Origin of the sequence: Suttonella indologenes (assembly GCF_900460215.1) — a bacterium.
GTDB classification, from domain to species: Bacteria; Pseudomonadota; Gammaproteobacteria; order Cardiobacteriales; family Cardiobacteriaceae; genus Suttonella; species Suttonella indologenes.
In genome coordinates this window covers 495,344-553,014 of sequence record NZ_UHIA01000004.1, presented here as the reverse complement: position 1 = coordinate 553,014, position 57,671 = coordinate 495,344, and the positions used below count along the sequence as shown (strand labels likewise).

Below are 57,671 nucleotides of genomic sequence, written 5' to 3'. Positions count from 1 at the left end.
ATAATTTTTTTTACAATCTTTTATGGAAAATTATCATGAAATACGAACTTCCAAAAATGGAAAAACCTCCTTCCCACACTTCTATCTCTTCTATTGAAACCGCCTTTATGGAATACCATGATGGCTCTTCACGCGAGGTCTTCTTTACGGACTCGCAATACATCGTCCCACACAACATGATGATTGTTTCGCGCACCGATTTAGACGGTTTCATTACGCATGCCAATGCAGACTTTGTCGATGCCAGCAGCTACACCAAAGAAGAAATTATCGGACAACCACATTTTTTTATGCGTCATCCACATATGCCTAAAGCTGCTTTTGCAGATCTTTGGACAACCATCCAAACAGGCGGGACTTGGATTGGCATGGTAAAAAACCTACGCAAAGACGGCGGTTACTATTGGGTCAAAGCCACCGTAACCACTATTCGCGATAAAGATGATAATATTGTCGGCTATCATTCAGTACGTCGCCGTATTGATCGCGACACTATCAAAGAATATGAAGAACGCTACGCGCAAATGCGCGCTGAAGAAAACGCCTAAACAGCCCCATCAAACAAGTAAAAAGCGGTGATGTCCAAACTCACCGCTTTTATTTTATAACGCCACACAATCTCTAATCTAATCTAATCTAATCTAATCTAATCTAATCTAATCTAATCTAATCTAATCTAATCTAATCTAATCTAATCTAATCTAATCTAATCTAATCTAATCTAATCTAATCTAATCTAATCTAATCTAATCTAATCTAATCTAATCTAATCTAATCTAATCTAATCTAATCTAATCTAATCTAATCTAATCTAATCTAATCTAATCTAATCTAATCTAATCTAATCTAATCTAATCTAATCTAATCTAATCTAATCTAATCTAATCTAATCTAATCTAATCTAATCTAATCTAATCTAATCTAATCTAATCTAATCTAATCTAATCTAATCTAATCTAAGTAATCCGACAAAATTAAATAATTACATTATTAAACTGTTTAAAGTTCAAGTTTAACGTTGAAGAGGGCGTTCAGAAATCTATGTCAGTTCAATCAAAGGCTCATCACCTTATCTAAGCGCCCGGGGAAATGGATAGACAACTGCATCATAGTTTGTCCCCAATTGTTGATAGGTCTTGTCCATTTCTCACCGGCATTTAACATAGCCACATACAGTAATTTAAGCAAGCTGTTTTCATTGGGGAAAGCACCTTTAGTTTTAGTCAACTTACGAAACTGGCGATGCAGCGCTTCAACCGTATTGGTGGTATAAATGGGTTTCCTGACTGCCTCAGGGTACTTAAAATAAGCCGATAGTAAATGCCATTTCTCTCGCCAAGAAGCTATCACCGCAGGATATTTACTGCCCCAGAGTCTGTCGAGTTCATCAAGGGCCAATTCGGCAGATTCTTTATTAACCGCCTTATACACAGGCTTTAAATCACACATAAAGGCTTTTTGCTCCTTGCTGGCTATGTAACGAATACTGTTACGGATTTGATCAATCACGCACAACTGTACCTCGGTATTAGGAAATATCGCCTCAATGGCTTCAGGGAAGCCTTTTAAACCATCAACACAGGCAATAAGAATATCTTCTACACCACGATTGTGTAAATCCGTCAGCACAGACAGCCAATAATTGGCACCCTCACTTTCAGAGCAGTAAAGTCCAATAAGCTCTTTATGCCCCTCGGTATTGAGGGCTAACAGTGTATAGACTGCTTTATTGACATAGCGTCCCTCATCTTTGACCTTATAGTGAATAGCATCAAGCCATACGATAGGATAAACGCTATCCAGTGCTCTGGATTGCCAGGCTTTAAGTTGTGGGATAAGTTGGTCGGTGATACTGCTGATGGCGGCTTCTGAAACCTCAAGCTGATAAATCTCGCTAATGTGCTCTTTGATAGCGCTATAGCTCATCCCGTGCGAGAACAGCGATAAGATATGATTGTCTATTTCAGGGCTGAGCTTAGTTTGGTGTTTCTTGACTAAGACAGACTCAAATTCTCCATTGCGGTCACGAGGAGTTTCAAGTTCGAAGCTGCCAAGTGCCGATTTGACCGTCTTTTTACTGTAACCGTTACGGCGGTTATTACTATTGAGATTCTGCCCAAGATAACTTTCTATTTCAGCTGATAAAGCTGCTTCAGTAAGTTGTTTAATAAGCGGGGCTAGGACCCCATCACTGCCTGTGATGGGCTTACCTGCTTGGATGGCTTTTAAAGCTTCGTTAAAGTCAAAGTGTTGCATAATGTCATTCCTTGTTTTCTGGATAGTTTATGGGAGTGACACAGTTTTTTGAACACTACCTAGATTATCACAATTGCTCTTTATTTTTTAGTGAGGTGCTTATCCCGAACTCAGGTTATAATATTAAAACTCAATTGGCATCGCATGCCTGAGTTGTAGCTCCCTCTCTCATCTCGTAGTGCTATAATTACGCATGGTGGCGTGTATCAAGGCTTTTGGTTGTAGCTCCCTCTCTCATCTCGTAGTGCTATAATAATCTCAATCGGGTAATCGGTGGTATTGAGGTTGTAGCTCCCTCTCTCATCTCGTAGTGCTATAATCCTTTTGCAGCGCATCCTGCAAAGATTTAAGTTGTAGCTCCCTCTCTCATCTCGTAGTGCTATAATGCAGCGGATGGAATTGGAGCTGGGCTTGACGTTGTAGCTCCCTCTCTCATCTCGTAGTGCTATAATGGATGTTGATGTGTATGGTGGCTCGCATGAGTTGTAGCTCCCTCTCTCATCTCGTAGTGCTATAATGGTTTGGCTAGGCGTAGCGGAACCCAAGTAGTTGTAGCTCCCTCTCTCATCTCGTAGTGCTATAATAAACACAGAGCGAGAATGCGAAGCAGACGAGTTGTAGCTCCCTCTCTCATCTCGTAGTGCTATAATGGTTTGGCTAGGCGTAGCGGAACCCAAGTAGTTGTAGCTCCCTCTCTCATCTCGTAGTGCTATAATTGCGCGGCACACTTACCGCCGGACTGCTTCGTTGTAGCTCCCTCTCTCATCTCGTAGTGCTATAATTAGCTTAGAGCGCGCCAAAACACATCTGCGGTTGTAGCTCCCTCTCTCATCTCGTAGTGCTATAATGAGCGGTAATGCGCATTTCATGCCTAAACCGTTGTAGCTCCCTCTCTCATCTCGTAGTGCTATAATTGCGCTCCACATACAGCGCCCCATTGATATGTTGTAGCTCCCTCTCTCATCTCGTAGTGCTATAATATCATCTTGACCATCAAGCACTACCGCCAAGTTGTAGCTCCCTCTCTCATCTCGTAGTGCTATAATAAGACCTCTGTTCCTTCGATATAACAGTTAGTTGTAGCTCCCTCTCTCATCTCGTAGTGCTATAATAACTTCTTTGAAATTAGCCTTCACTTCTTCGTTGTAGCTCCCTCTCTCATCTCGTAGTGCTATAATTTTCGTGGTTTCTTTAACAGTGCCATCCTGGTTGTAGCTCCCTCTCTCATCTCGTAGTGCTATAATGCACAGGCTCGTAGAGCCCAATTCAGGTAGGTTGTAGCTCCCTCTCTCATCTCGTAGTGCTATAATTATGCCGCTAAGCGCAGCGGTGCTTCGCTGGTTGTAGCTCCCTCTCTCATCTCGTAGTGCTATAATCCGTCCGCTGCAAGCCGAGGCAACAAAACGGTTGTAGCTCCCTCTCTCATCTCGTAGTGCTATAATCTTTGACACATGACCTATTAAATATACGATGTTGTAGCTCCCTCTCTCATCTCGTAGTGCTATAATCACACCGAGGACGGCGAGAAATACTTTGTGGTTGTAGCTCCCTCTCTCATCTCGTAGTGCTATAATCGTGATGAACAGGCACAAGCGGTCATTTTAGTTGTAGCTCCCTCTCTCATCTCGTAGTGCTATAATTCGGGCGTATCAGACAAGCCTGCACGGACTGTTGTAGCTCCCTCTCTCATCTCGTAGTGCTATAATAACAGCAGTGATTGTTGATAAAGACTATCCGTTGTAGCTCCCTCTCTCATCTCGTAGTGCTATAATTGCTGAGCAAACACAACAGACACACTTATCGTTGTAGCTCCCTCTCTCATCTCGTAGTGCTATAATAAACGATTACACAAATAAAAACTAGATTTAGTTGTAGCTCCCTCTCTCATCTCGTAGTGCTATAATACCCAAGCGATAAAGCTCTATTTTTATAGGCTTTATCGCTAATTTCTTGTCTAGTTTTCAAGAGCTAAAATAGCAAAATCTGATTCGCATTGACTTTTTTTTCACGCGGTTTCATTTCGCCGATTAGCATCAACATGCTCGCATATTGCTTTTCCGTAACTTCTAAACAGCGGACTTGCCCTTCTTCAGGTAAATTTTTCTGCAAGCGCGTATAGTGTTTATGCAAACCATCACGACCACGCACAATGCGCGCATATACAGATAGTTGCAGCATCTGATAACCGTCTTTAATCAAAAAATGGCGAAACCGATTTGCCGCTCTGCGTTTAGCAGCAGTCGTTACAGGCAAATCAAAAAATACTATCAAACGCATAAATTTTGCCTCACTCATAATCCTGCACCTTTAATGGCAATATTTCAGGCAGCTTTAATAATCCAGAATCGCCTTGTATCAATGCCGTTTGAAAAGATTGTACTGTTCGATCAATTGCCGACAACAGACTATAAGTTTTGCCATTCAGTTTTATCTGATGATGCAATAATGCAACTAGGCGGCTTTTCCATAGAGTATTTAACTCTCCGGGCAGCGTATTTTGCATCATCTGTTCATACACAAATAAATCTACCAATATGCGGTATGGCTCAATCAAATCATCGGCAAGATTAAACGGATTAAGTTCACTGCAATGTTGCACGCCAAGCGTGGGCAAAAATCCGTATTGCACCAAAGCGCGGGCAATCGCAGAACGCAAGATACTGTAACCATAGTTTAAGCAGCCATTAATCATATTTTCCTGAGCGCGTGTGAAGTCATGTCCAAAGAGCAGAGGAAAATACAAGGCTGCCGCTTGGCTTTCATGAAAAGTTTTATCGCCCGATTTCACGCTTTCTGCCAATGTTTTCAAACGCTGCGCGGCAATATCGTGCCCACTGTAATCCAACAGCCACGCCTGATTGCGTATTTTTTGTTTAACGATACCTTGCCAAAGCTGTTTCTTCTGCGGCAGACTTAAATTCATTTGTAAGTTTAGAATTTTCAGGCAGCGATGATATTGAGCAAACGGCAACCATTGTCCGCACGGCAAAAACTGTTCATCGCAAGTGAGCAAAGTAATCCCATTTTGCGCCAAAGCCGATAATAAAGGCGCGGTCAAAACCACTTCGCGCGCTTCAATCACCATCACGGCAATGTCTTCTAAAGGAACAGGAATACCCTCTTCCTGCTCAATTAAAAGATGCTTTTGTTTTAAGGAAAGCCTTGCAGGTTTGCTGATTACAATGCTACGCCATGCCATACTCCTCTCCTAATGCTGATATGATTCCCTAATTCCTAGATTTCCAAAAGACTGTATTCTTACCTCTTTTTCTTGTAATAAAAAATGGCTGCCATTATTTAGATGCAGCCATTAGCATTTAAGATTTTTTATTTTTCAATTCGGGACGTTTTTCTGCTTTGCATAAACGGATTTCTTTGCCTAAAGGATCAACTTGGTATTTTTTAAAGGATATAGCTGTTTTGACACCAACTCCTTCTAACATACCATCTTTTCCAACTTTAGAATCCAAATCATGAATACGAATATTAATATTGCCCGTACCACGATGACAGCTGGCAAAATAACCGAAAATTCTTCCTTTTTTACTTACTACCTCTACCAAATCATTTGGATACAGCGAAAACTTAAATTCAAAGCTTTCATCCATTTCGTCCCAATCTGATTCATTTGCACGAGCCACCACCGCCCGATTCGGCAAAATCCCCTTCGCCACCTGCCAAGCATAAATCGGCACCAGATAATTTTTGCCGCCTTTCGTGAATACGTCCACGCGCACCATCGTTGCATTGTCGGCAATTCCTTTGCCATCGCGCACCATCACACCTGATTTTTGCACATCTTCCACCCGCACCGCTTTTACCAAAGCACTCTGCCTACCATCTTTGGCAGGTTTGTAAAACGGCTCGGCAAAAGCTTTGGCAGGCTCGTCTTTAAATGCCTGTAAACGTTGGCGCAAAGCATCATAGAGCGCAGGTTCGCGGTCGGGATAGCCGACAATTTTTTCAATATCTTTTAATTTCAAGGCAGTCAGCGGTTTTTTCACCACGCTCACGCCCTCGTCCAAACGCTTAGCAGAGCGCACGGTTTCCAAATGTCCCTGCCCCGTCATTTTGCGATTCGGCGCACGCGACACAAACAACGGTTTCACAAACTCATGCACCGCTTCGGGGCGGCTGCTCAATTTCTCCGCCAATTCTTCATGCGGATTATCGCTGAACACGCGAATCATCACTTCCTGCCTGAAAAATTCCCATGGCTGCGGAATACGGGTTTTGACTTCGCCTGTTGCCGTATCAACCGTTTCCAAGATTTCGCGCCCCTGTATGGCTTTGGTGATTTTTTGCTGCATGGAAACGGTCGAACACGCCACCACAATCGCATCAAGGGCATGATGGCGGTCATTTTCTTCACGCACTTTCTGCAAGCCCCATAAACCGCGCAGCAAAGCCGTTATCGAGCCGTTGGAAGCAAACACGCGCCGCTTACCTTTGCCGCTTAAATACAGGTTTTCTTCCACAAATCCGCATAAAAAGCGAGCAATATAGCGCGTATCGTTTAAATTACGTTCCAAGAAACCCTGTTCGGCTTTGGTATCGAGCTTTGCCGTCTGAATACGCTGTTTTTTTCCGTAAGGAAAATCACAACCAGCCAAGCGTGCCTGAAATTCCCGCCATACGCGGCTATTGCTTGCACCGTCTAAATATTCATACGGCGTTTGATTGCGTTTTTTCTGGTTTTCACTGCCCAACACCAGCACTTTATTGTTCAAGCTATCGTCCCAAGTACGCGAAAATGGTAAAGCATGGTCAATTTCCACATAACCTTTTTCATTCAAACGGCTCAAATCGATTTCATTGCCCGAATACAGACATTTGCCGTGCTGTTGTCGATACAGTCGCAATTTAAGAATATCCTGTCCTTTCGGCTCGCCTGCAAAATGGGGAAACAATTCTTTAAACCGTTCCACCGCACGTTCGCGTTCTTTGCGGTTTTCTTCCTGTTTTTTCTCGATTTCTTTACGGTCTTTAAATGATTTACCCAATTCCCGCGCCGTTTCAATATGCACTCGCGCAGGCGAACCGTAGCGGCGGATAATCGCATTCACCACTTTCCGTACTTGTGTCAGCGTACGCAGCACCACAGGATTGCGTATAACATCGGCAGGAATGGGCGGCAATAACCTTTTGTTTTGATTTTCTTTTATTGCACGATGATCGCCATAGGCTGCTTTACAAGCCTCATCGTAACGCAAACCTTTTTCCATCTGTGGCAGGATTTTATGCAGCGCCAATAAAGACAATTCGATAAATTTGTCAAAACTCAGACCTTTTAATAAGGCGTCCAATACATTTTCAGGCAGCCCTAAATCTGCCAATGCCGTCTGAATATCTTCATCGGTTTTGTAAACGGAAAACGCCGTGCCGATTCTGTCCAATAATTCGGGATTGCGGATACGGTTGTTCCATGCCGCTTTCAAACCTGCTTTTTCCAATACCGTACGGATTTTGTGGTAAGCCTTCATTTCCATCAATGCGCCGCTTTCGGCTTTTTTCGCACTTTCCGCATCGCTGCCGTAACGCAAACCTTTAAACACCGCGCTTTCAGGCAACGCTAAAATCTTGCGCACTTGTGCATAAGTCAGCTTGGATTTTTGATACGGCTCGTCTAGTAGCAAACGGCGTTCATCATCAGCCAAAGCCCGCTCCTCACCGCCGTCCATAATCCGCAGATTGTTTAATTTAGTCAGCCAGATAAAACGTTCCGCGCTGTAAGTGTTTTTCGCCGCTTTATATTCAGACGACTCAAACCTGCATTTGCCCAACATCTTCAACACCGCCTCGCCCTGCAAAGCACTGCGCTGCGTCATCAGCAAAGCATCAACTTTTGCTTCCAAGTCTGCTGAAGCAAAGGGATTGCCAAATTCACGTTGTTTTTCAAATAACAAATGTAATTCTTTCTGTAAATCCAAGCGGTTGAAAGTATGTGAGTAATCGCCGCCTTTATTGCGTAAATGTCCGCTTTGCACGGCAAAATATTTTACTGCCAATTCTGCCGGCGTGCGGTATTCATCGGCTTGCAACAATTCATGGTTTTGCGCCACGCCTGCCAACAAACGCCCCAATTCCGATTTGCCGTCTTCCTGCAATTCGCTTTTACGCTGTGACAAATAACCGCGATGTTTCACCAAATGCAACAACACCGCCGCCCACTCTTTTGCCGCAAGTTTTTTGTCTAAACCTGCCACACGCAAAGCCCACGCATCAATCGGCAGATTTTCAGGCAACCTATTTGCACCAAAATCTGCTGCCTTTAAAATCCCTTCACGCTTCAATAAACGGCGTAAACGCAGCAAACGGTGCGCTCTGCGACGAATTAAACGACGTACACTACGTGCTTCTCGCCGCGCTTTTGCTAAAGAATCACCTGTTTTCGGCACTTCCGCCCGTTCAAATGTCCGCACACCGCAATCAAGTAAACCAATTGTATGTTCATTTTCATCAATCCAAACACAAGCCCAACCTACAGAAGCAATACCCAAATCCAAGCCCAAAATATAATTTTGCTGCGCCATAGCCCTTTCCTTTGTCCAGACAGTGAATAATTAGAAATCATACTGTTTTAAAACTTGAATTGTCAAACCAAGTGCAATAGTTTTTTAAAGTAAACTTCATAAGGTGTTTTCCAGCCTAAACACTTTCTCGGCCGTAGATTTAATTTGTCAACGACCGATTGAATATAATCATCGCTCCAACGGTTTATATCCTTTTGCTTGGGGAAATACTCCCTGAGCAACCCGTTTGTATTTTCATTTGCCCCCCTTTGCCACATCTGATGCGGCTCGGGAAAATAAAAAGCTGTGCCTAATGTTTGCGTAACTAAACTATGTTTGGCAAATTCCTTGCCTCTGTCCGGCGTAATTGACCGTAATTTATGCGGTTTAAGCAGGGTTATCATCGCCTCTTTCACCAACAATGCTTTTTTTGCCTGCAATCTTTTTCACCAACTCAAAACGGCTTTTGCGTTCCGTCAAAGTAAGCAAACAGGCACCGCCTGCGACACCCAATACCGTATCCGCCTCCCAATGTCCGAAACGGCTGCGGTTTTGCGCTGAAATCGGGCGTTCCTCCAATGTATGCGAAATCGTGATTTTTCCACGCTTTTCAAGATGATTTTTTCTCCGTCTTGTTCTGCCTTTATGGCGTAATTTTCGGCTTGCTTTGCCTTCGCTGATATCCAGCCAACCTTGATGAATCGCGCGGTAAATCGTATTAAAACCGATTGATAAATCAGATTTTTCAAATTCTAAGCGCTTGCTGAGCTGTTCGGGCGACCACTTGCCGTCCAACACCTTGCTTTGCACCAAATGATGATATTCCGCCCGTTTTAAATTGGGTATCGCTTTGCACTTTTTCCGATGCTTGATAGCCGCTGTGCGCCGAACTCGCTCGATATACTTTGAGTACATGCCTTTTTAGCTCACGGGAAATGGTGCTGCAGCTCCGCCCTAATTGTCGGGCAATCTCGGATTGTTTTTTGCCTTGAGCGAGCAGAATCATTATGCTTTCCCGTTCTGAAAGCGTAAGATGTCGGTAATAAGCGTTCATTTTAGAGTCCTTTTTTGTTGGGGAACAAAATTATACTCTATTATGAATGCTTCTTTTTTTTGCACTTGGATTGTAAATTCAAGAACATAAAAATCTACACAACTCAGCTAAATTTCTGCTTGCTATTATTCGCATAAGTATTTTATAATCCGCAGCATTGTTGCACTACGAGATGAGAGCCGTTGCTACAATAAGACCATTTGAAAAAATGTGTCGCGACGTATTCAGAAATGAATGTGCCCCTGAAAAGTTCTACTTTTCAGGGGCATCGTCTTTTTAGGTTGAATTAATTCATATCAAAATATTTGTGATACTCCTTACGTACATCGCCTAATTCATTGATAATCGTGCGAACAGTTACTTCATCTTTATTTTCAATCGCTATTTCTAAATCCGCAATTAATTTACGTATTTGCTGTATACCTTGCAGAAATTTTTCCTGATCTTGCGCATTAGCGTCAATACTCAATGCCTCTGCTTGACTAGCCCATTGGCTCAATTGTGCCGCAGGCTCTGCCATTGCCGCTATATTATCTGCGCCGTTAATAGCTTTAAAATTCCGTCCCATCAATTTCATTGTCGCTTCTAAATCTTTAGAGTCGTCAATAATTGCTGCCGCTGGCAAAGATGTTGCCGGAGCTTCAATATTAAGCGCTTCAACAGATGGCTGCACAATAGTTTGTGTACTTTCAGTGATAACATTACCATCAAGAACAAGCGCTTGAGTAATTTGCGTTTCTGTTACTACATCTGCTTTTACGGTTGAATCCGGACGTGCTTGTGCACGATCTTCTGCATTGGAGGTCTGCGCCATAGACGTAGCGCTAAATAAGATTGCCGATACAAGAAATAATTTTTTCATCTCTACCTCTGTTTTATATTAAAGGGACTAACAATATAACAAGATCGGCAATATTTGTGTTTTACATTCAGTTAAGCTTCAAGACTTATTTTGATTAGTTTTCTTTTTTATCGGACTTAGCCAATCCGGTTTTTCTTGCAAATCTGCACGAGTAAAAGCCAAGCTATCTGCGGAAATATTTTGCGTAATCACTGAGCCTGCGCCAATCGTTACGCGATCACCAAGACGCAGCGGCGCAACTAATGCGGTATTTGAGCCGACAAAAACCTGATTACCTATTTCCGTGCGGTATTTATTCACGCCATCATAATTACAAGTAATGGTGCCGGCGCCAATATTGACGTTTTTCCCAATGATAGCATCGCCGATATAGCTTAAATGGTTTACTTTGCTTCCTTCATCCACTATGCTCGCCTTAATCTCAACGAAATTGCCGATTTTTGCCGCCCGTTTTAATTGTGTATTTGGACGAATGCGCGCATACGGTCCGATTTCTGCATCAGCCGCAATCTGCGATTTTTCAATCATGCTCATCGGCTGTACGCGTACATTATCCCCCAATTCACAATCAATCAGCACACTGCCTGCACCAATATGCACATGATTTCCTAAAACAACTTTTCCTTTGAAAAAAACATTCGGCTCAATCAAGACATCATGCCCGACACTAATTTGACCATGCACATCAATTCGAGCAGGATCAATCAATGTAACGCCTACGGCTAATAATTGCTGGGCTTGACGTTTGCGATATACCGCCTCTGCCTGTGCGAGCTGCGCACGATTATTAATGCCTAAAGTTTCTTCTTCATTTTCAGCAAGTAATGCCGATACCTGCCAACCATTATCAGATAATAAGGCGATTAAATCCGTCAAATAATATTCTTTTTGTGCATTCTTATTATCAATTTGGGGCAAATATTCACGTAATAAAGCATTATTAATCGCCATAACGCCTGTATTGATTTCTTGAATTTTACGCTGCTCATCTGTTGCGTCTTTATGCTCGACAATTGCCACCACATTATCTTGAACATCACGCACAATCCTTCCGTAACCGCTTGGATCAGCGAAATTTGCGGTCAATAAGGCGGCTCCAGTCTTTTCCGCTTGCGTCAATAAAGCATTGAGGGTATTAACCGTGAGCAAAGGGCAATCGCCTAATAAAATTAATGTAATTGCTTCACTTTGCAAAAACGGCAAAGCTTGTATCACGGCATGTGCGGTCCCCAACTGCTCTTTTTGCTCAAACCAATGCAAATGAGGATAATCAGAGCTAATTTCCGCTTGTAATTGCTCTCCCAAATAACCGTATATCACAGCACTTGAGTGAATATTTAATTGCTTAAGCGTATCTAATAATAAACTCAACATTGGACGTCCGGCTAAAGGTTGAAGCAATTTAGGGCGCATCGAATTCATACGGGTGCCTTTGCCTGCCGCCAAAATCAAAGCATTAAATACATGATGAGACATTCTTTTTTCCTCAAATAAAAAGCCGACACAAGGTCGGCTTAAAAAATACAGCGCTTACCTGCGTGTGCGACGAATAGCTGATAATTGTGCGGTTAATTGCGCCAACTCAGTATGTAGATGTTTACCGTCTTCATCATCCGCCTGCAAACCGTGCATCCTCGCTTCCGCTCGTTCTTTTGCCGCTCGCACTTTGGCTTCGTCTAATTCCGCAGCACGCTCAGCGCTATCCGCTAATATAATCGTCTGCTGCGCCTGAACTTCTAAGAATCCGCCTGAAATATAGATAACCTCTTCCGCTCCTGATTCTAAAGTCAAACGTACTTGACCGGGCTTTAAACTTGCCATCAATGGCGTATGTCCAGCCAAAATGCCCAACTCTCCAGAAGCGGCAGTAACGGCAATTTGCTGTACCGTTCCCTCATAAAGAGAACGGTCTTGACTCACTACACTTACACGAAAAGCATTCGCCATGCTGCCTCCTTAGGCTTGGGCTTTCATTTTTTCAGCTTTTGCCACTGCTTCATCAATGGAACCGACCATATAAAATGCCTGCTCAGGCAAGTGGTCATATTCACCTTCAACAATTCCTTTAAAACCGGCAATCGTATCTTTTAAGGACACATATTTGCCCGGAGAACCTGTAAAGACTTCCGCAACGAAGAAAGGTTGCGATAAGAAACGTTGGATTTTACGTGCACGGGTAACGATTTGCTTGTCTTCCTCAGACAACTCATCCATACCTAAAATCGCAATAATATCACGCAATTCTTTATAACGCTGCAACACGCCTTGCACACGACGCGCAACCGAATAATGCTCCTCGCCAATAATCAAAGGATCTAATTGACGCGAAGTAGAATCCAAAGGATCTACCGCCGGATAAATTCCTAACTCGGCGATTTGGCGGGAAAGCACTACCGTTGAATCTAAGTGAGCAAAAGTTGTCGCAGGAGAAGGGTCAGTCAAGTCATCTGCCGGCACATACACCGCTTGAATCGAAGTAATCGACCCTTTTTTGGTAGAAGTAATCCGTTCTTGCAGCTTGCCCATTTCTTCCGCCAAAGTCGGCTGATAACCTACTGCGGAAGGCATACGACCTAAGAGTGCCGATACTTCCGTACCCGCCAAGGTATAACGATAAATATTATCCACAAAGAACAGAACATCACGCCCTTCTTCACGGAAATATTCCGCCATAGTTAAGCCTGTTAAAGCAACACGGAAACGGTTACCTGCCGGCTCATTCATCTGTCCATAAACAAGAGAGACTTTGTCTAATACATTAGACTCTTTCATTTCATAGTAGAAGTCATTACCTTCACGAGTACGTTCGCCGACACCGGCAAAAACGGAATAACCGCTATGCTCAATCGCAATATTACGGATAAGCTCCATCATATTAACGGTCTTGCCAACGCCTGCGCCGCCAAACAAACCGACTTTACCGCCTTTGGCAAAAGGACAAAGCAAATCAATAACTTTAATACCGGTTTCTAATAGCTCGGTAGAGCTTGATAATTCATCATAAGCAGGCGCTGCACGGTGAATGCCCCATTTAGCTTCCGCTTCAATTTCTCCTTGATGATCAATCGGCTCACCCAACACATTCATGATACGACCTAAAGTCGCCTTACCTACCGGCACCTGAATCGTTTTACCGGTGTTTTTAACCGACATACCGCGAACCAAACCATCTGAAGCGCCCATCGCAATGGTACGCACAACACCATCGCCAAGCTGCTGCTGCACTTCAAAAGTAATCCCGTTCTCTTCACCGATTAACGCATCATTGATATTTGGGATTTCATTAATTGGAAACTCAATATCTACTACCGCGCCAATAATCTGTACAATTTTGCCCGTACTCATAAAAACTCTCCTAATTCATTAGACGGCATCAGCGCCGGCAACAATTTCTGTTAATTCTTGGGTAATCGCCGCTTGGCGAGCTTTGTTATATTTCAGCTGCAATTCATTAATCAATGAACCGGCATTATCAGAAGCATTTTTCATTGCGATCATGCGTGCCGACATTTCAGATACGATATTTTCAAGCATCGCTTGTCTGACAATGCTTTCCAAATAACGCTTCATCAAGCGCTCAAGTAATTCGTCTGGAGAAGAATCATATACATAATCCCAAGAATGGCTGGCAGTCTTACCATCTCCATGTGCGATATTTGCCGGCAAAAGCCGTTCAATAGTCGGTTTTTGCGCCATCGCATTAATGAATGTGTTGCCAACAATATAAATTTGCTGAATTTCGCCGCGTTCGAAAGCTTCAATCATTGGATGGACTGCACCAATCAAATCCTGAATTTCCGGAGCTTCCGGATAATTCTCTACAGCCGAAATAATAGGAATATTGGCCTGACTTAAAAAGCTGACACCCTTTCTGCCAAAGACAGAAGCAACGACTTTACGACCTTGTGCTTTTTGATCACGCACATGCTGTAAAAAAGTTTTAAATAAATTAATATTTAAACCGCCGCATAAACCGCGATCAGTACTAATTAAGATATACCCAACTTTCTCAATCGCTTCTTTTTCATAACCAGTTAAAAAAAGATGCTGTTTTGCAGTACTCGCCTTTACCAAATGCGCAATCACACGCAGAATACTCTCAGCATAAGGTCTTCCTACTCGCATTTGATCTTGCACACGGCGAATCTTTGAAGCAGCTACCATTTCCATGGCACGCGTAATTTTCTGCGTGTTCTTTATGTTCTTAATCTGACCGCGTATTTCTTTGGCATTAGACATTGCGATTCCTTACCAAGTACCTTTTTCTTTGAACTCATCTAATGCAGTGCGAATTGCTGTTTCAATTTCATCATTATAATCGCCTTTTTCATTAATGCAATCTAATAATGCTTTATGTTCGCTACGCATATATGCCAACATCGCTGTTTCATATTGAATGATTTTTTCAACTGGAACAGTATCTAAATAACCTTTATCTGCAGCAAATAATGAAATACCCATTTCTGCTGTATTTAACGGAGAATATTGCTTTTGCTTCATCAATTCGGTAACACGTTGACCGTGTTCAAGCTGTTTACGCGTTGCTTCATCAAGATCGGAAGCAAATTGAGCAAAAGCAGCCAATTCACGATATTGAGCCAAAGCCAAACGAATGCCGCCACCTAATTTTTTAATAATTTTAGTCTGCGCAGCACCGCCAACACGAGAAACAGATAAGCCGGCATTAATTGCAGGACGAATCCCCGCATTAAATAAGTCTGTTTCTAAGAAGATTTGACCGTCTGTAATGGAAATAACGTTAGTAGGCACGAATGCAGAAACGTCGCCCGCTTGCGTTTCAATAATCGGCAAAGCGGTTAAAGAACCTGTCTTACCTTTGACTTCTCCATTAGTTAAACGCTCAACTTCTTTGGCATTAATACGAGAAGCGCGTTCAAGTAAACGTGAATGCAAATAGAAAACATCGCCGGGATAAGCTTCACGGCCGGGAGGACGGCGTAAAAGCAGAGAAACTTGACGATATGCCCATGCCTGCTTAGTTAAATCATCATATACGATCAATGCATCTTCGCCGTGATCGCGGAAATATTCGCCCATTGCACAGCCTGCATAAGCCGCAATATATTGCATTGCCGCCGAATCAGAAGCCGAAGCTGCCACAATGATAGTATGCTTGAGCGCATCGTGTTCTTCTAATTTACGCACAACTGCCGCTATTGATGAGGCTTTCTGACCGATTGCCACATATACGCATTTCACGCCCGTTGTTTTTTGATTAATAATTGCATCTACTGCAATCGCCGTTTTACCTGTTTGACGATCACCGATAATTAATTCGCGCTGACCGCGACCAACCGGCACCATTGCATCAATCGATTTTAATCCCGTAGGTAAAGGTTGATCAACGGATTGGCGCTCTATAACGCCGGGAGCGATTTTTTCGATAGGAGAACTTTGTGCGGTTTTAATCTCACCTTTGCCATCGATAGCCTCACCAAGCGCATTCACAACACGACCCAGTAATTCCCGACCGACCGGCACTTCTAAGATTTTACCCGTACATTTAACCTTATCGCCTTCACGTAAAGCAGTATATTCGCCCAATACCACTGCTCCGACACTATCACGCTCAAGGTTTAGAGCAAGTGCATATTCTCCGCCGGGCAAAGCAATCATCTCGCCCAGCATAACTTGTTGCAACCCTTGAATACGCACAATACCATCAGAAACGCTAATAATCGTCCCTTCTGCGCTGCTTTCTACTTTACTATCATAATCAGCAATTTTATTTTTAATAAAATCACTAATTTCTGCGGCATTTAACTGCATTTTAATTCCTCAAATCTTCTAGCTTTTGGGCAAATTGTTCAATCCGCCCTTTGGTCGACTGATCTAATACCAAACCATCATACTCAATTCTGACACCAGCAAGTAAATCAGCTTGCTCAATCACCTCAAGCAGCACTTTTTTACCCAATTTTTTTTCTAACATTTCTATAATGCTAGCTTTTTGTTGCGATTCTAAGACTTTAGCACTATAAACTTTAGCCTCACACACGCCATCAGCTTGGTGCATTTGCAATATAAATTGCTCGGCAATTTCGGGCAAAACAGAAAGGCGATTATTTTCTTGTAAAATATTCAAGAAATTTTCTTCTTCTTTCCGCATTATTTCGCCGCGATTTTTTTCCAAGCTTTCATTAAGCCAACTTTGCCATTCGGAAAAAAAGCCCGGTACGGTTAATCGAGAAATAATTGCTTCATTTTTGGCAAATGATGCAGAAATCTGCAAAAATTCCTGCCACTTTCCTAAAGATTCATTTGCTAAAGCCTGTTGATATGCGGCTTTAGCATAAGGTCTTGCAATAGTTTCAGATTGAGACATATTAGAATTTCTCGGCTAATTCTTGCAAAAGTCGTTCATGATCTTTTGCATTTACTTCACGCCCAATGACTTTTTCCGCACCTTCTATAACCAAAGCCGAAAGCTTTGATTGCAATTCGCGTGATACTTGATTTTTCTCTTGCTGAATTTGAGCACGCGCTTGATTTAATTCTAAATCACCCACTTTTTTTGCTTCTTCACGAGCAGCATCAACGATTTCATTTGCTTGCTTTTGTGCGCGACCAAGAATTTCATTTGCTTGCGCTTTCGTTTGCTCAAGCAAATCTGCAGATTCTTGCTGCGCACTTTGCATTTTGTGACGTGCACTGTCTGCCAAACTCAAACCTTCAGCAATTTTTTGCTGACGTTCAGCAGCTACTTTGGCAAAAATTGGCCAAATGACTTTATGCACGAACCACCAAAATACTAGGAAAGTGCCTACCTGGCCAATTAGGGTCAGAGTAATATCCATAGGATTGTACCTTTGGTTGATATGTCAAATTACGGCTGAATTCCACCAAGCAATGGATTAGCAAATACCATAATCAATGCAATTACCACACTAATCATCGCAATCGCATCTAATAAACCGGCGATAATGAAGAATTTGGTTTGCAATGGGTTCATCATTTCAGGTTGACGAGCACTGCTTTCGATATATTTGCCACCTAAAATAGCAAATCCAATACCTGTCGCCATTGCTGCCAAACCTAAGATAACGGCAATTGCAATTGCTGAAAAGCCTTGGATATGCATAAACGCTTCAATATTTCCCATGGGTATCCTCCTAGAGTAAATGAAATGAATGGAAAATTAGTGAGATTCTGCCATCGACATATAGACGATTGTCAAAATCATAAAAATATAGGCTTGCAGGATAACTACCAAAATATGGAAGATAGCCCAAGCACCGCCCGGTATAAACTGAACAAAAAATGGTAACAAAGCAATCAGAATAAAGACTAATTCGCCTGCAAACAGATTACCAAACAAACGCAATGATAAAGAGATAATCTTAGCGAAATCTTCAACAATTTTTAACGCAAAATTTATTGGGAATAACAGTGCCTTTTTCCACAGTACTTCTGCCTCGAAAGGATGAGACCCCATTGCTTTCAACAAGCCCATCGCGCCATGATTCGCCTTAAAAGCATACACATAAGTCAAAACCACAATAGTGATTGATAAGGCAAAGGTCGCGTTCACGTCTGTCGAAGGCACTACTTTCAGATAAGGAATTCCGACCAAAGAAGCGGCCGCCGGAAGCAAATCGACAGGAATGAGGTCCATCACGTTCCACAATAAAATCCAACAGAATACCGTTAAAGCTAAGGAACCGATATCTGCTCTTGATTTGCCGTAAAAATCTTTAACCGCATCATTGACAAAATCAAAAATCATCTCGGCAAAGTTTTGAGCAAAACCAGGTACGCCGCTGTCCATTTTTTTCGCAATGCTATAAAAAAACCAACAAAACAACACACCTAAAAGAATAGAGAAAAAGAGCGTATCAATATGTAAAGACCAAAATGTTCCCGGTTCGCCAATCACAAGATTGGTCATATGATGTTGGATAAATTCCGCAGCACCGGTTTTACCGCTATGTTCTGCCCCTGCCATATTTCCTCACTTCAGTATAAGCATCATAAAATAGCCGCCTACATAGGTTGTCGCAAATCCTATGACTAACCCCAAGGCATTTACTTGCATTTTCAGAAAAATGATCATCAAGATAATAATGATCAACCATTTTAATATTTCACATAACCACATCAGCGCATAAAACGTTCTTGCCTTCAATACCTTCGGCAATTTTCTTATAACTAGCATCAATGCAGCGCTTGTTATAATACTAACGAGAGTACCTAAGAATATTGGATGAGCAAGATAACGATAAGCTGACAGCCATGTCAGCACTAGCAAAACGATAGCAATTACCGTTTGTGTAACTAGTAATTTAACTACTGTTTTTTGCATTTGCGTTTATTGTCGGAATTATAAAAGCTAGCACACACGCGGTCAACGAAAAACTCACCAAAACCTCCATTTTTACCACTCAAACAAAGAGAATTATAGAATTAATCGAGACTTAGAACAATCACTCTCTGCATCATTTATATTCTCACCATGAAGAAAAGTGCCGCCCGGACTAAATCGAAGACGTAGAAAAATAATACAAGACAGCGAACCTTAAACAGGACAGAGATAGTCAAAGAGTTGAAAAAATATTACGGCCTTGGCCCGCCTTGCCGTACGCTGTTGTACTATCTGCGGCTCGCCGCCTTATACTAATTTCCACTTTCCCGCTATAGTAGCAGGATAAGCCGTAGTATTTTTCGATTCTCCGATAATAACGGTCGCTTATCTTCATGTAAATTATTAATTTCAAACGTATATCTCTAATTTCATGTTAAGATGAGGTATTCATTTAAGCTAAAAGACAACATCATGAAAAAATCATTTATTCCCTTTATGTTATCAGCCGCTTTTCTTCTCAATGGCTGCGTAACCGGCCATCTCTGGAGCGAAGCCACAAGCGACGATATTTCCATTTCTTATCAGGATATCGGCAGCGATAAAATCCATGCCTTCGGACAAGTCAAAACCACTACCGCACAACTGGAAGCCGGCAGCCTCATTATGATGGGCGAACGCTATTGGTATGTGCTAAACCCTGATTCCTCTGAAGACATTCAAACAGTGCTTAATGCCAAACTCAGCCAGCGCTATCAAATCTTTGACCACAATAACCGCAAACCGCTGCCCGCTTTGCCGGCAGTGCTCAGCGAAGAAAAAGATCCGACTTTCAGCAGCCGTTTCTGCCTGCGTTATGACATTCCTGAGCATCTTTCCGCCACCCAAGCAGCACAAGAACAAACGGAACTTTTGCGTGAGAAATTTACACCGGCAGCAGAAATGCCGCAGCAATACCATCGCTGCTTTTCCGCCGTCGGGAAAACCTTCTCCAAACCGGAAAATTTCAAAGTGGATTACCGCTTTGAGCAATATGTGCCTGTCAGTCTGGAAATGCGCCGAACAGAAAAGAAATCGAAAGATATGCTTGACGTACTCTTGACCATCGTCGCAACACCTATCGCTCTTACTACCGATGCCGCAATTGCCGTCGTCGCCGTACCGGCTCTGCTCTTATCTCTGCCGGCTGAAAAGTAAAAAATATCGCCCGATACTTATCGGGCGATATTTGCACAAATGGCAACTGCGCTTGAAGTCTTAGGAACGTTGATCAAAACCCCATTTGCCGAAAATCGATTCCAATTCATCAAGGGATTGGTATTTCAAGACAATTTTGCCATTGCCTTTTTTCTTGTGATTGATTGCCACGGCAAAGCCGAGAAAATCGCTGACGCGCGATTCAAGGGCTTCGATATCGGCGTTTTTCAAAGGTATTTTGACCGCTTGTTCTTCTTCGCCCTTAAGCAATTGCCGCACCCGCGCTTCTGTCTGGCGCACGGTCAGTTCTTTGGCAATGATTTCGCCGACCATCATTTGCTGTTGGGCAGGTGATAGGCTGAGCAAGGCGCGGGCATGTCCCATATCGATTTTTTCATCGCTCAAGGCTTGTTTTACCGGCTCGCTTAATCCCAGCAGGCGCAAACTATTGCTGACGGCGGAGCGCGAGCGCCCGATTAATTGCGCAATACGTTCATGCGATAAAGAAAATTCATTCGCCAATTGCTGCAAGCCCTGCGCTTCTTCCAAGGCATTTAAGTCGGAGCGTTGCAGGTTTTCAATCAATGCCACGGCAAGGGCTTGGCGGTCGTCATAATGTTTGACCACGCAGGGCACTTTGTTTAAGCCCGCTCTTTGCGAGGCGCGAAAACGCCGCTCGCCGGCGACTATTTCATAGCGTTCATGTCCGATCGGGCGTACGACTAAGGGTTGCAATACGCCGTGTTCGCTAATCGATTGCGCCAATTCGCTGAGCGTCTGCTCGTCAAAAAGGCGGCGCGGCTGATAGCGTCCTGCCTGAATCCGCGCCACATCGATTTCTTTCAGCGTTTCTAATTCGGGTTTTGCCAGTACATCGCGTCCGCTGTCGTTCAAAATATCGCCCAAACCCTTGCTTAAACCGCCTTTTTTCATCCTTTCTCCTTATGCCTCAATTCCCTAAACGCTGCGCCAATTCCTGTGCCACCGCCTGATATGCCAAAGCGCCTTTTGAGCGCGGATCGTATTGCACAATCGGCTGTCCGTAGCTGGGCGCTTCCGCCAAGCGCACATTGCGCGGAATAATTTCGTTAAAAACCAGTCCTTTCAGATGCTCAATCAAATTATCCGAGACTTCGCGCGTCAGCCGCGAACGCGGATCGAACATGGTGCGCAAAAAACCCGCCACACGCAAATCGGGATTAATGCTTTGCCGCACCTGTCCGACCGTATCCAATAATGCGCCCACGCCTTCCAAAGCGAAATATTCGCATTGAATCGGCACCAGCACATATTGCGCTGCCACTAAGGCATTGACGGTTAATATGTTTAATGTCGGCGGACAGTCGATAAAGACCCAATCGAAGCCCTCTATCCAGCCCGTGCAATGGCGCTGCAAGGCGCTGTGTCTTGCCGCTTGGGCGGCTAAATCTTTGTCGTCGGCGCTTAAATTTTCATTGGCGGGCAAGAGCCAAATACCGCTGTCGGGCAAATGCAGACAGACATCTTCAGGCGCTTTGCCGCCTGTTAAAACTTCCATGACGCCGAATTCGATTTCCCGATGCGCCACGCCGCAAGCCACGGTGGCATTGCATTGGGGATCCATATCGATCAGCAGCGTTTTTTTGCCTTCCGCCGCAAAAGCTGCCGCAAGACTGACTGCGCTGGTGGTTTTGCCGACACCGCCTTTTTGATTGCTGACCGCAATAATCTTAGTTGCCATCTACCGCCTCCCGCCGTACGCAAACCCATAAACGCGGCGCATCCAGCAGCGGCACATGCACCTGCTGCACGGTGCTTTTCACAAATCCCGCGATGCTGCATTGCTCATCATCATGCGCTTTCATCAAGCCCCATGTGCTGTCCGCATGCCCCAAATGCGCGCTCACGCGCACAAAGCCGTCAATATCTGCCATCGCGCGGCTGACAATCCAATCCATCGCCTGTTCTGGCTGCCATTGCTCGGCACGCTTAGCGATGACCTGCACATTCTCCAAAGCCAGACAGCGTACCGCTTCGCGTAAAAACGCCGTTTTTTTATGATTGGATTCAACCAAATACAGCGACCATTGCGGTCTTGCCATTGCCCACATCAGACCGGGGAAACCCGCGCCGCTGCCGATATCGGCAATCCGCAGCGCAGAGGCGTTCAGCAAAGGCACAAGCGCCAAGCAATCCAAGAGATGCAGGCGCACCTGCTCCTCAGGCGCACGCACCGCCGTCAAATTATGCACGCGGTTCCATTTCTCCAAAAGCTGCAAATATTCTTGCAAGCGCGCAGACAAGGAAGGCGGCACATCGATGGCTAATGCCGCCAAACCCAGCTCAAGCAAAGCACTCACTGACATGAATTATTTTTTCCCTGCCAAGCGCGTGAAATATTCCAATAATAAAGCTACGGGACGACCCGTACCGCCTTTACCGCCGCCACGCTGCCAAGCTACGCCGGCAATATCCAAATGCGCCCAATCGTATTTTTGCGCAAACTGGCTTAAAAATGCCGCTGCCGTTACCGCCCCCGCCTCGCGCACGCTAGAAGCATTCGCCAAATCCGCAAAAGGACTCTTCATCATCTCGAGATAATCCTCATCCAAAGGCATACGCCAAACGCGGTCATGCACCGCTTCTCCCGCCAAATACAAAGCCTGCTCCAGCTCCGCATTATTGCCGAACAAGCCCGCGCGCGGCGAGCCGAGAGCAATCACACAAGCGCCGGTCAAGGTCGCCAAATCAATTACCGCCTGCGGTTCGTAGCGCTCGGCATAAGTCAAAGCATCACAGAGAATCAAACGCCCTTCGGCATCCGTATTTAAAATCTCAATCGTCTTGCCAGACATGCTGCGCACAATATCGCCGGGCTTGACCGCCGCACCGCTGGGCAAATTCTCCACCGCAGGAATCAAAGCCACCACATGCACAGGCAATGCCGCCTTTGCCACCGCCGCCATCGCGCCGAATACCGCCGCCGCACCGCCCATATCGTATTTCATCAAATCCATGCCATCGGCAGGTTTAATCGAAATACCGCCGGAATCGAAAGTCACGCCCTTGCCCACCAAGACCACCGGCTTTTTATTCACCGCTTTTGCCGGCTGATAGCTCATCGTAATAAAACGCGGCTCCTGAACCGATCCTTGCGCCACACAGAGCAAAGCACCCATTTCCAAAGCCTTAATCTCTTTGGTTTTCAGCACTTTTACCGATAAATCCTCATATTGCTCCGCCAATTGCTCGGCTTGTTCCGCCAACCAGCGGGGCGTACACACATTCGGCGGCGTATTGCCCAAATCGCGCGTCAAACTGCAACCCGCATTCAAAGCATCCGCCCAAGCCAAATCCTGCTCGACCTGAGTCTCTTTTTTCTCAAGCAGCCATTCGCCCTGCCATTTCTTGCGCCATTTTGCCGCCTTTTTATCGCTGTCGCTTATCGTCTTAAACTGCTCAAAACGATAAGCGCTATGATATAAAGCGCCGACAAAAACACGCGCCGCCCGACTTACCGGCACATCTTGCAAAGCAAAAACGCATTTATCCCAGCGATGCTCGGCAATCTGCGACCAAACCGCAGGCGCTATCTGACGCAAAGCCCCCTCGCCTGCCGACAAACACAATACCAATACGCGCGCCGCTTTCACGCCCTCGACCGCATGGAACAAAGCCCATTTGCCCGCCTCCGGCAAATCACCCGCCTGCTGACGCGCGGAAAAATAGCCCTCCGACGCCTTATCCACAGCCTGCAAAGCCTCGCCAAAACGCCCTTTATCATCCAACCACAGCACCAAGACATCAGCGCCGACTTTCGCCGCCTGCGCATTTTTAGCAATCACATTCATAAAGCACCCTGTAAAAAACAAAGACAGGCTTAACCTCAGCCCTCAAAACAGTTTAGAATACCATAATCACATAACGAATTCAGACGAAGGAAACATGAGGCTTCCTACCCTTTACCGCTACATCATGCGCGAAATCGCCGCCTTATTCATCGCCATTATCATCATTTTGCTGGCAATTATTTTGAGCTTTCGCCTAGCGCGCCTGCTCTCCGCCGCGGTGGCGGGCGACATGAGCCTGTCCGCCGTGTGGCAGCTGATCGGCTTGCAGGCGGTAAATATGCTGATTATTTTAATTCCGGTCGCCCTGATTTTAGCCGCGGTCATGACCCTAAGCCGCCTCTACAGCGACCAAGAAATGAGCGCCGTATTCGCCAGCGGCATCAGCCGCGCCCACATCCACCGCATCATCTTTGTAAGCGCCGCTCCCGTCTGCACCCTGCTCTTGTATCTCACGCTGATGATTATGCCCGATGTGTACCGCCAAAGCGCCGCCATCCGCGACCAAGCCCGACAGCAAGCCAGCTTTGCCCTGCTTAGCGCCAACAGTTTCCGCCGCCTTGACAACGGCATCAGCATCCACACCGGCGATTTCAATGCCGGCGCCTATCAAGACTTCTTCATCGCCCAACACGGTGCAGGCAACAATGCCGTCATCTTTTCCGACAGCGGACGCATCGAAACCCGCGGCACGGAGCATTTCCTGCATCTCAAGCAAGGAACGCGTATTGCTTGGCAGGATAACCATGACATGCAAGAAGCCGGTTACACCGAATTCCGCGCCGCCGAGTTGCATTTGCCGAGCAGCGAAAGCCGCCGCGACGAACGTCTGCGCAACCTCCCTACTGCAGAACTGGGCACCGACAGCCGCGAACATCTCGCCGAATGGCAAACCCGCCTTAATCCCGCCGTCGCCATGCTGATTTTCTGCTTGTGCATCCCCATGCTTGCCCACACAGGCCCGCGCAAAGGACGCCAACAAAAACTCCTTCCCGCATTCTTGTTATTCGCCATCTACAGCAGCGCCCTTGATAACGCTGTGAAAGCCGTGACCAAAGGCTCTCTGCCTGCCTTACCGGGCAGCTTTATCGTACATGCCGTGGTTTTTACCGGCATTTTCTGCTGGTGGCTTAAAGCAAGGAAATCCCTCTAATGAGCAAATTCGACCGCTATTTACTGCGCACGCTACTCATCAGCACCTTTGTGACCTTAATATTCCTTTTAGGCATAGATTTTCTCGTACAAAGCAGCGATGAAGCCGACAATCTAGGCGTAGGCAAATACTCATTCCTTGTAATGATATATGTTCTTGCTCTGCAAATTCCCGATAAAATTATCGAATTTCTGCCTGCCGCTATCTTAGTCGGCAGCATCATGGGACTGGGACAACTGGGCAATCAGAACGAACTCACCGTTGTACGCGCCGCCGGCGTTTCCAAGCTACGCCTCTCACGTGCCGGTATTCTCATGGCTTTTTTCCTAGGCATCGGACTCATCGGCATCAGCGAATACATCGCCCCCGGCATGAATGACAAAGCCGAACTCACGCGTAATCAAGCACTAGGACGGGCAAGTGCCAATCATTTTGCACAAGGTATCTGGCTAGACAGCGGCGAAGACGGCTACGTGCATATCGCCCAATTCAATCCCGACGGTAGCTTAGGCGGACTCAGCTTTTATCGGCAAGACAGAGAAGGCAATATCCGCATAGACAAAGTGCGTCGAGCCGAACATCAGGGTGATTACTGGCAACTCAGCGACAGCCATAGCATCATGCTTAACAGCACACGCTATCAATTGGGCGAAGGCAGAAACACTTGGCATAATTCCGTCAATCCGCAAACCTTAAGCCGCCTTGCCGATACCTCTAGCGCTCAAACCATCGCCGAACTCTATACGCTCACGCAATTCCTCAAAGCCAACCGTATTGAGCATCGCAATGAATCATTGCGCCTATGGCAGCAACTCTTTCTGCCGCTTTCTACGCTCGCTATGCTTCTGCTCGCCCTACCCTTTGCCTACGGACAAGTACGCAGCGGCGGCGGTGGCGCACGTCTGCTCATCGGCATCTTGCTCGGCGTGAGTTACTACGTGCTGCAAGCCATCCTCTCTAGCATGGCATTATTGCTGCATTGGCCGCCGATACTCGGCGCCTTGCTGCCCATACTCATACTCGGCATACCGCCCTTTATCGCCCTCTTACGCAATTAAGCGTTACCGCCCGTGTAAAAAATTACAAATAGATAAGGTAGCCTGCTAAAAACGCTAGCAATTTGAGCTTAAAGCGGCTACCCTTACGCAAAGGCGGCTGATAAAGTCATACAAAGCAAATTCATACGAATTTCCTGAACTTATTACACAGCACTGACAATTTCCTTATGCAAAAAAATCATATCTGTATTGCATTGGCTCTAGGATATAATCCACGGCATCGCAAGATATTTTTTAACACTTGAAAAGGAAACAGAAAATGCTACAAACTCTATTCAAAGCAACAGGTATCACCGCAGAAAACAGCGACAAAGTAAAAGAAGCCGGTTCGGCCGTTGCAGACGTAAAATGGGTAAACATCAATAACGACAATGTTGTCGTAACCCATGGAGAAGCTTTCGATGCTGATGGCTTTATCAGCGCCGTCAGCGGAACAGGCGTCAGCTTAAGCAAATAAGCCTAAAGCCTATATCAAGCCGGTGTTCGCACCGGCTTTTTTTATGACGTACAATAAAGGCTTTGCTTAGGAAAGCCATGACCGCCACCCTCAAACCTCAGGATTGCACCCTATTTGAACTGCCCTTTTTTCAATTCAGCCAACTGCGCAAATACGCCCCTGATGAGATTGAACCGCTCAAAGCCGCCTATAAACAGGCATGGAATCAATGGCGGCAGATTATCTGGCAAACCGCCGACCTGCTTGGCGAGGATTTCGCCCCCGCCCATATCGAACGCTGGAGCAACGGCTGGCAGCTTCGCGCACATTTCTTCGCCTTCTTCAAATACCGGCAATACCAATCTTCTGCTAGCATCTTATCGATTATCCTCAACCGCCGCCGCTTAAGCCTGAGTTTGGATTGGCATGCCTACCGCGCCGACCGTTCCGCTTATCCTCTTGACTACTACCAACAATGGGCAGCCGCACTCAATCAGTCCGCCGATTTACGCAGACAATACGCCGATTTCGAACTCTGGCAAGACAGCGACAGCGAATACGCCGATTATAAAACCCTTGCCGAACATCCCAATCCTCTGCCTCTGCTTGTCGCGCCGCATTACTACATCATCGGCAAACAGCTCAATGCCTCCGAACTCGGTGCATACGACAGCAGCCAATGGCTTGCCGAACACATCCGTGCCCTGCTTCCTCTCTACGAAATAGCCCATCAGCCCATAGAGGCAGGCAAAATCCGAACAAATGCGCTAGACTAAGCCCTTCACAAAAGGACAGACCATGCAACACTACGAACAAGAAACTTATTTCAACAATCCGACCTACAAAAGCATCCACGACGCCTACAGCTTATGCTTTTTAGGCATATTCCTGTCTTACTTTACCATCATCGCCGCCTTTATCCTGACCCTCGTACAGCGCCCCAAATTCAAAGACAGCCATATAGCCAGCCATGCCGATTACATCCTCTTCGGCTGTCTGTACTACACCGGCTTTATCCTTGCCGCCGTCGGCATCATCTACTGGAATTATCAGCAAAGTTTCTTCAGCCAAGGCAATCTCATTGTCGGCGGATTCCTCTACGTCTTTCCCGCATTCTTTCCCTTTGTGTGGTGGATACGCCGCTTCATGCGCGGCATCAACTATCTCAAACGCGGTCTTGCCATTCCCCGCCCCGCCTCCCCTTGGAGACCCAAATGACATGGAGGCACCGCTTGATGTACAGCCTACTCTTTTTATGCCTTAGCGGCATAGCCCTGCTCGGCTTTGCCTATTATTGGATAGACTACAGCAGCCGCCCCTTCCTGTATGACGACAGCCGCCACATCCCGCACAACCGCCTTGCCGTCGTACTCGGCACCGCCAAATACGTAGGACAGAACCGCATCAATCTGTTTTATAACACTCGCATTCAAGCCGCCGCCCAATTATGGCAGGCAGGCAAAGCCGATTATTTCATCGTCAGCGGTGCCAACCCGAACAAATACTACAACGAGCCCGCCGAAATGCGCCGCGACCTTATCGCCGCCGGCATACCCGCCGACCGCATTCAGCCCGATTATGCGGGACTTCGCACCCTCGACAGCATTCTGCGCGCGGAAAAAATCTTCGGCAACACCCGCTACACCATCATCTCGCAACCCTTTCACAATGCCCGCGCCGTTTTCCTTGCCCGCCACAGCGGACATCAAGTCATTGCCTTTAATGCCCGCGACCCGGTGAGTTTTAAAAACAGCAGCAAAACCCGCATCCGCGAAATCGGTGCGCGCTTTAAAGCCCTGCTCGATCTCTTTATCTTGAACAAAGAAGCCCGCATCTACGGCGAGCCCATTCCCTTCCCAAACCAAAATTCCCATGAATCTGACAACACTCTACCAAAAAGCCATTAGCGACAAAGCCTTCAGCAGCGACGCAGCACAACTCGCCGTCATCGCCCACATGCAGCGCATCATCGACGAACTGACGACACAATCCCAAGAAGCACCGCCAAGCAAAAACGGCGGCTTTTTCGCTCGACTGTTCGGCAAAAAAAACACCGCAGCGCAAAAACCGTGGATTCAAGGACTCTACTGCTGGGGCGGCGTCGGACGCGGCAAAACCTTCCTCATGGACCTCTTCATGCAAGCCCTGCCCACCGCACGCAAACGCCGCCGCCATTTCCACCGCTTCATGCTAGAAATCAACGAAGCATTGAACCGATGCTCGCAAATGCAAAACCCGATTCAACACATCGTAGCGGAGATGGCAAAAGAAATCGACGTACTCTGCCTAGACGAATTTTTCGTCTCCGATATCACCCACGCCATGATTCTCGACCGCCTGCTAAGCGCCATGCACGCGCAAGGCATCACCATCATCACCACCTCCAACATCGCCCCCGCCGATTTATACAAAAACGGACTCCAGCGCGAGCGCTTCCTACCCGCCATCGCATGGATAGAAGAGCATCTGATCGTGCATCATGTACCGGACGGCGAAGACTTCCGCCGCCGCCATTTCTCCATGCAAAACATCTTCCGCCAAGCAGACAGCCCGAGCCAACGCCAAGCCCTGATAGACGATCTCAGCGAACTCACGGGACATGCCCCCGCCAAAAACGAAGCGCATTTCCAAGTCGGCAGCCGCGAAATTCCGCTTTATTGGTGCAATAAAGACAGCATCGTCTTTGACTTTGCCCAACTCTGCCAAGGTAACTACTCGCAAAAAGACTACATCGAAATCGCCAAACATTTCGCCTATGTGGGCATCGTCGGCGTACCGATAATGGACGAATACCTAGAAGATGCCGCACGCCGCTTCCTGCTGCTGATTGACGAATTCTACGATCGCCGCGTCAAATTACTGCTGACCACCGCCGACGACATCAGCCGACTCTATCAAGGCAAAAAAATGCGCTTTGAATACGAACGCCTGCAAAGCCGCCTCTTTGAAATGCAAAGCGAAGCCTATTGGCGGGAAGCGCATCTGCCTTAAACGAAAAAAGCCGCAAAAGCGGCTTTTTTCGTCTCTTAGCATCAAAATGAGATTATAGTCAGTTCATAACAAAGACGAACATTATATTTTTAACCTTAGCTTAGGCATTTATACCGGACTGACACACGCCATAACAAATTGTATTGGGTATAAATATCTAAGCTAATAATTTATAAAGAAGTAGGTCGAATTCTTGAATCCGACAAATTTATATTTTAAGTAATATCGGATACAAGTATCCAACCTACCGATTGAAAAATAATCAAGTTTGCCATGAATTAACTATATTTCAGGCGTTCCTCCTGATGAAATGCGCATCTCTCAATCTCATTTTGACCTTAAGGTACTATAGTTTCTTCAGATTAAAATGAGACAATAAAAATTTTCAACATATTGAAAAATATTTCAATATGTTGTCTTAAGGCGTATCATTTTAATTTGAAGAGACTATATATGTGCATGTAATCGACAAACATCAATCAAAATACTGCGCGGCAGTGTTTTGACAGGTTTGCATCTTAATATAGGGCTCGCCGGCATCTAAACACAATCCATTCATCGAACTGCGAATACGTCTGCCGTCTCGATACCATTTTTGATTAGCCCGCCCTGTGCACTCATATAAAATAATATCCGTTCCCGCGCGGCTATCATTGCCTTTAATATCCAAACAGCGTCCATTGTGGCGCAATGTTTGATCCGAATGCCATTGAAACAATTGATTTGATTTGCCATGACAGCTATGGCGAATTAAATACCGATCATTATCGCCGTGAATATCCAAACATTGACCATTCACGCGAAACATTTTGACGCGCCCCTCCTCACGAGAAAGCGAATCGGATTTCACAATAATCACCGGCGAATAAGCAGGTCTGTCATTTTCTACCATAATCGCCGGTATTCCCTCAGTCACCACACATGCCGTTACAGACAAAGCCGTCGCACATGTCAACACAAGTTTTTTCATCATCATGCTTAATGTCGCGCTTTATTACCCAGCATACGCGGCAACACATCGTCACCCTTAATGCGATGCACGATCACCATCACAATATGACCGGTGGCTAAGGCAAATAGAGTCCAAGCTAATAAATTATGCCATTGGCTGCCTAATTTAACCAACCAATCAACACGCTCAGGCGCAGCCGGTAGCAGTGTTATATCGCCGATTGTCAAAGCACCGCGTGCCGCGCCGTATTGACGCAATAAGCCCACAAGCGGCACCGCAATCATCACCGCATATAAAGCCAAATGCCCTAAATGCGCCGCCGTACTGTGCGCCGACGGACGCTTGCCGCTGTTAAACAAAGCCCATAAAACACGGACAATCACCAATATCATCAGGAAATAACCCATGATTTTATGATAATTGCGAAAACCGTTCGTCCATTCCGCTTCTCCGGCAAAGGTCAAAGAAAGTGAAATAAACAGCATAAAGCCAAAGCCCAAAGCCATGAGCCAATGTAAAACACGGCTAATCGTGCCGTAGCGGTGTAAATTGTCAGATTGCATCATGATTTCTTAATTAATATTAAAAAAGCAGCCGCATCAGCGACTGCTTCGCGGCATATCTTTATTTTTCCTGCTCTGCATTATTATTCGGCAAGGTTTCTTCCTGTTGCTGTTGGCGCATTTCTTCATAAATGACCTGCTGCGCCAAAACGGAACCTTCCGGCGCTATAGAAGTTTCGCCCTGCTCCCAAGGCGCATTTTCCGGTACTTCTTCAATATAAATCGTTTTCAAAGAATAATCCGGCTGATAGTGCAAATCGTATTTCGCCGCCTTAATGGTGGAGAACATAATCAAGCTCATGATAACAATCAAAGGTGCACCGGCAAAAATAGAAGCGGTTTGCAATGTATTCAAATCGCCGATAAACATCAGCGTAGCCGGCATTAAACACAAGGTAAAGGCCCAAAACAAACGATTCCAACGCATCGGCTCCTCATCTACTTCATGCTGCACGACGGAAGCCAAAATATAGGAAATGCTGTCAAAAGTCGTGGCGGTAAAAATAATCGCCAATACCGTAAAGACCGCAATCACGACTTTCGCCATCGGCAAAGTATGCAAAATCGCGAAAATCGTCGCCGTTGCGCCCTGTGTTTCTAAGGTATTCAAGACATCCAAAGTGCCGGATAACTGCATATACAAGCCGTAATTACCCAATACGATGAAAAATACCGCGCAGCCCAATGAACCGAAAAACATAGAACCTATCGCCATCTGGCGAATGGTGCGACCTTTTGAGATTTTAGCGATAAACAAACCGATAGTCGGAGCAAATACCAACCACCAAGCCCAATAGAATACCGTCCAATCCTGCGGGAAACCCGTGCGTTTGAAACCATGCTGATTAAATTCGCCGAAAGCCTCCGTCCAAGTCATCATCGTAACGATATTTGAAATCGAACGCCCCAAAGCTTCCAAACCCGTGTTCAAAATAAATACGGTCGGCCCGCAAATCAGCACAAAGAGCAAAAAGCCTAATGCCAGATAAAAATTGATATTGGATAAAAATTGAATGCCTCCGCGCAAACCTTGATAAGCCGAATAGGCGAAAATCATCGTAGTAATAAGCAATACGCCCAACTGCATTGTGATATTGCGCGGCGTACCGAACAAAACATGCAAACCGTCGGTAATCATCGGCGATGCCAAGCCTAAACTCGTGGCACCGCCGCCGATCATGCCGAAAACAAAAAATACGTCAATTAAACGTCCCCAATTGCTTTTGGCAAAACGCTCGCCCAATAAAGGCATCAAACTTTGGCTGACTTTTAAAATCGGCGAATTGCGCACATGCGCGAAATACGCAATCGATACTGCCGGCACCAAATAAATCGCCCAAGCCACAGGCCCCCAATGGAACATGCCGTAAGTGCTTGCCCAGCGAATCGCTTGTGCCGACTGCGGCTCAATGCCGAAAGGCGGTCCTTGGTAATAGTAGATCCATTCCAAAATTCCCCAATACAGAATACTGGCGCCGATGCCGCCGCAAAACATCATCGCCGCCCAAGAGCTGGTTTTAAATTCAATCTCGTCTTCCGGCTTGCCCAATTTGATATTGCCGATATCCGAAAAAGCGATATAAGTCACAAAAACAACTGACAATACGCCAAAAAACAAATAAATACCGCCTAATTTATTGGTTACGAACTGCTTGGTCTGCCCGACCCAATACGCCCCCTGCTCCGGAAAAAAAATCAAAGGCAGCGTTACGCTCAGCAAAATCACTAGTACGCCGATAAAGGTAAATTTATCAATTTTTACATTACTTGCCTGCGTTACGCGCTGATGAAAATTCTTATCCGAATCAAAAGTCCCTAAATGACGATAAACATTGGAATGTTTTGTCGATTCCTGCAAAACGAATGAATTAAATTCCTTAGTATCAGACACATTAACTCCTTATAACAAAATCTTTTCCATATGTAGAAATTGATACCAGAGTAACGAAAAATATGATTAACAAAATTAGATACTATTGCCAAGATGATCATTCGATATTCTGATAAGTTTCCTATAGTTAAGAGAAATTTCAGAAATATTTGTCTGCTGATTTAGATAAACGCAGCTTCCTATTTTTCAGAAAAGATGGCGTCCCCTAGGGGGTTCGAACCCCTGTTACCGCCGTGAAAGGGCGATGTCCTAGGCCACTAGACGAAGGGGACTAATTGAAATTAGTCATACAAACACAGCAAGAAAATGGCGTCCCCTAGGGGGTTCGAACCCCTGTTACCGCCGTGAAAGGGCGATGTCCTAACCACTAGACGAAGGGGACGCAACATAAATTGGTGGAGCTAAGCGGGATCGAACCGCTGACCTCTTGCATGCCATGCAAGCGCTCTCCCAGCTGAGCTATAGCCCCTCACTGTGTGAGTGAGGGGCGCATTTTAGCAGAGGACAATCAGGTGTCAATCTTTTTTCCACTTTGCGTCCAAGAAATTTGCTTATACTTTGATTTTTTTAAATAATCAACTGCCGCTTGTAAACGCCGCACGGCCGCCTCTTTGCCCGCCAAGACGAAACTGACGGCTAAATCCGGCGAGGGTGCGCCGCCTGTCAGCGCAAGACGCGCCGGCTGTCCGATTTTGCCGAAGCCGATATCGAAATGCGCGACCGTTTCTTCAATCGCAGTATGCACGCTGTGTTCGTCAAAATCGCCTAATGCCGCTAATTTTTCCGCCAAATACGTCAAACGCTCGCCGGTCTGCTCGTCCTTAAAGGCTTTTTTCTGTGCTTCCATCGGGTATTCCTGCGGATCAACTGCTATCCAGCACATATGTTCCGCCATTTCTTTCAAGGTTTTGGCACGCTCCAAATAATGCGGAATGGCGGCGGCTAAGGTATGCGCTGCCAAATCATAGCCCTGCGCCTGCAGATAATCCGGCAACAGGGCTTGCAGACGCGCGCTGTCGGCCTGTTGCAGATAGTGCTGGTTCAGCCAACGCAATTTTTCGGTATTAAAGGCGGATGGCGCGCTATTGACTTGATTGATGCGGAAATATTGCATCAATTCTTCTAGCGAGAAGATTTCCTGATCGCCATGCGACCAGCCCAAACGCACGAGATAATTAATAATGGCTTCAGGCAAATAGCCTTCGCTTCGATAATCCAAAACATTGGTTGCGCCGTGGCGTTTCGACAAACGCTGTCCGTCGTCGCCGAGAATCATCGGTACATGAGCAAAGGTCGGTACGGCATAGCCCAATGCCTGATAAAGGTTGATTTGGCGCGGCGTGTTGCTGATATGGTCTTCGCCACGAATGACCATGCTGACTTGCTGCTCGGCATCATCGATGACGACGCAGAAATTATAGGTGGGCGTGCCGTCGCTGCGGCGGATAATAAAATCGTCCAATTCATTATTTTGAATCGTGATTTTTCCGCGCACTTGGTCGTCCCAACTGACCGAACCGTCTAAAGGATTTTTAAAACGCACGACCGGCTGCACACCGGCAACAGGTTCTCCGCCGTTGCGGTATTTGCCGTTATAGCGCGGTTTTTCGCCGCGTGCTTTCTGTGCTTCGCGCATAGCTTCCAGCTCTTCGGGACTGCACCAGCAATAATACGCCAAGCCTTTGGCTATCATGTCTTCAATGACTTGGTTATACAAATCAAATCGTTGGCTTTGGCGAACAATGTCGCCGTCGGCATTAAGCCCCAGCCAGCGCATGCCGTCTAGAATAACTTGAGTAGAGGCTTCGGTTGAGCGTTCGCGGTCGGTGTCTTCAATTCGCAGACGGAATACGCCTTGATGCTGACGCGCATGCAGCCATGAGAATAAAGCGGTGCGCACACCGCCGATATGCAAATCGCCCGTCGGACTGGGCGCAAAACGTGTAATAACCACAATATTTCCTTTCTTTAATTGTTGACGCGTATTTTACGCGCATTTTCCAATAAGCTCATCCGGCTTGCGCCGCAAACCAATGTCGGACAAAGTGCGCCGCCCATTGCTGTGAAAAATCTTCCGTTTCTACCGCCGCCCATTCGCGGATTTGCGCCATTTTCATGCCCTGCAAGCCGCAGGGATTGATGCGGGTAAAGGGTGATAAATCCATATCTACATTCACCGCCACGCCGTGATAGGTACAGCCGCGACTGACTTTTAAACCTAAAGAAGCGATTTTGCGCCCGTCTGCGACATAAACGCCGGGGGCGTCGGCACGCGCGGCGGCCTGAATGCCGTAAGGCTTTAAGCTGTCAATCGTCGTTTGCTCAATCATGCTGACTAAGGGACGAATGCCGATATCGGCGCTTTTGATATCCAGCAATAAATAAATCACCGCCTGCCCCGGCCCGTGATAGGTAACTTGTCCGCCGCGGTCGATATGTACGACGGGAATATCGCCGGTTGCCAGCAAATGCTCGGCTTTGCCCGCCAAGCCCTGCGTAAAAATCGGCGGATGCTGCACCAGCCATAGAACATCATCTTCGGGGCTGCGGCAGCGCTTTTGGGTGTAATCCAGCATCGCCTGCCAAATCTCGCGATAATCGCGCAACCCGAGAGAAACGACCGGCAAGCCTTGCACCTGCATCATAATGCCATAATCACATGCGGCGAATCGCTCAAAGCCTGATAAACCGCATCGATGGCGGCTTTATCATAAAACATCGCCGTCAGGCTGATCGCCAGATAATTGCCGTTTTTGCTGGCTTGTTCTTTCATACCCAAACGGTCTTGCTCGGGAATAAGGCGATTGACGATGTCTAAAATCTCCGCCTGAAATTCAGGGGTATTTTTGCCTGTAATTTTAATGGGAAAGCGGGCGGGAAACTCGATTAAGGTTTCTTCGCCTGCCGTTTGATTGTCTGTATTAGTCATTATTCCACCACATTTTTAAACCATGCCAAGTACGTTTGAAAAAGCCGGCTTCCGCCACCGCTTCCGCCGCCACCGCCGGCACGGTCGCATAGACTTGTCCGCCCGCCGCGATACGGATATCGCCCAAAACCTGCCCTTTGGCAATCGGGGCAACCAGCGTGCCGTTGATATTCAAAGTCGCGGTCAAGCTGTTTTTCGCCTCATTCGGCACAAGCAGATTAAGTGTTTGCTGCGCCGCGATATTGACGCTGTCCGTCTCGCCTTTAAACACCTGCGCTTGGCTTAAGACCTGCCCTGCCTGCACGGGACTAATGCGGCTAAACAGAGCAAAACCGCTATTGAGCAATTGCAAAGAAGCCTCATAGCGATGCTCTTCTTTTCTCGCGCCCAATACCACGCTAATCATACGCGCCTCGCCGCGCTTTTCCGAAGCTACCAAGCAAAAGCCCGCCGCATCGGTATAGCCGGTTTTCAGCCCGTCAACATTGGCATTGCGCCACAATAAACGGTTGCGATTTTGCTGCTTGATTTTATTCCATACAAATTCTTTCTGACTGTAGTAATGATAATATTCGGGGAATTGCATGATAATCGCCCGCGCCAACAGGGCAATATCGCGCGCGCTGCTGTAATGCGCCTCGTCGGGCATGCCGGTAGGATTGACGAAATGGGTATTTTTCATGCCCAATTGCGCCGCCGCCTGATTCATCATCTGTGCAAAACCTTCCACCGAGCCGCCGAGATATTCCGCCAAAGCCACGCTGGCATCATTGCCCGATTGCACAATCATGCCTTGAATCAAATCGCCCACCGCCACCTGCGAATTAATCTCCACAAACATGCGCGAGCCTTCCTGCTTATAGGCTTGCTGACTGATACTGACCTTGTCTTCCAGCGTGATTTTGCCGCTTTGCAGGGCTTGGAAAGTCAAATAGGCGGTCATCAATTTGGTAATGCTGGCAGGCGGCAAGGCTTGATCGGCATTGCGTTCGCGCAAAATCTGTCCGCTTTCGGCATCCATCAGCACATAGCCGGAAACCAAATCATCAATCGCCGCTTGCTGTGCGAAAAGCGGCTGCCACAGCAAAAACGGCAACCAAATCAATAATAGGAATTTTTGTACGACAGCTTTCATTTTATCCTTTGGGCGCAAATAAAAGGCGCAGTCTATCATAGCGCATCGATTTCTTCAGGCGCGACGGGCTGCGGCGGCAAGATCCGCTTGTGCCGCGAACGATCGTGCCAAAAAGCAATCCTCTCTTGCGTCGCCGCCGATACGCTTTCACCGCGCAGAAAGCGGTCTAAATCGGCATAGCTGAAACCCAATTCGCCCTCATCCGTCTGTCCTTTCCACAAACCCGCGCTGGGCGCTTTGCTCAGCACTTGTTCCGGTACGCCCAAAGCCGCACCCAAGGCAAATACCTGCTCTTTGCGCAAACGCGCCAACGGCAATACGTCTGCCGCGCCGTCGCCGAATTTGGTGAAATAGCCGGTATAGCTTTCCGCCAGATTATCCGTACCTAAGACAATCGCGCGATGGCTCTGCGCCAAGGTATAAAGACAGACCATACGCAAACGCGCCATCAAATTGCCATGCAAGACTTGCTGCCGATCGGGATTGGGCGATAAAGCGGCGCCGATTTGCCCCATCACCGCCTCATACATCGGCGCAATCGAAATCGTCTCGCCGCTTAAGCCGGCTCCGTCTAAAACCGCCTGCGCATCCGCCAAATCCGCCGCACTGCTGACCGCCGCCGGCAACATGTAAATATGCTTCGGTGCGTCAATGCGCGCCAGCAAATAAGCGCAGACCGCCGAATCCACACCGCCGCTCAAGCCCAAGACATAGCCGTCCATGGCATAGAGTTCGCGCCGCTGCTCTTCCAACCATTCGCAGACATAATCCGCATATTTCAGCCAATTCATCGTCCCGCCTCCATTTCTTTGGCAATTCCATCCAACATATCCTGTTTTAAATTCCACAGCGGCTGCGACAAATCCACATAATAACCATGCGGATTTTCCAAACGCTTGACTTCACACCACAAAGTATTCAATTCGCTTTGCACATAGGCGCGGATTTCTGCCAAAGTCGGGCGTTTTTGCACGGCTTTGCCGTCCTGCCACACCAATTGCAGACAAGGTTTGGCATGAAAATCCTGCACGGTTTTGCGTTTCCACGGCGCTTGCGGATCGAATAAGGTATAAGGCTGACTGCCGTCTATGGTTTCTTCGCGCAAACTCACCACGTCCGCAATCGCCATCTGCGCCTGATTATATAAACGCCAAACCTGTTTAAAGGCGGGGGTCGTGGTTTTAATCAAGTTTTCGCTGATTTTGATTTTCGGCTCGGCTTTGCCGGCTTTTTCTAAGGAAACGATTTTATACACGCCGCCGAACACCGGTTCGCTGCGCGCGGTAATCAGGCGCTCGCCCACGCCGAAACCGTCAATCGCCGCGCCCTGCTGAATCAAATCTTTAATAATGAATTCATCCAAACCATTAGACACCATAATCTCGCAGTCCTGCATGCCGGCAGCGTCCAGCAGTTCGCGGCAACGGCGGCTTAAATACGTCAAATCGCCGCTGTCGATACGAATGCCTTTAAGCCGCTTGCCCAAAGGCTGCAATACTTCCTGCTGCAGGCGAATGGCATTGGGTAAGCCGCTGCGCAGCACATCATAAGTATCTATCAGCAATACCGTATGATCGGGATAAGTCTGGGCATAGGCGGCAAAAGCGCTGTATTCATCGGCAAAACTCTGCACGAAAGCATGCGCCATCGTGCCGACCGCCGGCACACCGAAGACCACTTCCGCCTGCGTATTGGCGCTTGCCGCCACGCCGCCGATATAAGCGGCACGCGCACCGTATAAAGCCGCATCTGCGCCATGTGCGCGGCGCGAGCCGAACTCAAACACCTTGCGCCCCTGTGCTTGGGCGCAAATCCGCGCCGCCTTGGTCGCAATCAAGGATTGATGATTGAGCGTCAGCAAAAGGAAGGTTTCTAAAATCTGACAATCAATCAAAGGCGCGCGCACGCTGAGCAGCGGTTCATTGGGGAAAACCACCGAGCCTTCGGTAAAGGCGTAAATCTCGCCGCCAAAACGGAAATCGCGCAAATATTGCAAAAAACCTTCGTCAAATCCGCCTTTTTGCCGCAGAAAATCTATCTGTTCAGCGCTAAAAGACAGCTCGCGCACATAATCCAAAACCGTTTCTAGACCGGCAAAAATCGCAAAGCCGCCGTTATCAGGTACGCGGCGGAAATAGTAATCAAAGACCGCCCATTCCTGCGCCCGCCCTTGGGTGAAATAGGCATTCGCCATCGTCAGCTCGTAATAGTCTAATAATAAAGATTGATGCGCTTGCACGGCTAATCTCTCTTGCGCGGCGTAGAAGAATCAATAATTTCCGCCTCAATCACGCTGCCGTCGGCACGATGCGCCTGCACTTCGCCGTCATATTCATAGCTAACATCGGGTTTCACTTTAAACCCGAAACCGCGCACCACGCGCTCAGGCTTAAATGCGCGCAACAGCCCCAGTCCTAATAAGCGGCGCAGCGGCGCAAAAAACAGACACAATGCCAAAATATCGCTGATAAAACCGGGGAAAATCAGCAAGACCCCTGCCAATACGCGGTAAATACCGCCGCCATCGCCTTGATGTAAAGGCTGCACCTGCTGCATTTTCAGCAAAAACCTGATTTGCTCGCCGCGCAAAATCGCTATACCTGCCAGCACGGAAGTAATTACCAAAGCCAGCGTCCCCAAGACGCTGAACACATCGACTACCGCCGACAGCACCATCAGTTCCAATACCAACCAAATCGCAAAAAACAATAATAAAGGCATCATCATCTCCTTGTTGAGAATAAAAGGAATGGTTACAAAATAAGAGAAATCAAGCTCTCTGAACAAAACGCCATGTTTGACAAGCCCTAAAGCCCTGCCTATATTAACGCCCTTTTATTTGATATTAAGGAAAAACTTATGTGCGGAATCGTCGCCGGCGTGGCAGAAAGAAATGTCGTGCCGATTTTATTGGAAGGGCTGAAACGCTTGGAATACCGCGGCTATGACTCCGCAGGGCTGGCGGTCAATAATGGCGATGCCATTGTGCGTACGCGTGCCGTGGGCAAAGTGGCGAGCTTGGTCAGCAAAGCGCAAGCGAATGCCGTACAAGGACAAAGCGGCATCGCCCACACCCGCTGGGCAACGCACGGCGTGCCCAGCGAAGCCAATGCCCACCCGCATATGAGCAGCGATAGCATAGCGCTTGTGCACAACGGCATCATTGAAAACTATCAGGAAATTCGCGCGGAACTCAGCGACCTAGGCTATGTATTCAGTTCCGAAACCGACACCGAAACCATCGCTCATCTCATTCATCACCATTACCGCGACAGCGGCAATTTGCAGCAAGCCGTCCGCCAAAGCCTCGTCCGACTGCGTGGCGCTTATGCGATTGCGGTCATGGCAGCAGACAAACCCGATGAAATCGTCGCCATACGCCACGGCTCGCCGATGGTCATCGGCATCGGTATCGGCGAACACTTCATCGCCTCCGATATTTTTGCCCTGCTGCCGGTTACACGCCGCTTTATCTATATGAAAGAAAGCGATTTGGCAGTGATTATGCGCGGCGAATACCGCATCTATGACGCGCAAGACCAATTGGTTACGCGAGACATCGTAGAAAGCGACCAAAGCAACGACATCAGCGGCAAAGGCGAATACAAACATTTCATGCAAAAAGAAATCTTTGAACAACCCACCGCCATTGCCGACACCCTTGAAGGCCGCCTTGCCCACGGCAAATTGCAGCTTGCCTCTTTCCGCCCCGAACTCTTAGACGTCCTCAAACGCACCCGCCAACTGCACATCATCGCCTGCGGCACCAGTTACCATGCGGGATTAGTCATGAAATACCGCTTTGAAGAAAGCGGCATCGCCACCCACGTCGAATATGCCAGCGAATACCTCTACCGCGACGTCGCCGTGCCCGAAAACACCCTATTTCTCAGTCTCTCGCAATCGGGCGAAACCGCCGACACCCTCGCCGCATTGGAAAAAGCCAAAAACAGCGGCAAATATTTAGACTTTCTCGCCATCTGCAATGTGCCGGAAAGCGCACTGACCAGAGCCGCAAACTTTAACCTCCTGACCCGTGCAGGGCGCGAAATCGGCGTCGCCTCCACCAAGGCATTCGTTACTCAAATTACCGTCTTGCACCTCGTCAATGCCCTCATCCTCGCCTTACAAAGCGGACAAGAACCCGATTTAAGCGCTTTGGAACAACTGCCGCGCCAATTGCAAGACATCCTCGCCCTAGAACCGCAAATCGCCGCCGCCGCCAAACTCATCGAGCACCGCCACGGCTGTCTCTTCCTCGGCCGCGGAGAAATGAGTGCCATTGCCGCCGAAGGTGCATTAAAACTCAAAGAACTGACCTATATTCACGCCGAAGCCTATCCGGCAGGCGAACTCAAACACGGACCGCTCGCCCTTGTTGACGAACATATGCCAGTTGTCGCCCTCGTCAAACACGACCGCGTCGAAGAAAAAGTCCTCAGCAATCTGCAAGAAGTGCAGGCACGCGGCGGTAAAATCATTCTGCTTGCCGACTCGCGCTGCAATACCGCTCCCTTCCCCGAAGCGCAAATCATCTGCTTGGGCGAACTCAATGACCTCAGCGCCAGTATTGCCGCCGTCATTCCCTTGCAACTGCTCGCCTATCACGTCGCCCTACTCAAAGGCACGGACGTGGATCAGCCGCGCAATTTGGCAAAATCGGTTACGGTAGAATAAAAGCAATAAAAAAAGGGCTGTTCAAAGCCCCCTTTTATTCCATCTGATTTTAATCTGCTTCGGCTTCTTTTTTCAAAAAAGCCAACATATCGCGTAGCATCGCAATTTCATCGGCTTGCTGTTTTAATAGGAAATGCTATGTATAGTCTCTTAACTTCAAAATGAAGATTATTCTAAGTGCTTCTCCTGACAAAATGTGTATCTCTAAGTCTCATTTTGAAGTTAAGGTACTATATTCTCAAGGGATTGATACATAGGATGGCAGTAGCAAGTGGTCAAATGGTCGTTTACCATGCCCATAGACTGCATAAAGGCATAGCAAATCGTCGGGCCGACAAAGCGAAAGCCGTCTTTTTTCAATTGCTTACTCATTGCTTCGGAAAGGCTGTTTTGCGTGGGAATTTCTCTTAAGTTCTGAAAATAATGGATATGCGGATTGCCGCCGACCATCTGCCACAGATAATCGGCAAATGTCTGCCGCTCACTAATACGCAGATAGGCTTGGGCATTGCTGATAAAGGCTTTAATTTTGAGTTTATTGCGGATAATGCCGCTGTTTTCGAGCAATGCGGCGCATTTGGCATCATCGTATGCCGCCATTTTTTCAGGGTCGAAATCATCAAAAGCGGCGTAATAGGCAGGGCGGCGCAGCAGAATCGTCCGCCAACTCAAACCTGCCTGCGCGCCTTCCAAGCACAGCATGGCAAACAAATGCCGGCTGTCATAGCAGGGAATGCCCCATTCATTATCGTGATAATCCAGATAGAAATCTTCTTTTGCCGCCCAAGGACAGGGATGCAACTCAAGGGCATTCATAAAATTCCACCGGCAAAGCATCGGGGTCTTTAATAAAGAAAAACTTGCGCTGCGTATAAGGATCGATGCGGATTGTTTCGCAATCTACGCCTTTATTTAATAAGTCTTGCCGCATTGTTTGCGTATCGGACACGGCAAAAGCCAAATGTCGCAGACCGCAGGCTTCCGGCGCATTCGGGCGCGGCGGCGGATTGGGAAAGGAAAACAGCTCTAAAAGATAATGTCCGTCAGGGGCGGCTAAATCGCATTTCCAAGAATCGCGTTCGGCGCGGTAATGCTCCGCCAAAATCTTTAAACCTAGGATTTGCGTATAAAAAGTCTTACTAAGCTCATAATCGCCGGCAATCAAAGCCACGTGATGAAGTCGCATATTTATTCCTTGTTATCTCGACGTTTTTTAAAGGCGCTTTCCTCGCCTTTGGCTAAGCGGCGGATGTTTTCGCGATGTCGGTAAATCAAGACGGCGACCATCGCCAGAATTGCCATCGGCAATTGTTTATCGGCAATCCAGAAAAATGCCAGCCAAGGCGCGCAGAAAGAGGCGATGAGGGCGGATAGGGAGGAGACGCGCGTCAAGAGAAAAATACCCAGCCAAATCACGATGCAAATCAGGGCGACAGGCCAATGCCAAGCCAACAGTACGCCGACGGCGGTCGCCACGCCTTTGCCGCCTTGAAAGGCAAAGAATATCGGGTACAGATGCCCGAAAAATGCGCCTAAGCCTGCCGCAATCCATAGATGGTCATGCGCGGGGAAAAGCATTTTGAGTATCAGCACGGGAATCAGGCCTTTGAGCAAATCGCCTGCCAAAGTAATGGCAGCGGCTTTTTTACCGCCGATGCGCATCACATTTGTGGCGCCGGGATTGCCCGAGCCTTGAGAGCGCGGATCGGGCAGCCCCATCATGCGACATACAATCACGGCGCTGCTTAAAGAACCGCTTAAATAGCCCGCCACAGCGGCGGCAATGACGGCAATAATCTGCATAATTTCTCCTTCTAGGCTAAAATTGTCCGTCTATCTTGACACAAATTCCGCGTTAATGGCTATGTTTTCAGACAAAGGGCAGAGAAAAGCGCGTATCTACCCGCAAGGACATTTAAGATGAAAGACATCATTTATCTACACAATATTAAAACCAGCACGATTATCGGCATTTTGCCGCATGAGCAAGTTCAGCCGCAAAGCCTGATTATCAGCTTGGAAATGGAAACCGATTTCAGTCAGTCAATTGAAAGCGACGATATTAGTCATGCGATTAATTATGCGGCGGTAGCGGATTGCGTATGCGCATTTGCCCGCGACAGCGCGTTCGGCTTATTGGAAGTCTTTGCCGCCGCCTTATTGGAAGAATTATTCGGCCAATTTCCGCCGGCGCAGGCCATTACCATCACCCTGCAAAAACCGGGGGCGATTGCCGCCACGCGCGAAGTCGGGCTAAAAATGCGCCGCAGCCGCGAAGCATAAGCTATACTGCATAGCCAAATGCGGCATATCCATCAAAGAAGGAAAATACATGATTTTTAATTGGTTTAAAAAAGGCAAAGAAGAACACAATGCGGCGGAAGAGACGCCTGAGCTTGAGCAGGCAGAAGTCGCGCCGCAAACTGATGAAGCATCGCCCGCGGCGGAGGCTTCTGATGCTCCTACCGAAGAAGCGCTTCAGCAAGCGGAAACCGCCGTCGAAACAGAGAGTAATACTTATCTTGAAGCGCCGATTGAGAGCGCAATACCTGACACTCCACCGGCAAGCGAAGCCATTATCAGCAGTGATACGGATAATGCGGCGACAGAAAAACAAGGCTATTTTGCCCGCCTGAAAGCAGGATTGAGCAAAACCCGCAGCGGATTTACCGATTTATTCTTAGGTAAGAAAACGCTGGACAAAGACCTGATTGAAGATTTGGAAATGCAATTGCTGAGCGCCGATGTCGGCATGGAAGTCACCATGCAAATCATTGATGATGTCAGCGCGCAATTAGAGCGCAATCAATTGCAAGATGTCGCCGCCGTGCAGCAGCGCGTTGCCGAGCATATGTGCGATTTACTCAAGCCCTATGAGCAAGCCTTGGATACGGACGGTGCCAAACCTTATGTCATTCTCATGGTCGGGATTAACGGCGCGGGCAAAACCACTACCATTGGTAAATTGGCGCACCGCTTTAAAAGCGAAGGCAAAAAAGTCATGCTGGCGGCGGGCGACACCTTCCGCGCTGCCGCGGTGGAGCAGCTGCAAACCTGGGGGGAACGCAATCAAGTGCCGGTGATTGCACAAAAAACCGGCGCCGACTCCGCCTCTGTGGCCTACGATGCCCTGCAATCAGCGCAGGCGCGCGGCGCCGATGTGCTGATTATCGACACTGCGGGACGTTTACACACTCAAGACCATTTAATGGAAGAACTCAAAAAAATCAAAAGAGTGCTGCAAAAACTCGATCCCGCCGTACCGCAGCAGACCTTATTGGTCATCGATGCGGGCAACGGGCAAAACGCGCTGCGCCAAGCCAAGCATTTCCATGAAGTCGTGGGGCTGGACGGCTTGATCGTCAGCAAACTGGACGGCACGGCGAAGGGCGGCATTTTATTTGCCATCAGCCACCAACTGCGCCTGCCGATACGCTTTATCGGCGTCGGGGAAAAAGCGGACGATTTACGTCCTTTTAACGTGCGTGATTTTGTGAATGTGCTACTATACAACGAGTAAAATTTATTGAAGGAAAGACCATGACAGCAACTGCTATTTCTATGCAGAATTCTCAATTACCCGTTGCTGCGCCTTCGTTTTGGCTGACCCCAAGCAGCGATATTGACCTCTACATCGCCAAAGTGCGTCAAATTCCCGTCTTAGAAGCCGAGCAAGAACGCGAATTGGCGGAGCAATTGCAAAAACACCAATCTTTGGAAGCCGCGCAAGTCCTAATCGTGCATCATTTGAAATTTGTCGTGCATATTGCGCGCGGTTTTTTAGGCTACGGTTTGCCGCTGGGCGATTTAATCCAAGAAGGCAATATCGGCTTGATGAAAGCCGTCAAACGATTCGAGCCGCAACGCGGTGTGCGCCTGATTTCTTTTGCCGTGCATTGGATTAAATCGGAAATCCATGAGTACGTGATTCGCAATTTCCGCATGATGAAAATTGCCACCACCAAAGCGCAGCGCAAATTATTCTTCAATCTGCGCAGCATGAAGAAATCCACCAATTGGCTGAATGAAAACGAAGCGCAAGCCATTGCCGACGAATTGGACGTCAGCATTAAAGACGTCTATGAAATGGAAAGCCGCCTGCAAGGTCAGGATATTGCCTTTGACCCGCTCGATAACGACGAAGAAGACAGCTTTGCCCCTTCCGCTTGGCTAGTTGATGAGAATATTGACCCCGCGCGCAGCACCGAACGCGAAGAACAAACCCATTTGATGCACCGCCGCCTACATCTGGGCTTAAACAAGCTCGATGCGCGCAGCCGTGAAATCGTGGAAACCCGCTGGTTGAATGAAGACAAAGCCACCCTGCAAAGTTTGGCGGACAAATACCAAGTCTCTGCCGAGCGGATTCGCCAGATTGAACAACAAGCTTTGGCAGAATTAAAGACAAGCATCAGCGCCTAAACACTTGCGGAAAAAATGAATAGCCGCATAATAGAGGTTCTGAGACAACCTACGTTAAATAAAGGAGTTTACACATGAGTCAGCAAATCAAACGCGCCGGATTGAAAGTCACAGGCCCGCGGATGAAAATTTTGGAAATCATGGAAAGAGAAACCTCGTCCAACGATGTGCATCTTTCCGCGGAAGACGTATATAAAATCCTGCTTAAAGCCGATGAAGACATTGGTTTGGCAACCATTTATCGCGTATTGACTCAATTTGAGCAGGCGGGCATTTTAAAACGCCATAATTTTGAAGGAAGCCACAGCGTATTTGAAATAGACAACGGCGACCATCATGACCATCTGATTTGCGTGAAAACAGGCAAAGTCGTGGAATTTTATGATGAAGTCATTGCCAAACGCCAAAAAGAAATTGCCGCCGAACATGGCTTTACTTTAGAAGATCACAGTTTGGTGCTATACGGAATCTATAACGGTGCGGATAAAGACAAATAATGCTTAAAACCGCTACGGCGGTTTTTTTAATGAACATCCGATATGTTAATCAGCGCCTATCTATGAACAAAACCTTTTTCCGCCCTCTCTTATTCAGCTTTTTATTCGCTTACGGTTTTGCCGCTGCAGAGCTAAGCGAAGCGCCGCTGCTCGGCAGCGACATTTTTGCCCAAGCCGAATGGAATAAAATGTCCATCGGCGACGTAAATGCCGATGGTATCGACAGCATCATAGCAGAACGCCTCTCGGCTTTGGCTGATGATGCTGCCGCGCATTATGAGCGCTATGTGTTGCATTATCGTCTCGGCGAAAAAACGGCGGCTGCCGATGCCCTGCAGCAAGCGGCGGTCAAAGGCGATATGCGCGCCCAATACGAACTCGGCATGGGCTATTTGCGCGGTGAAAATGCAGTGGCGCAAAATGAAGTGCAGGCGATTGCATGGCTGAAACTCGCCGCCAATGCGGGGCTGGCAGAAGCGCAATACAACCTCGGCGTGCTTTATGAACATGGCGTGGTCGGCTTAAGCGATATCGGACTTGCCGAACGCTACTATCTGATGGCGGCCGAGCAAAGCTATACGGCGGCGCAATACCGCCTCGGCATGCTGTACGGCAAAAAAGGCAGCATTGCCTATCAGGCGGCAAAAGCGCAGCAATGGCTAAGCCTTGCCGCCGCGCAAGGGCATGAAGCCGCCAAGAAGGCATTGGCTGATTTGCAATAAACGGCAAGTATTTTTTCTGCGCCTTGATATTGAGCAAAAAACAATTTCTTATTGCAATAATTAATAAAGATATTCTCCTTTGCTGAATTTTTAGCTTTACATCGCTAGAAACTCAAGCTATTTTTGCGCCGACATCTATTCGATGTCGGCTTTTATGAAAAAAAGAGGAGAGCATATGTTTGATACCGAAGCCATTCAACAAGCCGCCGCTGATCGGCACTACATCCATCAGCACCCCGAATTGCAATACGAGGAACACGGCACGGCGGCGCTGGTCGCCCAACGCTTGAGCGCCTTAGGCTATGAAGTGAAAACCGGTGTTGCCGGCACCGGTGTGCTGGCAACATTAGACACAGGGCGTGCCGGAGCCGTGATTGCTTTGCGTGCCGATATGGACGCGCTGCCGATTGAAGAAGCCAATGATCTGCCCTATCGCTCTGAATACAGCGGCAAAATGCACGCCTGCGGACATGACGGACATACCGCCACTTTATTACTCGCCGCTACGGAAATTATGCGCCGCAAAGCGCAATTATCCGGCGTGATTAAGCTAATTTTCCAACCTGCCGAAGAAGGCGGTAATGGGGCGGAAAAAATGGTTAAAGCCGGTGTCTTGGAAAATCCGCGCGTGGATGCGGTTTTCGGCTATCACAACCGCCCCGGTTATAAAACCGGCGCGATTTTCGCCAAAGCCGGTTCAACAATGGGCGGCAACGATACTTTTTATTTAACCTTGCAAGGTCGTTCGGGGCATTCCGCTATGCCGCATTTGGCGGTTGATCCGATTTATCTAGGTGCAGCCGTCATTATGCAATTGCAAGGCATTGTTTCAAGAGCCAAATCGCCTTTAAAAGCCGGCGTCATCAGCGTTACGGGTTTTGAGGCGGGCAATGCCGACAATATCATTCCCGAGACTGCCAAAATCATCATCAATATCCGCAGCGACAGCGCGGAAAGCCACCGGCAATTAGTCGGTAAACTCGAGGCTTTGATTGCCGGCGTTTGCGCGCCTTTTGAAGCCGAATTCAGGCTGGAGCATATTCATCACATTCCGCCGCTGGAAAATCATCGCGAGGAAACCGAGCGTGCTTTGCGGGCGATTCAAGCAATCCTGCCGCAAGCCGATGTGCAGCAAATCGATTATATGCCGACCATGGGGGCGGAAGATTTTGCCTATTACCTGCAAGAGCGTCCGGGCTGTTTTTTCTTTGTCGGCAATGGGATAGACAGCGCTTATTTGCATAATCATCGCTACGATTTTAATGATGCCATTTTGCCCACCGCCGCTGCGGCATTTGTGGGTATTGTCGAAGACTACTGCGGTAAAGGAGCTTAAGATGCAGAAATTTCTCAATGGCTTGGAGCGTATCGGCAATAAACTGCCGCATCCTTTCTTTCTCTTTTTATGGTTAGCCATCATCGTTGCTGTCGTTTCCTGCATCATGTCCTTGATAGGAGTAACGGCAACGAATCCGAAAACGCAGGCAGTTGTCGGCGTTAAAAATCTTCTCTCCGGCGCGGGATTAGAATACGTGCTTGGCTCAATGGTGAGCAACTTCATCAATTTCCCGCCTTTAGGGCTGATTATTGTCGTCATGTTCGGGATTGGACTGGCGGATAAAGTCGGCATGATCGGCAATTTAATCCATTACACCGTTGCCAAAGCGCCGCCTTCTATGCTGACATTTGTCGTCTTCATTGTCGGCATCAGCGGCAGCATCGCCTCCGATGCCAACTACCTCATTCTCATTCCCTTGGTGGCAATGATTTACCACTCTCTCGGCAGACATCCCTTGGCAGGTGCGGCAGCAGCTTACGGCGCAGCCGGCGCAGGCTTTGACATCAGCCTCTTTGTTACCGGTACGGATGTTACTTTGGCGGGACTAAGCACAAGCGCCGCGCAACTAATTAATCCGCAAGCGGAAATCACACCTTTGGACAATTACTATTTCACTGCCGCATCCGTGCCGCTGCTTGCCATTGTCGGCACGATTCTGATCGATAAAGTCATCGAGCCGCGCCTCAAGCGCACCATCAGCATTGACGAATCACTGGTGCAGAAACCCGATATGCGAGAAGTCAGCGCCCAAGAGCAAAAAGCGCTCAAAATGACCGGCTATGCCGCGCTTGCCTTTATCGCCGTCTTTGCCTTAATACTTTTGCCGCAGAATTCCCCTTTGCGCAATGAGAACGGCGGCTTATTGCCCTCGCCGTTTTTAAAATCCCTTGTACCCGTGATATTCCTATTCTTCATCACCGTAGGCATCACTTACGGACGCGTCGCCGGCACTTTGAAAACCATGCGCGATATTCCGGCAAAAATGACCGAAGCCGTGCGCGAAATGGCACCCACTCTCACGCTGTTTTTTGTCATCTCGCAATTTATCGCCTATTTCCGCTGGACAGGCTTGGGCGAAGTCATCGCTGTCTCAGGTTCTATCTTCTTGGAACATACCGGCTTTACCGGTCTGCCTCTTGTCGTTACCTTTATCATCATGACCGCCGCGCTCAATATCTTCATGACCAGCGGCTCTGCACAATGGTCGCTCATGTCGCCGATCTTCGTGCCGATGTTGATGATGATTGGATTTGAAGCGGCATTCGTGCAAGCCATGTTCCGTATCGGCGACTCCGTAACCAACATCATCTCGCCGATGAGCCCTTATTTTGCAGTCTGTCTTGCCAATATGCAGCGCTACCGCCCCGATTTGGGCATCGGCACGCTTATGGCGACCATGCTGCCGATCTCTATCGGCTTCCTGATCTGTTGGACGGCATTTCTGCTGCTGTGGCTATTGATCGGACTGCCGATTGGACCGGGCGTGTATATGATGACGTCTTCCGCCTAATCATGACTATAGTCGAAGAATTGAAAAAGTATTACGGCGTTGGCTCGCCTTGCCGTACTATCTGTACTGTCTGCGGCTCGCCGCCTTGTACTACTTTTTCACTTCTCCGACTATAGAAACGCTAAGAAAAAGCGCTTTACGGCGCTTTTTCTTTGTACATAAATTTTCCTAAAAGCAAGTCAAAATCCGTGAAAAGGAAAAATTTAATATTTTGTCCATGTGGTAATTTTTTTTTATTTAACGGATAACAATTTTTTCAAGAAATCATTTCTACTATTTTTTCACATCAAAAACACTAATTTCATCATAAAAATGCAGAATTAAGCGCATCTTCTACCGAAAAACACAGAAGCACCGCAAAATTTCCGCTTTACCGCAGGAATTTTTTTGTTAAGCTAAAAACTCTTAATGAACAACCGGAGATAACATGAGTCAATTAGACAGCCTGTTTAACAGCATCAAACAGCGCGACCCCAACCAAGCAGAATTTTATCAAGCCGTCGAAGAAGTCTTCCACAGTCTTGCCCCTTTTCTTGCCAAAAATCCTAAATACTCGCAGCAAGGGCTGTTAGAGCGCATTGTCGAGCCGGAGCGCGTGATCATGTTTCGTGTGGCATGGGTAGACGACAAAGGACAAGTGCAAGTCAATCGCGGCTATCGCGTGCAAATGTCCTCCGCCATCGGACCGTACAAAGGCGGTTTGCGCTTTCATCCCAGCGTCAATTTGGGTATCTTGAAATTCTTGGCATTCGAACAAGTCTTTAAAAACGCCCTGACCGCATTGCCGATGGGCGGCGGCAAAGGCGGATCGGATTTCGACCCCAAAGGCAAATCCGACGGCGAAGTCATGCGTTTCTGCCAAGCCTTTATGAGCGAACTTTACCGCCACATCGGCGCGGATACTGACGTACCGGCAGGGGATATCGGCGTCGGCGGACGCGAAATCGGCTTCCTCTTCGGGCAATACAAAAAACTGCGCAATGAATTTACCTCCGTGCTGACCGGCAAAGCGCTTAACTGGGGCGGCAGCCTTATCCGTCCCGAAGCCACCGGCTACGGTGCCGTCTATTTTGTGCAACATATGCTCAAAACGCGCGACGAAAGCATCGAAGGCAAACGCGTCGTTATTTCGGGTTCGGGCAACGTCTCGCAATACGCTGCGGAAAAAGCCCTGCAATTGGGCGCGAAAGTCTTAAGCGTATCCGATTCCAACGGCTATGTGCGTTTTGACGACAAAGGCATGAGCCAAGCTCAATTTGCCGCCTTGCTTGAGCTGAAAAACGAACGCCGCGAACGTCTTTCCGTTTATGCCGAAGAACAAGGCTTGCAATACTTTGAAGGGAAAAAACCTTGGGATGTCGCCTGCGATATCGCCCTGCCTTGCGCCACCCAAAACGAGCTTAAGGGCGAAGACGCCAAAACCCTGTTGAAAAACGGCTGCATCTGCGTTGCCGAAGGCGCGAACATGCCTTCCACCCTAGACGCGGCAGAAGCCTTTATCGACGCCAAAATCCTCTATGCCCCCGGAAAAGCGGCAAATGCGGGCGGCGTGGCAACCTCGGGACTGGAAATGAGCCAAAACGCCATCCGCCTCTCATGGACGCGCGAAGAAGTCGATGCCAAATTGGCGGACATCATGCAAAACATCCATGAAAACTGCGTGGAAAACGGCACTCATGACGGCTTTACCAACTATGTGGCCGGTGCCAACATCGCCGGCTTCAAGAAAGTCGCCCATGCCATGTTGGATCAAGGCATTGTGTAAAACGGCTTGTTTTAGCGAAAACACTCAATATAAAAGCGGCAATTGCCGCTTTTATGCTTTGAGAGGAAAAATCTCTATAGTTAATCCAGCTTAAAATTTGTTTTTCTGAACGTTTCTAAGATCCGTTTTGAATATTATCTTTTTTATGAGTATGTTTGCGACGGCTTTATTCTCCTTTGCCGCCAAAGAGGACTATAATTTTGCCTCTGCCGTAGGAATTAAGGATGTTGCTATGTTGTTTTTGCCGCGCTTTCGTCCGAAAAGCGCCGAGTTGTTGTTGGATTATTCTGTCGAGCGTTTGATTCGGGATATCGGCGCCGGTTTTACGGTGGCGGTGGTGGCTTTGCCGCTGGCAATGGCTTTTGCGATTGCTTCGGGCTTAAAGCCGGAGGCGGGAATTTTTACGGCGATTATCGCGGGTTTTCTGATTTCTCTGTTCGGCGGTTCGCGCGTGCAAATCGGCGGACCTGCCGGCGCCTTTATCGTGATTGTATACGGCATTGTGCAGCAGCACGGCGTCGGCGGTTTGCTGATTGCCACTTTCCTGAGCGGCGTGATGCTGTTTCTGATGGGCTGTTTGCGCATGGGGATTTTGATTAAGTTTATTCCCGTGGCGGTGATTATCGGCTTTACCAATGGGATTGCGGTCTTAATCGGCATGACGCAGATTAAGGATTTTCTCGGTTTGCGGATTAGCGAGATGCCGGCAGGTTTTTCCGCGCAAATTCGGGCATTATTTCAAGCCTTGCCCTCGTGGAATCCGCAGGCTTGCGCCACGGCGCTGACTTCGCTGGCGGTGATTATCGCTTGGCAGAAGATTATGAAAAGGCGGGTGAATCTGCCCGAGGCGGCGGGATTGCTGCCGCGCGTACAAGGGTCTTTGGCGCTGATTCCGGGCTCGATTATTGCTCTGATTTTTGCCACGTTGATGACGAAGAGTCTGCATTTGTCGGTGGAGACAATCGGTTCGCGCTTCGGCGGTATTCCGCAGGGTTTGCCGCAGTTCAGTTTGCCGCATATTTCTTGGACGGCGGTCGGCGCTTTATTGATGCCGGCTTTTACTTTGGCAATTTTGGGCGCGATTGAGTCTTTGCTCTGCGCGCGGGTGGCGGATAGTCTGATTAAGGATAAGCATGATTCCAATCAGGAGCTCTTAGCGCAGGGAATTGCCAATATGAGTATGCCTTTTTTCAGCGGTATGCCTGCTACCGGTACGATTGCACGCACGATTACCAATATTAAGAACGGCGGCAGCAGTCCGATTGCCGGCATGGTGCATGCCTTGGTGCTGCTTTTGGTGGTCTTGATTGCCGCGCCGCTGGCGCAATATATTCCGCTTGCCGCCTTGTCGGCGATTTTGATGTTTGTGGCTTGGAATATGGGCGAGTGGCGGGAATTTTTGCGTTTGCGCAGTTTCCGCCTGCCTTACCGCCTGACTTTATTGACGGTATTCGCGCTGACGGTAATTGTGGATGTGAGCGTGGCGGTGGAAGTGGGATTGCTTTTGGCTTGTCTGATTTTTATTTACCGCATTTCCAGTTTGACGATTGCCGAGCCGCTGACGGATGCGCCGCAGGATGTGCCGGCATATAAGCTGACCGGCGCACTCTTTTTCGCGGCGACGAAATTATTAGAGCGGATTGAGTATCAGCAGGGCAAGGCGATGGTCTTGGATTTTTCGGGCGTGATTTATATCGACAGTTCGGGCGCGGAAACTTTAGAGGAGTTATTGGAATTTTATCAGGAGCGCAATATGCCCCTGCTGATTTGCGGTTTGCGTCCGCAGCCGCAGGATATTCTCAGGCGCTGCGGTTTGATAGAGAAAGTGGGCGCGGAGAATCTTTTCCCCGACCGCCACAGCGCCTATCGGCATCTCATGTGAATCACAATAAGCCGTCAATAGCGGCGGCAATCTCGCTCATTTTCGATGAGTTATTCCGCTTTCAGCGCAATCCAGCATTCGTGATAATCGCATAAGCCGTAATCCGCATGCCGAGCGGTACAGAGATACTGGGCAATCACATGCGCAGCTTCGCCGTCGGCATCCGCCCATTCGAGCAGCGCCTCGAGATTATGGCGTCCGTCCCGCCCGAAACACAGCAACCCATGCAGATAAGGCATAGGTGCGGCATCGGCGGAGCGCAACAACAGCGGCAGAATGTTTGCCAAACTCGGCGTGGACAGCGGCTATGACTCCATCGGCGACCGCCCGATTGCCGACAACCTCGCCGCCCTGCTCAATGCGATGGACAGCAGCGACCAACTGCCCAAAACTATTCTTTACACCATTAATCCGCGCGACAACGCCCTGCTTGCCACCATGTGCGGCAACTTCCAAGAAGAAGGCATTCGCGGTAAAGTGCAATTCGGCTCCGGCTGGTGGTTTAACGACCAAAAAGCCAGCATGGAAGAACAACTGATGACCCATGCGCAAATGGGGATTTTATCCGTCTTTGTCGGCATGCTGACTGACAGCCGCAGCTTCCTCTCCTTCACAAGACATGAATATTTCCGCCGCATTCTATGCAATATGTTCGGCAACTGGGTGACACAAGGCGAACTCCCCGCCGATGAAAAACTGCTCGGCGAAATCATCCGCAATATTTGCTTTTATAATGCTAAGCAATATTTTGAAAACTAGAGAAAAAATAAAAAGGCTTCGCTCTGCGAAGCCTTTATTATCAACATAGTCAAATAATCTACTTGACTAATTTATTTATCAAATTTAATCATAACGTATTACGAGCTACAAGATAGCGCCGTTCGTTTTCCGACCACAGGCGCCGTTCCGACAAGAATTTATGATAGGAATCATAGATTTTCTTGCTCAAACTGTCGCGCGCGGCATTTACTCAATCACCTATTTAACGTTATGTTTTTATGAAAAATTACACTGTCAAAAACTGGAACCGCCCCTTCAGTTTGTGTCCAAAATGACGGCATACCGCCATTTTGAACGACAAGGCAACTGGCTCCGAATGGTTAACAGCCCCTAGGCCGATGCGCCGATGCCGATGGCCATCAGCAACACCGGCGAGGTCATCAGGCCGACAAGGGTCAGCACCCAGGCCAGAACATTAATACCGATACCGCCCATATTGCGGCTTTTGACTGCAAAAATCGTGCCGATCAGCGCCACAATCGCGGCCAACGGCACAAAGAGGATGCCGAGAAACAGGATTCCCAACACTGCCAGCACACAGGCGATAATCCCCGCCACGGTACCGCCCTTCGATTGAACATTCACATCCGTCATAAGCAAAGCTCCTTAGTAATGACATTAAAAAACCCATAAAAATGGAGCTATCATTATGACAAAAAAAAAAAAATACAAGTCAAGCGCTAAATTTATACCGCGGAAAAATGCAGCTTCCGCCTGCCGCGCCGCACTTCGTCGGCAAACCATTGTATGGCGGCAGCCAGTCCCGGATAGTTTTTCGGCTATGTCATGACCAATTTCCAATGAATGGCTTTATCTTGCGCCTTGGCAGCGCCTGCCGCGCCCAAGACGACAGCCGCACCGTCCGTTTTAAGCAGATGCCGTCTTTTCATACTGCCTCCTAAGCGATACGCGATTGTTCGAATTGGATGCGGTTTTTAGCGTATTCAACTTGACTGGCTTGGTAGCTTTGATAAGAGTCCACGATACGTTTTGCTATCGCACTTTTACCGGCAAAGGTTTCTAAGTATTTGGCGGTATTTTCTTTGAAAACTTTCAAGACGTCGGCAGGGAAATTGCGGATTTCGATCTTATGCTGCTCCTGCAAAACCTTAAGCGATTGACCGTTATTGTGCATAAAGGCGTTCATCATTCTTTGGTTTAAGGCCTGTGTCAGGTTTTCAATAATCGCTTTCAAATCTTCAGGCAGGCTGGCTAAGGCTTTTTCATTGAGCAAAATTTCTATCAGGCCGCAAGGCTCCTGCCAGCCGTTGTAATAAAATTTTGCCGCTTTGTGCAGACCGAATGCCAAATCATTCCAAGGGCTGACCCAGTCGGTCGCATCGATGACGCCGCTTTGCATGGAAGTGAAAATTTCCGAACCCGGCAAAGATGTCGGCGAAGCGCCCGCCATTTTATACACTTCGCCGCCGATGCCCGGCATACGGATTTTTAAGCCTTTCAAATCTTCAGGGCTGTTGATTTCCTTATTAAACCAGCCGCCCATCTGCATGGTGGTATTGCCGCCGATAAAAGGCACGACCCCGAAAGGCTTATACAATTCCGTCAGTAATTTGCGTCCCTCGCCTTCCAAGAACCAAGCGGTGGTTTCATCCGCCAGCATGCCGAAAGGCACTGATGAAAACATTTCCGCTTCCGGAATCTTGCCTTTCCAATAATACGGCGTGCTATGTCCCATTTCCGCCGTGCCTTCGCTGACCGCATTAAAGACCTCGAAAGCCGGCACCAATTCTCCCGCCCCGTATAGCGTGATATTCAAACGGCCGTTAGAGAGTTTTTTCGCCTCTTGCACGAACCAATCCATCGATGTTGCCAAGCCGGGGAAATTCTTCGGCCAAGCCATAACCAATTTCCAGTTGAACTTCTGCTCTTTCTCTTTTGCCTGTGCTGCGCCGGCGCCCAATGCTAAAGCAGCGGCACTAGTTGCGGTGAGTAATTGTCTGCGTTTCATATTATCCTCCTAGTGAAAAATGCGGATACTGCCACAGTCTTTACGGAGTGTCATGTATTTTTTCACACAAGATGCGATAATCTAGCACAAATTTTTAGCGGATTCTGCCATGCGTGTTTTTCTTCCTCTTCTTGCCTGCTGCCATATCGCGGCTTTTGCCCAAAACGCCCCTGCCCCTTCGACAGCGGCAGTCAATCCTTTGGAGCTGACCTCGCTCAGTCAAGAAAACAGCGGCAATAAGCCTGACGATATTCCTTTCGATGTCTTGAAAACCTTTGTCGATGTTTTTGACACGATTAAAAACAGCTATGTCGATCAAGTGGATAACCGAAGCCTTATCGAAGGCGCCATCCGCGGTATGCTCACGCGCCTTGACCCGCATTCCGCTTATATGAACGAAAGCGAATACCAAAGTTTTACCCAAAGCAGCGAAGGACAATATGCAGGACTGGGCATGGTATTGGACATCAAAGCCGGTTCGGCCAGCGTGATTTCCGCCATTGACGGATCGCCCGCCGCCAAAGCCGGTATTACTACAGGCGATATCATCAGCCAAGTGGACGGAAAAATCGTCGCCGAATTAAGCCTCTATGAAATCGACAATCTCTTAAGCGGCGAAATCGGCTCGACGGTCAATCTAACTATTGTGCGCGGCGACACCGTGCAGCAATTAAGCCTTGTGCGCGAACTCGTCCATGCCAACAGCGTTTCCTCGCGCATGCTCAATCTCGATTACGCCTATGTGCGCATCACCCAATTTCAAGAAGATACCGCCGAAGCCCTAGCCAAAGAAATCCAAGCTCTGCATGTGAAATACCAAGTCAAAGGCATGGTGCTGGATTTGCGCGATAATCCGGGCGGCATCTTCCAAAGCGCCATCGACAGCGCCGATTTGTTTCTCTCCCAAGGCATCATCGTCAGCATTCGCGGCAGAGATATTGATCAAGAAGAATTTATCGCCAATGAAGGCGA

At 47.7% G+C, this 57,671-nt stretch carries 55 protein-coding genes, 3 tRNA genes, 3 pseudogenes and 1 CRISPR repeat array (1 of these 62 cut by a window edge); of the genes and pseudogenes, 21 read left to right on the top strand and 40 right to left on the bottom strand.

What is annotated here, in order from left to right:
• The first annotated feature begins 35 nt into the window (after nt 1–35).
• Nucleotides 36–548, top strand: a complete 513-nt coding sequence (locus tag DYC63_RS06785; RefSeq protein WP_115218533.1) for a PAS domain-containing protein — start codon at nt 36–38, stop codon at nt 546–548.
• A gap of 505 nt (nt 549–1,053) precedes the next feature.
• On the opposite strand, the gene DYC63_RS06780 is transcribed toward DYC63_RS06785, so the two are convergent.
• The 16 genes and pseudogenes from DYC63_RS06780 to DYC63_RS06705 all read right to left on the bottom strand — a co-directional run bounded on the left by DYC63_RS06780 (nt 1,054) and on the right by DYC63_RS06705 (nt 19,007).
• Nucleotides 1,054–2,259, bottom strand: coding sequence for an IS256 family transposase (locus tag DYC63_RS06780; RefSeq protein ID WP_115218532.1), 1,206 nt, complete (start codon nt 2,257–2,259; stop codon nt 1,054–1,056).
• Nucleotides 2,260–2,408: 149 nt separating this feature from the next.
• Nucleotides 2,409–4,160: direct repeats of the CRISPR family, unit length 36 nt; unit sequence GTTGTAGCTCCCTCTCTCATCTCGTAGTGCTATAAT.
• A 64-nt stretch (nt 4,161–4,224) separates the two neighbouring features.
• Nucleotides 4,225–4,551, bottom strand: a complete 327-nt coding sequence (gene cas2, locus DYC63_RS06775) for a CRISPR-associated endonuclease Cas2 (protein ID WP_115218531.1) — start codon at nt 4,549–4,551, stop codon at nt 4,225–4,227.
• On the bottom strand, nt 4,544–5,455 hold the full coding sequence (gene cas1, locus DYC63_RS06770; RefSeq protein WP_115218530.1) for a type II CRISPR-associated endonuclease Cas1: 912 nt from the start codon (nt 5,453–5,455) through the stop codon (nt 4,544–4,546). Before cas1 ends, cas2 begins: the two co-directional genes overlap by 8 nt.
• 118 nt (nt 5,456–5,573) lie before the next feature.
• Complete coding sequence (gene cas9 / locus DYC63_RS06765; RefSeq protein WP_115218529.1) at nt 5,574–8,789, bottom strand: type II CRISPR RNA-guided endonuclease Cas9; 3,216 nt, start codon at nt 8,787–8,789, stop codon at nt 5,574–5,576.
• A gap of 62 nt (nt 8,790–8,851) precedes the next feature.
• Nucleotides 8,852–9,822, bottom strand: a pseudogene (locus DYC63_RS06760) (IS30 family transposase).
• 286 nt (nt 9,823–10,108) lie between these two features.
• The gene (locus DYC63_RS06755) at nt 10,109–10,684 is read right to left on the bottom strand and encodes a cytochrome b562 (RefSeq protein WP_115218528.1); all 576 of its coding nucleotides are present in this window, start codon (nt 10,682–10,684) and stop codon (nt 10,109–10,111) included.
• A gap of 78 nt (nt 10,685–10,762) precedes the next feature.
• Nucleotides 10,763–12,160 (bottom strand): bifunctional UDP-N-acetylglucosamine diphosphorylase/glucosamine-1-phosphate N-acetyltransferase GlmU, encoded by a 1,398-nt coding sequence (glmU, locus tag DYC63_RS06750; RefSeq protein ID WP_115218527.1) that lies wholly within the window; start codon nt 12,158–12,160, stop codon nt 10,763–10,765.
• 54 nt (nt 12,161–12,214) lie between these two features.
• A complete protein-coding gene (locus tag DYC63_RS06745) occupies nt 12,215–12,631 on the bottom strand; it encodes a F0F1 ATP synthase subunit epsilon (protein WP_115218526.1) in 417 nt (138 codons plus the stop codon).
• A gap of 9 nt (nt 12,632–12,640) precedes the next feature.
• Complete coding sequence (gene atpD, locus DYC63_RS06740; protein ID WP_115218525.1) at nt 12,641–14,029, bottom strand: F0F1 ATP synthase subunit beta; 1,389 nt, start codon at nt 14,027–14,029, stop codon at nt 12,641–12,643.
• Nucleotides 14,030–14,047: 18 nt separating this feature from the next.
• On the bottom strand, nt 14,048–14,923 hold the full coding sequence (atpG, locus tag DYC63_RS06735) for a F0F1 ATP synthase subunit gamma (protein ID WP_115218524.1): 876 nt from the start codon (nt 14,921–14,923) through the stop codon (nt 14,048–14,050).
• 9 nt (nt 14,924–14,932) lie between these two features.
• Nucleotides 14,933–16,474 carry a F0F1 ATP synthase subunit alpha gene (gene atpA, locus DYC63_RS06730; protein ID WP_115218523.1) on the bottom strand — a complete coding sequence of 514 codons (1,542 nt, stop codon included), beginning with the start codon at nt 16,472–16,474 and terminating at the stop codon, nt 14,933–14,935.
• Between the two features lies 1 nt (nt 16,475).
• A complete protein-coding gene (locus DYC63_RS06725) occupies nt 16,476–17,030 on the bottom strand; it encodes a F0F1 ATP synthase subunit delta (RefSeq protein ID WP_115218522.1) in 555 nt (184 codons plus the stop codon).
• A gap of 1 nt (nt 17,031) precedes the next feature.
• Nucleotides 17,032–17,502 carry a F0F1 ATP synthase subunit B gene (locus tag DYC63_RS06720; protein ID WP_115218521.1) on the bottom strand — a complete coding sequence of 157 codons (471 nt, stop codon included), beginning with the start codon at nt 17,500–17,502 and terminating at the stop codon, nt 17,032–17,034.
• Between the two features lie 29 nt (nt 17,503–17,531).
• Nucleotides 17,532–17,807 carry a F0F1 ATP synthase subunit C gene (gene atpE, locus DYC63_RS06715; RefSeq protein ID WP_115218520.1) on the bottom strand — a complete coding sequence of 92 codons (276 nt, stop codon included), beginning with the start codon at nt 17,805–17,807 and terminating at the stop codon, nt 17,532–17,534.
• 36 nt (nt 17,808–17,843) lie between these two features.
• Nucleotides 17,844–18,650 (bottom strand): F0F1 ATP synthase subunit A, encoded by an 807-nt coding sequence (atpB, locus tag DYC63_RS06710; protein ID WP_115218519.1) that lies wholly within the window; start codon nt 18,648–18,650, stop codon nt 17,844–17,846.
• A 6-nt stretch (nt 18,651–18,656) separates the two neighbouring features.
• Complete coding sequence (locus DYC63_RS06705) at nt 18,657–19,007, bottom strand: ATP synthase subunit I (RefSeq protein WP_115218518.1); 351 nt, start codon at nt 19,005–19,007, stop codon at nt 18,657–18,659.
• Nucleotides 19,008–19,478: 471 nt separating this feature from the next.
• On the opposite strand from DYC63_RS06705, the gene DYC63_RS06700 reads away from it, so the two are divergent.
• A complete protein-coding gene (locus DYC63_RS06700) occupies nt 19,479–20,201 on the top strand; it encodes a thiosulfate sulfurtransferase (RefSeq protein WP_115218517.1) in 723 nt (240 codons plus the stop codon).
• A 60-nt stretch (nt 20,202–20,261) separates the two neighbouring features.
• Here the strand turns inward: DYC63_RS06700 and DYC63_RS06695 are convergent, their stop codons facing one another.
• From DYC63_RS06695 to DYC63_RS06680, 4 genes are read right to left on the bottom strand one after another with little or no spacing between them, the layout of a single operon-like run.
• Complete coding sequence (locus DYC63_RS06695; RefSeq protein WP_115218516.1) at nt 20,262–21,134, bottom strand: ParB/RepB/Spo0J family partition protein; 873 nt, start codon at nt 21,132–21,134, stop codon at nt 20,262–20,264.
• A 16-nt stretch (nt 21,135–21,150) separates the two neighbouring features.
• Nucleotides 21,151–21,921: a ParA family protein gene (locus DYC63_RS06690; protein ID WP_115218515.1), complete on the bottom strand. Its 771-nt coding sequence runs from the start codon at nt 21,919–21,921 to the stop codon at nt 21,151–21,153.
• Nucleotides 21,911–22,546 carry a 16S rRNA (guanine(527)-N(7))-methyltransferase RsmG gene (rsmG, locus tag DYC63_RS06685; RefSeq protein WP_115218514.1) on the bottom strand — a complete coding sequence of 212 codons (636 nt, stop codon included), beginning with the start codon at nt 22,544–22,546 and terminating at the stop codon, nt 21,911–21,913. Before rsmG ends, DYC63_RS06690 begins: the two co-directional genes overlap by 11 nt.
• A 3-nt stretch (nt 22,547–22,549) precedes the next feature.
• Nucleotides 22,550–24,031, bottom strand: coding sequence for a leucyl aminopeptidase (locus DYC63_RS06680; RefSeq protein WP_115218513.1), 1,482 nt, complete (start codon nt 24,029–24,031; stop codon nt 22,550–22,552).
• Nucleotides 24,032–24,125: 94 nt separating this feature from the next.
• Here DYC63_RS06680 and lptF point away from each other — a divergent pair, with 94 nt between their 5' ends.
• The 7 genes from lptF to zapE all read left to right on the top strand — a co-directional run bounded on the left by lptF (nt 24,126) and on the right by zapE (nt 29,666).
• A complete protein-coding gene (gene lptF / locus DYC63_RS06675; RefSeq protein ID WP_115218512.1) occupies nt 24,126–25,181 on the top strand; it encodes an LPS export ABC transporter permease LptF in 1,056 nt (351 codons plus the stop codon).
• Entirely contained in the window at nt 25,181–26,239 is a 1,059-nt protein-coding gene (lptG, locus tag DYC63_RS06670; RefSeq protein WP_115218511.1) for an LPS export ABC transporter permease LptG, read from the top strand. The genes lptF and lptG overlap by 1 nt, the downstream gene beginning before the upstream one ends.
• A 259-nt stretch (nt 26,240–26,498) precedes the next feature.
• Nucleotides 26,499–26,696, top strand: coding sequence for a hypothetical protein (locus tag DYC63_RS06665; RefSeq protein WP_115218510.1), 198 nt, complete (start codon nt 26,499–26,501; stop codon nt 26,694–26,696).
• Nucleotides 26,697–26,773: 77 nt separating this feature from the next.
• The gene (locus DYC63_RS06660) at nt 26,774–27,451 is read left to right on the top strand and encodes an HI_0552 family protein (protein WP_115218509.1); all 678 of its coding nucleotides are present in this window, start codon (nt 26,774–26,776) and stop codon (nt 27,449–27,451) included.
• 22 nt (nt 27,452–27,473) lie between these two features.
• Nucleotides 27,474–27,893: a hypothetical protein gene (locus tag DYC63_RS06655; RefSeq protein ID WP_115218508.1), complete on the top strand. Its 420-nt coding sequence runs from the start codon at nt 27,474–27,476 to the stop codon at nt 27,891–27,893.
• Nucleotides 27,890–28,582 carry a SanA/YdcF family protein gene (locus tag DYC63_RS06650; protein WP_245888064.1) on the top strand — a complete coding sequence of 231 codons (693 nt, stop codon included), beginning with the start codon at nt 27,890–27,892 and terminating at the stop codon, nt 28,580–28,582. The genes DYC63_RS06655 and DYC63_RS06650 overlap by 4 nt, the downstream gene beginning before the upstream one ends.
• Nucleotides 28,548–29,666: a cell division protein ZapE gene (zapE, locus tag DYC63_RS06645; protein WP_115218506.1), complete on the top strand. Its 1,119-nt coding sequence runs from the start codon at nt 28,548–28,550 to the stop codon at nt 29,664–29,666. Before DYC63_RS06650 ends, zapE begins: the two co-directional genes overlap by 35 nt.
• 475 nt (nt 29,667–30,141) lie before the next feature.
• On the opposite strand, the gene DYC63_RS06640 is transcribed toward zapE, so the two are convergent.
• The 13 genes from DYC63_RS06640 to DYC63_RS06580 all read right to left on the bottom strand — a co-directional run bounded on the left by DYC63_RS06640 (nt 30,142) and on the right by DYC63_RS06580 (nt 39,857).
• On the bottom strand, nt 30,142–30,636 hold the full coding sequence (locus tag DYC63_RS06640) for a ricin-type beta-trefoil lectin domain protein (RefSeq protein ID WP_218564572.1): 495 nt from the start codon (nt 30,634–30,636) through the stop codon (nt 30,142–30,144).
• 8 nt (nt 30,637–30,644) lie between these two features.
• Nucleotides 30,645–31,184, bottom strand: a complete 540-nt coding sequence (locus DYC63_RS06635) for a cytochrome b (protein WP_218564571.1) — start codon at nt 31,182–31,184, stop codon at nt 30,645–30,647.
• Between the two features lie 58 nt (nt 31,185–31,242).
• On the bottom strand, nt 31,243–32,937 hold the full coding sequence (locus tag DYC63_RS06630; protein WP_342769726.1) for a BCCT family transporter: 1,695 nt from the start codon (nt 32,935–32,937) through the stop codon (nt 31,243–31,245).
• A gap of 331 nt (nt 32,938–33,268) precedes the next feature.
• Nucleotides 33,269–33,344, bottom strand: a tRNA-Glu gene (locus tag DYC63_RS06625).
• Nucleotides 33,345–33,379: 35 nt separating this feature from the next.
• Nucleotides 33,380–33,454 (bottom strand) — tRNA-Glu (locus DYC63_RS06620).
• An 11-nt stretch (nt 33,455–33,465) separates the two neighbouring features.
• A tRNA-Ala gene (locus DYC63_RS06615) sits at nt 33,466–33,541 on the bottom strand.
• Between the two features lie 39 nt (nt 33,542–33,580).
• Complete coding sequence (gene gltX / locus DYC63_RS06610) at nt 33,581–35,026, bottom strand: glutamate--tRNA ligase (protein WP_115218503.1); 1,446 nt, start codon at nt 35,024–35,026, stop codon at nt 33,581–33,583.
• 55 nt (nt 35,027–35,081) lie between these two features.
• On the bottom strand, nt 35,082–35,714 hold the full coding sequence (gene lipB / locus DYC63_RS06605) for a lipoyl(octanoyl) transferase LipB (RefSeq protein ID WP_115218502.1): 633 nt from the start codon (nt 35,712–35,714) through the stop codon (nt 35,082–35,084).
• A complete protein-coding gene (locus DYC63_RS06600) occupies nt 35,714–36,001 on the bottom strand; it encodes a YbeD family protein (RefSeq protein ID WP_115218501.1) in 288 nt (95 codons plus the stop codon). Before DYC63_RS06600 ends, lipB begins: the two co-directional genes overlap by 1 nt.
• Complete coding sequence (locus tag DYC63_RS06595) at nt 35,994–37,136, bottom strand: D-alanyl-D-alanine carboxypeptidase family protein (protein ID WP_115218500.1); 1,143 nt, start codon at nt 37,134–37,136, stop codon at nt 35,994–35,996. Before DYC63_RS06595 ends, DYC63_RS06600 begins: the two co-directional genes overlap by 8 nt.
• A 35-nt stretch (nt 37,137–37,171) precedes the next feature.
• On the bottom strand, nt 37,172–37,927 hold the full coding sequence (gene nadE / locus DYC63_RS06590) for an NAD(+) synthase (RefSeq protein ID WP_115218499.1): 756 nt from the start codon (nt 37,925–37,927) through the stop codon (nt 37,172–37,174).
• Nucleotides 37,924–39,375 (bottom strand): nicotinate phosphoribosyltransferase, encoded by a 1,452-nt coding sequence (locus tag DYC63_RS06585; RefSeq protein ID WP_115218498.1) that lies wholly within the window; start codon nt 39,373–39,375, stop codon nt 37,924–37,926. Before DYC63_RS06585 ends, nadE begins: the two co-directional genes overlap by 4 nt.
• 2 nt (nt 39,376–39,377) lie before the next feature.
• A complete protein-coding gene (locus DYC63_RS06580; protein ID WP_218564569.1) occupies nt 39,378–39,857 on the bottom strand; it encodes an FxsA family protein in 480 nt (159 codons plus the stop codon).
• A gap of 138 nt (nt 39,858–39,995) precedes the next feature.
• Between DYC63_RS06580 and glmS the strand changes: the two genes are divergently transcribed.
• Nucleotides 39,996–41,813: a glutamine--fructose-6-phosphate transaminase (isomerizing) gene (glmS, locus tag DYC63_RS06575; protein WP_115218496.1), complete on the top strand. Its 1,818-nt coding sequence runs from the start codon at nt 39,996–39,998 to the stop codon at nt 41,811–41,813.
• Between the two features lie 222 nt (nt 41,814–42,035).
• Here the strand turns inward: glmS and DYC63_RS06570 are convergent, their stop codons facing one another.
• From DYC63_RS06570 to plsY, 3 genes are read right to left on the bottom strand one after another with little or no spacing between them, the layout of a single operon-like run.
• On the bottom strand, nt 42,036–42,629 hold the full coding sequence (locus DYC63_RS06570; protein ID WP_115218495.1) for a DNA-3-methyladenine glycosylase I: 594 nt from the start codon (nt 42,627–42,629) through the stop codon (nt 42,036–42,038).
• Complete coding sequence (gloA2, locus tag DYC63_RS06565; protein WP_115218494.1) at nt 42,616–42,999, bottom strand: SMU1112c/YaeR family gloxylase I-like metalloprotein; 384 nt, start codon at nt 42,997–42,999, stop codon at nt 42,616–42,618. Before gloA2 ends, DYC63_RS06570 begins: the two co-directional genes overlap by 14 nt.
• A 2-nt stretch (nt 43,000–43,001) precedes the next feature.
• On the bottom strand, nt 43,002–43,616 hold the full coding sequence (gene plsY / locus DYC63_RS06560; protein WP_115218493.1) for a glycerol-3-phosphate 1-O-acyltransferase PlsY: 615 nt from the start codon (nt 43,614–43,616) through the stop codon (nt 43,002–43,004).
• Between the two features lie 117 nt (nt 43,617–43,733).
• Between plsY and DYC63_RS06555 the strand changes: the two genes are divergently transcribed.
• From DYC63_RS06555 to DYC63_RS06525, 7 genes are all read left to right on the top strand, one after another.
• Nucleotides 43,734–44,096, top strand: coding sequence for a dihydroneopterin aldolase (locus DYC63_RS06555; RefSeq protein WP_115218492.1), 363 nt, complete (start codon nt 43,734–43,736; stop codon nt 44,094–44,096).
• A 49-nt stretch (nt 44,097–44,145) separates the two neighbouring features.
• Nucleotides 44,146–45,333, top strand: a complete 1,188-nt coding sequence (gene ftsY, locus DYC63_RS06550; protein ID WP_115218491.1) for a signal recognition particle-docking protein FtsY — start codon at nt 44,146–44,148, stop codon at nt 45,331–45,333.
• 20 nt (nt 45,334–45,353) lie between these two features.
• The gene (rpoH, locus tag DYC63_RS06545; protein ID WP_218564568.1) at nt 45,354–46,235 is read left to right on the top strand and encodes an RNA polymerase sigma factor RpoH; all 882 of its coding nucleotides are present in this window, start codon (nt 45,354–45,356) and stop codon (nt 46,233–46,235) included.
• Nucleotides 46,236–46,309: 74 nt separating this feature from the next.
• Nucleotides 46,310–46,732, top strand: a complete 423-nt coding sequence (gene fur, locus DYC63_RS06540; protein WP_115218490.1) for a ferric iron uptake transcriptional regulator — start codon at nt 46,310–46,312, stop codon at nt 46,730–46,732.
• A 29-nt stretch (nt 46,733–46,761) separates the two neighbouring features.
• Entirely contained in the window at nt 46,762–47,454 is a 693-nt protein-coding gene (locus DYC63_RS06535; protein ID WP_172459448.1) for a tetratricopeptide repeat protein, read from the top strand.
• Nucleotides 47,455–47,629: 175 nt separating this feature from the next.
• A complete protein-coding gene (locus DYC63_RS06530) occupies nt 47,630–48,790 on the top strand; it encodes a M20 metallopeptidase family protein (protein ID WP_115218488.1) in 1,161 nt (386 codons plus the stop codon).
• 1 nt (nt 48,791) lies between these two features.
• A complete protein-coding gene (locus DYC63_RS06525) occupies nt 48,792–50,303 on the top strand; it encodes an AbgT family transporter (RefSeq protein ID WP_115218487.1) in 1,512 nt (503 codons plus the stop codon).
• Nucleotides 50,304–50,308: 5 nt separating this feature from the next.
• Here DYC63_RS06525 and DYC63_RS13765 read toward each other — a convergent pair.
• Nucleotides 50,309–50,418, bottom strand: a pseudogene (locus DYC63_RS13765) (IS30 family transposase); the annotation flags it as partial.
• A 312-nt stretch (nt 50,419–50,730) separates the two neighbouring features.
• On the opposite strand from DYC63_RS13765, the gene gdhA reads away from it, so the two are divergent.
• Entirely contained in the window at nt 50,731–52,068 is a 1,338-nt protein-coding gene (gene gdhA / locus DYC63_RS06520) for an NADP-specific glutamate dehydrogenase (protein ID WP_115218486.1), read from the top strand.
• Nucleotides 52,069–52,300: 232 nt separating this feature from the next.
• Complete coding sequence (locus DYC63_RS06515) at nt 52,301–53,950, top strand: SulP family inorganic anion transporter (RefSeq protein ID WP_115219485.1); 1,650 nt, start codon at nt 52,301–52,303, stop codon at nt 53,948–53,950.
• Between the two features lie 50 nt (nt 53,951–54,000).
• On the opposite strand, the gene DYC63_RS06510 is transcribed toward DYC63_RS06515, so the two are convergent.
• Nucleotides 54,001–54,237: a hypothetical protein gene (locus tag DYC63_RS06510; RefSeq protein WP_147284940.1), complete on the bottom strand. Its 237-nt coding sequence runs from the start codon at nt 54,235–54,237 to the stop codon at nt 54,001–54,003.
• On the opposite strand from DYC63_RS06510, the pseudogene DYC63_RS06505 reads away from it, so the two are divergent.
• Nucleotides 54,203–54,709: pseudogene (locus DYC63_RS06505) on the top strand (glucuronate isomerase); the annotation flags it as partial. The gene DYC63_RS06510 and the pseudogene DYC63_RS06505 overlap by 35 nt on opposite strands.
• 351 nt (nt 54,710–55,060) lie before the next feature.
• Here DYC63_RS06505 and DYC63_RS06500 read toward each other — a convergent pair.
• Both DYC63_RS06500 and DYC63_RS06495 read right to left on the bottom strand, forming a co-directional pair.
• Nucleotides 55,061–55,324, bottom strand: coding sequence for a hypothetical protein (locus DYC63_RS06500; protein ID WP_115218483.1), 264 nt, complete (start codon nt 55,322–55,324; stop codon nt 55,061–55,063).
• Between the two features lie 304 nt (nt 55,325–55,628).
• On the bottom strand, nt 55,629–56,699 hold the full coding sequence (locus DYC63_RS06495) for a TRAP transporter substrate-binding protein (RefSeq protein ID WP_115218482.1): 1,071 nt from the start codon (nt 56,697–56,699) through the stop codon (nt 55,629–55,631).
• Between the two features lie 109 nt (nt 56,700–56,808).
• On the opposite strand from DYC63_RS06495, the gene DYC63_RS06490 reads away from it, so the two are divergent.
• On the top strand, nt 56,809–57,671 hold the 5' portion of the coding sequence (locus tag DYC63_RS06490) for a S41 family peptidase (protein WP_115218481.1). Its footprint extends 553 nt past the window's final position; 863 of the gene's 1,416 nt are visible here — the first part of the coding sequence; its start codon is at nt 56,809–56,811; the stop codon falls past the right edge of the window.

Coding starts and splice junctions, on each gene's coding strand:
- DYC63_RS06500 (WP_115218483.1), bottom strand. CDS start 55,324: ATGACGGATGTGAATGTTCAATCGAAGGGCGGTACCGTGGCGGGGATT.
- DYC63_RS06635 (WP_218564571.1), bottom strand. CDS start 31,184: ATGATGCAATCTGACAATTTACACCGCTACGGCACGATTAGCCGTGTT.
- DYC63_RS06530 (WP_115218488.1), top strand. CDS start 47,630: ATGTTTGATACCGAAGCCATTCAACAAGCCGCCGCTGATCGGCACTAC.
- cas1 (WP_115218530.1), bottom strand. CDS start 5,455: ATGGCATGGCGTAGCATTGTAATCAGCAAACCTGCAAGGCTTTCCTTA.
- zapE (WP_115218506.1), top strand. CDS start 28,548: ATGAATCTGACAACACTCTACCAAAAAGCCATTAGCGACAAAGCCTTC.
- DYC63_RS06570 (WP_115218495.1), bottom strand. CDS start 42,629: ATGAATGCCCTTGAGTTGCATCCCTGTCCTTGGGCGGCAAAAGAAGAT.
- cas2 (WP_115218531.1), bottom strand. CDS start 4,551: ATGAGTGAGGCAAAATTTATGCGTTTGATAGTATTTTTTGATTTGCCT.
- DYC63_RS06515 (WP_115219485.1), top strand. CDS start 52,301: ATGTTGTTTTTGCCGCGCTTTCGTCCGAAAAGCGCCGAGTTGTTGTTG.
- gloA2 (WP_115218494.1), bottom strand. CDS start 42,999: ATGCGACTTCATCACGTGGCTTTGATTGCCGGCGATTATGAGCTTAGT.
- DYC63_RS06755 (WP_115218528.1), bottom strand. CDS start 10,684: ATGAAAAAATTATTTCTTGTATCGGCAATCTTATTTAGCGCTACGTCT.
- DYC63_RS06700 (WP_115218517.1), top strand. CDS start 19,479: ATGAAAAAATCATTTATTCCCTTTATGTTATCAGCCGCTTTTCTTCTC.
- rpoH (WP_218564568.1), top strand. CDS start 45,354: ATGACAGCAACTGCTATTTCTATGCAGAATTCTCAATTACCCGTTGCT.
- atpB (WP_115218519.1), bottom strand. CDS start 18,650: ATGGCAGGGGCAGAACATAGCGGTAAAACCGGTGCTGCGGAATTTATC.
- plsY (WP_115218493.1), bottom strand. CDS start 43,616: ATGCAGATTATTGCCGTCATTGCCGCCGCTGTGGCGGGCTATTTAAGC.
- atpE (WP_115218520.1), bottom strand. CDS start 17,807: ATGGGAAATATTGAAGCGTTTATGCATATCCAAGGCTTTTCAGCAATT.
- DYC63_RS06785 (WP_115218533.1), top strand. CDS start 36: ATGAAATACGAACTTCCAAAAATGGAAAAACCTCCTTCCCACACTTCT.
- fur (WP_115218490.1), top strand. CDS start 46,310: ATGAGTCAGCAAATCAAACGCGCCGGATTGAAAGTCACAGGCCCGCGG.
- lptF (WP_115218512.1), top strand. CDS start 24,126: ATGAGGCTTCCTACCCTTTACCGCTACATCATGCGCGAAATCGCCGCC.
- DYC63_RS06705 (WP_115218518.1), bottom strand. CDS start 19,007: ATGCAAAAAACAGTAGTTAAATTACTAGTTACACAAACGGTAATTGCT.
- lipB (WP_115218502.1), bottom strand. CDS start 35,714: ATGCAGGTGCAAGGCTTGCCGGTCGTTTCTCTCGGGTTGCGCGATTAT.
- nadE (WP_115218499.1), bottom strand. CDS start 37,927: ATGAATTGGCTGAAATATGCGGATTATGTCTGCGAATGGTTGGAAGAG.
- DYC63_RS06720 (WP_115218521.1), bottom strand. CDS start 17,502: ATGGATATTACTCTGACCCTAATTGGCCAGGTAGGCACTTTCCTAGTA.
- atpA (WP_115218523.1), bottom strand. CDS start 16,474: ATGCAGTTAAATGCCGCAGAAATTAGTGATTTTATTAAAAATAAAATT.
- DYC63_RS06655 (WP_115218508.1), top strand. CDS start 27,474: ATGCAACACTACGAACAAGAAACTTATTTCAACAATCCGACCTACAAA.
- glmU (WP_115218527.1), bottom strand. CDS start 12,160: ATGTCTCATCATGTATTTAATGCTTTGATTTTGGCGGCAGGCAAAGGC.
- glmS (WP_115218496.1), top strand. CDS start 39,996: ATGTGCGGAATCGTCGCCGGCGTGGCAGAAAGAAATGTCGTGCCGATT.
- DYC63_RS06580 (WP_218564569.1), bottom strand. CDS start 39,857: ATGCCTTTATTATTGTTTTTTGCGATTTGGTTGGTATTGGAACTGATG.
- DYC63_RS06640 (WP_218564572.1), bottom strand. CDS start 30,636: ATGAAAAAACTTGTGTTGACATGTGCGACGGCTTTGTCTGTAACGGCA.
- cas9 (WP_115218529.1), bottom strand. CDS start 8,789: ATGGCGCAGCAAAATTATATTTTGGGCTTGGATTTGGGTATTGCTTCT.
- ftsY (WP_115218491.1), top strand. CDS start 44,146: ATGATTTTTAATTGGTTTAAAAAAGGCAAAGAAGAACACAATGCGGCG.
- atpD (WP_115218525.1), bottom strand. CDS start 14,029: ATGAGTACGGGCAAAATTGTACAGATTATTGGCGCGGTAGTAGATATT.
- DYC63_RS06690 (WP_115218515.1), bottom strand. CDS start 21,921: ATGGCAACTAAGATTATTGCGGTCAGCAATCAAAAAGGCGGTGTCGGC.
- atpG (WP_115218524.1), bottom strand. CDS start 14,923: ATGTCTAATGCCAAAGAAATACGCGGTCAGATTAAGAACATAAAGAAC.
- DYC63_RS06725 (WP_115218522.1), bottom strand. CDS start 17,030: ATGTCTCAATCTGAAACTATTGCAAGACCTTATGCTAAAGCCGCATAT.
- gdhA (WP_115218486.1), top strand. CDS start 50,731: ATGAGTCAATTAGACAGCCTGTTTAACAGCATCAAACAGCGCGACCCC.
- DYC63_RS06660 (WP_115218509.1), top strand. CDS start 26,774: ATGACCGCCACCCTCAAACCTCAGGATTGCACCCTATTTGAACTGCCC.
- DYC63_RS06745 (WP_115218526.1), bottom strand. CDS start 12,631: ATGGCGAATGCTTTTCGTGTAAGTGTAGTGAGTCAAGACCGTTCTCTT.
- DYC63_RS06680 (WP_115218513.1), bottom strand. CDS start 24,031: ATGAATGTGATTGCTAAAAATGCGCAGGCGGCGAAAGTCGGCGCTGAT.
- lptG (WP_115218511.1), top strand. CDS start 25,181: ATGAGCAAATTCGACCGCTATTTACTGCGCACGCTACTCATCAGCACC.
- DYC63_RS06495 (WP_115218482.1), bottom strand. CDS start 56,699: ATGAAACGCAGACAATTACTCACCGCAACTAGTGCCGCTGCTTTAGCA.
- DYC63_RS06600 (WP_115218501.1), bottom strand. CDS start 36,001: ATGACTAATACAGACAATCAAACGGCAGGCGAAGAAACCTTAATCGAG.
- DYC63_RS06665 (WP_115218510.1), top strand. CDS start 26,499: ATGCTACAAACTCTATTCAAAGCAACAGGTATCACCGCAGAAAACAGC.
- DYC63_RS06555 (WP_115218492.1), top strand. CDS start 43,734: ATGAAAGACATCATTTATCTACACAATATTAAAACCAGCACGATTATC.
- DYC63_RS06535 (WP_172459448.1), top strand. CDS start 46,762: ATGAACATCCGATATGTTAATCAGCGCCTATCTATGAACAAAACCTTT.
- DYC63_RS06525 (WP_115218487.1), top strand. CDS start 48,792: ATGCAGAAATTTCTCAATGGCTTGGAGCGTATCGGCAATAAACTGCCG.
- rsmG (WP_115218514.1), bottom strand. CDS start 22,546: ATGTCAGTGAGTGCTTTGCTTGAGCTGGGTTTGGCGGCATTAGCCATC.
- DYC63_RS06595 (WP_115218500.1), bottom strand. CDS start 37,136: ATGAAAGCTGTCGTACAAAAATTCCTATTATTGATTTGGTTGCCGTTT.
- DYC63_RS06650 (WP_245888064.1), top strand. CDS start 27,890: ATGACATGGAGGCACCGCTTGATGTACAGCCTACTCTTTTTATGCCTT.
- DYC63_RS06695 (WP_115218516.1), bottom strand. CDS start 21,134: ATGAAAAAAGGCGGTTTAAGCAAGGGTTTGGGCGATATTTTGAACGAC.